The organism is Blastococcus sp. HT6-4 (assembly GCF_039679125.1).
Taxonomy (GTDB): domain Bacteria; phylum Actinomycetota; class Actinomycetes; order Mycobacteriales; family Geodermatophilaceae; genus Blastococcus; species Blastococcus montanus.
On record NZ_CP155551.1, the window covers coordinates 2,666,884 to 2,724,432 of the forward strand.

Here is a 57,549-nt window from a genome sequence, read left to right on the forward strand (position 1 = left end):
GACGACGGACTCCGTGTCGGGGATGCCGAGATCCTTGGCGCGCTTGTCGGCCATGGCCAGCAGCCGGCGGATCCGGCCCGCGACGGCGTCCTTGGTCATCGGCGGGTCGGCGCGCTGGCCGAGCTCCTCCAGCGACGCCTGACCGAACTCCAGCCGCAGCCGACCGGCCACCAGCAGGTGCTCCGGGGCGTCCTCACCGAGGATCTCCAGGGCGCGCTCGACCCGTGCACTGGCCGCGACGGCGGCGCGCGCGGACCGGCGGAGGTTGGCGTCGTCGAAGTTGGCCAGGCGGTTGGCCGTGGCGCGGACCTCGCGCCGCATCCGCCGCTCCTCCCAGGCCAGCACCGCGTCGTGGGCGCCCATCTTCGTGAGCAGCGCGCTGATCGCGTCGCCGTCCCGCACGACCACCCGGTCGGCACCGCGCACCTCGCGGGCCTTGGCGGCGATGCCGAGCCGGCGCGCGGCGCCGACGAGGGCCATGGCGGCCTCCGGCCCCGGGCAGGTCACCTCGAGCGAGGAGGAGCGGCCGGGCTCGGTCAGCGAGCCGTGGGCGAGGAACGCCCCCCGCCAGGCGGCCTCGGCGTCGCTGAGGCTGCCGGAGACGACGGCCGGAGGCAGCCCGCGGACGGGCCGTCCGCGCTGGTCGACCAGGCCGGTCTGCCGCGCGAGGCCCTCGCCGTGCTTGGCGATGCGGACCAGGTAGCGGACGCCACGCCGGATGTTGCCGCCGGCGAGCACGCTGACCCCGCTGGTGTAGCCGTAGACCTCGCTGATGTCGCGGCGCAGCCGCCGGGCGACCGACCCGGTGTCCAGCTCGGCCTCGATGACCACCCGGCCGCCGACGATGTGCAGGCCCCCGGAGAACCGCAGCAGGGCGGTCACCTCGGCCTTGCGCTCGGAGGTCTTCGTGCACTCCACTCGGGAGAGCTCGTCCTTCACCATGGCCGTCATCGCCATGCAGTCCACCCCCACGTCACCCCGGGGTATTCCGCCCCCGCACCTCGGGTCAGCGTCATCTACGCCGTCCCCTTTCCCCCTCGTGCCGGCCGGACGGCCGAACACCCCGGTACCCGATCCGACACCTCTGCTCGCTCATCGCACCCCGACCGCGGCGGCCAGCGCCGCGGACAGGCGCACGGGGTCGTGCCGCGGCGCACCGTCCGGCTCGGCGACCGGGGCGAGCAGGAGCTCGGCACCGCACCCGCGGACCGCGTCCAGAAGACCACGGCGGTCAACCACCGATTCCACCTCCGCGATCACGGCGTGCAACGCCACTCCGCCCAGATGCGCCTGCAGCACGGACACATGCTCCTCCGGGGAGAAACCGTCCGTCTCACCGGGCTGCGGTTCGAGGTTGAGCACCACGACCACGCGCGCCTGTGAATCGGCCAGCGCCGTGCGGAGCTGGGGCACGAGCAGGTGCGGGAGCACGGAGGTGTACCAGGAGCCCGGGCCGAGCGAGACGACGTCGGCGGCCGCGATCGCCTCCAGCACGGCGGGGTGCACGACCGGATCGGCCGGCGACACCCGGATCTCCCGCACCCGGCCCGGGGTCGCGGCGATGGCCACCTGACCGCGGATGGTCCGCACCCGGGCCGGGTCGTCGCGGTCGGTCGTCTCCACCCGGGCGACCAGGTCCAGTGGCTCGTCGGCCATGGGCAGCACCCGCCCGCACGCGCCGACGAGCTCCCCGAGCTCGTCCAGGGCCCGGACGGTGTCGCCGCCGTGCATCTCGGCCAGCCCGGTGAGCAGCAGGTTCCCGACCGGGTGCCCGGCGAGCACGCCGGTGCCCCCGAAGCGGTGCTGGAAGAGGGCGGCGAGGGTGCGGTCGCGGTCACCGTCCCCGGCCAGCGCCGCGAGGGCCATCCGCAGGTCGCCGGGCGGCAGCACCGGCATCTCCCGCCGGATCCGCCCGGAGGAGCCGCCGTCGTCGGCGACCGTCACGACCGCGGTCAGCTGCGGGGTGATGCGGCGCCAGGCCGCCAGGGCCGCGGCGAGCCCGTGCCCACCGCCGAACGCCACCACCCGGGGAGTCCCCCCCGGACCCACCGTTCCGCCCACTACTCGCGGCCCAGGTCGCGGTGCCGGGCGACGGCGGCGACGCCCTCGGCGCTCAGCCGCCGGGCGAACTCCTCGGTGATCGCCACGCTGCGGTGCTTCCCGCCCGTGCAGCCCACCGCCAGGGTCAGGTACCGCTTGCCCTCCCGCCGGTAGCCGGGCACGAGCAGCCGCAGCACCTCGGTGTAGCGGTCCAGGAAGTCGGCGGCGCCCTCCTGCCCGAGCACGTAGTCGCGGACGTCGGCGTCGCGGCCGGTGTGCTCCTGGAGCTCCGGGACCCAGTGCGGGTTGGGCAGGAACCGGGCGTCGACGACGAGGTCGGCGTCGAGCGGGAGCCCGTACTTGAACCCGAAGCTCATCACCGTGGCGGTGAGCGGCGGGGTGCTCCCGCCGCGGGCGAAGGCGTTCTCCAGCGTCGCCCGCAACTGGTGCACGTTCAGGTCGCTGGTGTCCACCCACAGGTCGGCCTCGCCGGCGATCCCGGTGAGCAGCGCCCGCTCGGCGGTGATCCCGTCGATGAGCGTCCCGTTGCCCTGGAGCGGGTGCTCCCGGCGGTTGGATTCGTAGCGGCGCACCAGCACCTCGTCCCGGGCGTGCACGTAGACCACGCGCGGGCGGTGCCCGGCCTCGGAGAGGACCCGGATCGCCTCCTGGAGGTCGCTGGAGAACGCCCGGCTACGCACGTCGACGACCGCGGCGAACCGCCGCAGATCGCCCCGTGCCCCGAGCTGCACCATCGGCAGCAGCAGGGCCGGCGGCAGGTTGTCGACCACGAACCAGCCGAGGTCCTCCATCACCCGTCCGGCGCTGTTCTTGCCCGCCCCGGACAAGCCGGTGACCACCACGACCTCCAGCGGCGGCGTCTCCGTGCTGGCCGGGTCGAGGGCCGGGGGGCGCTCGTTCTGCGGCCCTGCACCGGCCACGTCGGCTTCGGCCGTCACGAGGCCACCCGCCCGGCCTCGGCGGCGTCCCCGGCGCCCGGACGGTTGCTCCCCGGTTGCGCCGGCCCCTGCGGCGCGAGCGCGGACTCCTCCGCCACCGGTGGGCCGGTCGCGGGGCCGGGCACCGGTTCGGCGACCGCCATCTGCACCGCCTCCGCCGTCCGCCGGCCGATGCCGGGCACCGTCATGAGGTCCTCCACCGTCGCTGCGCGCAGCCGCTTGAGCGAGCCGAACTGCTTCATCAGTGCCTTCCGTCGCGCGTCCCCGAGGCCGGGGACGTCGTCCAGCAGGGAGACCAGCATGCCGGTGGACCGCTTCTGCCGGTGGTAGGTGATCGCGAAGCGGTGGGCCTCGTCGCGCACCCGCTGCAGCAGGTACAGCGCCTCCGAGGTGCGCGGCAGGATCACGGGGTCGCTCTCCCCCGGCAGCCACACCTCCTCCATGCGCTTGGCGAGACCGCAGACGGCGACGTCGACCACGCCCAGCTCGTCGAGCGCCCGGGCCGCCGCGGCGACCTGCGGGGCGCCGCCGTCGACGACGAGCAGGTTGGGCGGGTAGGCGAACCGGCGCGGCCGCCCCTCCTCCGCGGCGATGCCCTGCTCGTCCCGGCGGTCGGCCTCGTCCTTGAGGTGCCGGGCGAACCGGCGGCGCACCACCTCCGCCATGGCGGCGGTGTCGTCGGTTCCTTCCGTGACGGAGAACCTGCGGTAGTCGGACTTCTTCGCGAGGCCGTCCTCGAAGACCACCATGGACGCCACCACGTTCGTGCCCTGCACGTGGCTGATGTCCATGCACTCGATCCGCAGCGGCGCGTCGGGGAGCTCCAGCGCCTCCTGCAGCTCCGCGAGCGCCAGCGAGCGCGCGGTGAGGTCGCTGGACCGTTTCACCCGGTGCCGGGCGAACGCCTCCTTCGCGTTGCGCTCCACGGTCTCCATGAGGCTGCGCTTGTCACCGCGCTGCGGCACGCGGAGGGAGACCCGGCCACCCCGCAGCTCCTCCAGCAGCTCGACGTAGACGTCGGCGTCGTCGGGCAGCTCGGGGACCAGCACCTCGCGGGGCACCGCCTCGCCGGCCTCCCCCGTCCCGGTCTGCTCGTCGACGCCGCCGTAGACCTGCAGGAGGAACTGCTCCACCAGCTCCCCGGTGGTGACCTCCTCGACCTTGTCGATGATCCAGCCGCGCTGGCCACGGACCCGCCCGCCGCGGACGTGGAAGACCTGGACGGCGGCCTCCAGGTCGTCCTGCGCGAAGGCGACGACGTCGGCGTCGGTGCCGTCGCCGAGGACCACGGCCTGCTTCTCCATCGCGCGCTTGAGGGCGCCGATGTCGTCGCGCAGCCGGGCGGCCTTCTCGTACTCCATCGCCTCGGCGGCCGCGGCCATCTCCCGCTCGAGCCGCTTGATCATCGAGTCGGTGCGCCCGGCCATGAAGTCGCAGAAGTCGTCGACGATCTCCCGGTGCTCCTCGGCGCTCACCCGGCCGACGCACGGCGCGGCGCACTTGCCGATGTAGCCGAGCAGGCAGGGCCGGCCGATCTGCCCCGCGCGCTTGAAGACGCCGGTGGAGCAGGTCCGGGCCGGGAAGACACGGGTGAGGGTGTCGAGGGTCTCGCGGATCGCCCAGGCGTGGGCGTAGGGGCCGAAGTAGCGGACGCCCTTCTTCTTGGGCCCGCGCATGACCTGCAGCCGCGGGTACTCCTCGTTCAGCGTCACGGCCAGCGACGGGTAGCTCTTGTCGTCGCGGTAGCGGACGTTGAACCGCGGGTCGAACTCCTTGATCCAGTTGTACTCGAGCTGGAGGGCCTCGACCTCGGTGCCGACGACGGTCCACTCGACGCTCGACGCCGTCGTCACCATCTGGCGGGTGCGGGGATGCAGGCCGGCGACGTCGGCGAAGTAGCTGTTCAACCGCTGCCGCAGGCTCTTGGCCTTGCCGACGTAGACGACCCGGCCGTGGGGATCGCGGAACCTGTAGACCCCGGGGCTCTCGGGGATCGAGCCGACCGCCGGGCGGTACGTGGACGGATCGGCCATGCCTCCACACTAGGTCGCGGGACCGACGGTCCGTCAGGTGACGGGACCCGTCCGTCCCACTCGCCCCAGGGGTCGCGCGCGGACGCCGCGGACAGCGCGCACCGCCGATCCCGCGCCCGGCGGTCGCCGGGCGCGGTCGGCCGACGGCGCGGGGCCGGGCCGGACGGTCAGCCCACCGGCCGGGACCGCCGCATGGCGGCCGGCGCGTGGGCGGCGGCCGCGGCGCCGAGACGCTGCGCGAGACGGATGCATCGCGCGGTCAGCACCAGTCCGGACACGAGCGCCACGCCTCCGGACAGCACGACGACGGCGCCGGGCGCCGTGCCGCCCGTGGCCAGGGAGACGGAGGCCGCGAGGACCGCGAGCAGGATCACGGTCGACCGCACGCCGGGGCCGCCACCGGTGTACGGCCCGTCGACCGGGGAGCCGCAGTTGGACAGGTCGGGGTCGCAGTCGGGCGTCAGCGCACTCATCGCTGTCCTCCTCCGAGGGACTCCGCCACGGCGCCCCGGAGGGGCACTGTCGTGACGTCGGTCACACGGACCATACGGGCCGGTCCGGCGGCGGATCAAGTCCTGCGGCATCCCGGGGGACGACACCGGCCCGCGTCGCCGGGAGCGGAGCGCGGGCCGGATGCCCCCAGGGCGGGCGGCGGAGGCTCAGCCGGCCTTCTTGCGGGCCCGCTTCTTCACCGGCCCGGAGGCCGCCGCCGCGGCGATCGCGTCGGCGTCCAGCAGCGGCACGAGGTACCGGCCGGTGTGGCTCTCCGGCACCGAGGCGAGGAACTCCGGCGAGCCCTCCGCCACCAGGGTGCCGCCGCGGAAACCGCCCTCGGGGCCCATGTCGATGAGCCAGTCGGCGCTCTTGATGACGTCCAGGTTGTGCTCGATGACGATGACCGAGTTGCCCTTGTCGACCAGGCCCTGCAGGACCAGCAGCAGCTTCCGGATGTCCTCGAAGTGCAGCCCGGTGGTCGGCTCGTCGAGGACGTAGATGCTGCGGCCGTTGGACCGCTTCTGCAGTTCGCTGGCCAGCTTGACCCGCTGCGCCTCACCGCCGGAGAGAGTGGTGGCCGGCTGCCCCAGCCGCACGTAGCCCAGCCCCACCTCGGTGAGGGTGCGCAGGTAGCGCGCGATCGCCGGGATGGCGGCGAAGAAGTCCGCGGCCTCCTCGATCGGCATGTCGAGGACCTCGGCCACCGTCTTGCCCTTGTAGTGCACCTCGAGGGTCTCCCGGTTGAACCGGGCGCCCTTGCAGACCTCGCAGGGGACGTAGACGTCCGGCAGGAAGTTCATCTCGATCTTCAGCGTGCCGTCGCCCGAGCACGCCTCGCAGCGGCCGCCCTTCACGTTGAAGGAGAACCGCCCCGGCAGGTAGCCGCGGACCTTCGCCTCCGACGTCTGGGCGAAGAGCTTGCGGACGTGGTCCCAGACCCCGGTGTAGGTGGCCGGGTTCGACCGCGGGGTGCGGCCGATCGGTGACTGGTCGACGTGCACGACCTTGTCCAGGTGCTCCAGCCCGGTGATCGTGCGGTGCCGGCCCGGGACCATGCGCGCCCGGTTGAGCTCGTTGGCCAGGACGGTGTAGAGGATGTCGTTGACCAGGCTGGACTTGCCCGACCCGGAGACGCCGGTGACCGCGACGAGGCAGCCGAGCGGGAAGGTGACGTCGACGCCGCGCAGGTTGTTCTCGCGGGCGCCCTTCACCACCAGTTCGCGTCCCGGCTCCGGCACACGCCGCTTCTCCGGGACGGAGATCGCCATCCGGCCCGACAGGTAGGCGCCGGTGATGGACCGCTCACTGGCCAGCAGGTCCTCGACCGTGCCGCTGACCACGACCTCGCCGCCGTGCTCACCGGCACCCGGCCCGATGTCGACGACCCAGTCGGCGGTCTTGATGGTGTCCTCGTCGTGCTCGACGACGATCAGCGTGTTGCCCATGTCGCGCAGCCGCACGAGGGTCTCGATCAGCCGGCTGTTGTCCCGCTGGTGCAGGCCGATGGACGGCTCGTCCAGCACGTACAGGACACCGACCAGCCCCGACCCGATCTGGGTGGCCAGCCGGATCCGCTGCGCCTCGCCGCCGGCGAGGGTGGCCGCCGGCCGGTCCAGCGACAGGTAGTCCAGGCCGACGTCGACCAGGAAGGACAGCCGGGCCTGGATCTCGCGGAGGACGCGGTCGGCGATCGCCTTCTCCCGCTCCCCCAGCTCCAGCGCGCCCAGCCACTGCGCCGCCTCGCCGATCGACAGGTTGGTCACCTCGGCGATCGACCGGTCGCTGAGCTTGACCGCGAGGATCTCCGGCTTCAGCCGGGTGCCGTGGCAGACGGGACAGGGCACGTCGCGCATGTAGCCCTCGTACTTGTCCTTCATGAACTCGCTGTCGGTGTCCTCGTGGCGGCGCTCGAGGAAGGGCAGCACACCCTCGAAGGCGGCGTAGTAGCTGCGCTCGCGGCCGTAGCGGTTCTTGTAGCGGACGTGCACCTGGTCGGGCGAGCCGTGGAGGATCGCCTTCTGCACCTTCGCCGGCAGCCGCTCCCACGGGTCGTCCATCGAGAAGCCGATCTGCTGCGACAGACCGGTGAGCAGCCGGGTGAAGTACTCGTTGCTCATCGAGCTGGCCCAGGGTGCGACGGCGCCCTGGGCGAGGCTCTTGCCCGGGTCGGGCACGACGAGCTCCGGGTCGACCTCCTTGCGGGTGCCGATGCCGGTGCACTCCGGGCAGGCGCCGAAGGGCGAGTTGAACGAGAACGAGCGGGGCTCCAGCGCCTCGAACGACAGCCCGTCGTCGACGCAGGCCAGGTGCTCGGAGAAGGTGCGCTCGCGCTCGGGGTCGTCGTCGGGGAGGTCGACGAAGTCGAGGACCACCAGTCCGCCGGCCAGGCCGAGCGCGGTCTCGATCGAATCGGTGAGCCGGCGCTTGGCGCTCTCCTTGACGGTGAGCCGGTCGACGATCACCTCGATCGTGTGCTTCTCCTGCTTCTTGAGCGTCGGCGGCTCGGTGAGCGGGTGCACGGTGCCGTCGACGCGCACGCGGGAGAAGCCCTGGGTCTGCAGCGAGCTGAACAGGTCGACGTACTCGCCCTTGCGCGCGCGGACGACGGGGGCCAGCACCTGGAACCGGGTGCCCTCCGCCATCGCGAGCACCTGGTCGACGATCTGCTGCGGGGTCTGCCGGGCGATCGGCTTGCCGCAGTTGGGGCAGTGCGGCTGCCCGGCGCGGGCGTACAGCAGCCGCAGGTAGTCGTAGACCTCGGTGATCGTGCCGACGGTCGACCGCGGGTTCCGGTTGGTCGACTTCTGGTCGATCGAGACGGCGGGCGAGAGGCCCTCGATGAAGTCGACGTCGGGCTTGTCCATCTGCCCGAGGAACTGCCGGGCGTAGGCCGACAGCGACTCGACGTACCGGCGCTGCCCCTCGGCGAAGATCGTGTCGAAGGCGAGGCTGGACTTCCCCGAGCCCGACAGCCCCGTGAAGACGATGAGCGCGTCACGGGGGAGGTCGATGTGGACGTCCTTGAGGTTGTGCTCTCGGGCGCCGCGGACGACGAGCCGGTCCATGTGATCCCTGTCGGTCGCTGGGGTTGGGTGTCGCGGTTGGTGCGCTGGCGTGCCGCCGTCGGGCGCCGACCGCGGGCCACCCGGTGCAACGCCGGTGGTCCCCGTGGTCGTCCGCCGGTGGCTGTGAGCTGCGTCCGGCCGTGCGGCGGCCGGACTACGCGGCCGGGGCCGCCGGGGACGTCGGGTCGAACACCGGCGCGTACCGGCGCCACGGCCGCCGGGCCTCCAGCTCGCCGGCGATCCAGAGTAGGCGCGCTTCGGCGCCGGGGGGGCCGACGAACTGGACCGGGACCGGCGGCCCGCCGGGCCGGGTGCCGGCGGGGAGGACGGTGGCGGGGATGCCGGCCAGGTTCCACGCCCCGGTGAACGGCGCCCAGCGGGCGTTGGCGGTGAGGTTGGCCAGGAACGACCGCTCGTGCCAGGGCCGGGCCGGCAGCGGCGGCCCGGTGGTGACCGGGGTGAGCAGCAGGTCGACGTCGTCGAAGAACCGCACCATCCGCTCCCGGAACCGCTCCTGGGTGCGCGGCCGCACGAGCCCGAGGCGCCGCACCAGCCGGCCCATGCGGGCGTGGGTGCGGCTGCGGGGCTGCAGCCGGCTGCGGTCGATGCCCAGGTACGCCGCGTCGTCCTCCGCCCCGGCCATCCAGCGCACGACGGCGCCCGCGGCGGCGCCGGGGGTGATCGGGGGCGTGCGTGGGACGACCGTGTGCCCGGCCGCGCGCAGCTCGGCCACCACCGCGTCGATCGCTGCGCGGATGGGCTCGTCCCCGCCGACGCCGGGGAGCGGTGACCGGGTGCTGACCGCGATGCGCAGCGGGCGGCCCGGATCCGCCGGGGGGCCGGGCTGCTCCCCCGCCAGCACGGCGTGCACGACCGCGAGATCGGCCACCGTGGTGGCGAGCGCCCCGTTCACCGCCATGCCCGACCAGTCGTCGGCCCCGATGCCGCCGGGGACGACCCCGGTGCCGGGCTTGAGCGTGACCAGGCCGCAGGCGGCCGCGGGCAGCCGGAGCGAGCCCATGCCGTCGTTGCCGTGGGCGATCGGGACGGACCCGGAGGCCACCGCGGCCGCGCTGCCGCCGGAGCTGCCGGCCGGCGAGAGAGCGGTGTCCCAGGGATTCCGGGTGACCGTGCCGGGGCCGTCCGTGGCGGCGTAGAGGCACAGCTCGGGCGCCCGGGTGATGCCGACGACGACCGCGCCGGCCTTGCGCAGCCGGGTGACCACGTCGTGGTCCCTGCGCGCGGGGGCGGCGTCCTCGCGCGCCGGCGAGCCGTCGGTGCAGACCTCCCCCGCCACGGCCACGTTGTCCTTGATCGCCACCGGGACGCCGGCCAGCGGCAGGGCGAAGCGGGTGAGGCTGGCGTCGACCGCCGCGGCCTCGGCCAGCGCCGCCTCGCGGCGGACCACCCGGAAGGCGCCGACCCGGGCGTCGACGGCCTCGATGTGGTCGAGGTGCGCGCGGACCACCTCGACCGCCGTCAGCTCCCCGGCCCGCACCCGCGCCGCGATCTCCGTGGCCGGGAGCCCCACGATCCGGGTACCGGGGCCGCCGCCGTTCCCGGCACCGCCCTGAGCCGTGCCGACACCTCCGCTAGCGTCCATGCCAGGACCGTAACGGCGGCCGCCGACACTTTCCGAACGGAGTCCGGATGAGCACCCCGACCTACACCGGCGACGTCCAGGTCGGCGGCCCCGCCGACGTGCGGGAGCTGCCCGGCCTCACCATCAGCAAGGTCGCGGTCAGCGAGATGGCCAACAACGCCTACCTGCTGCGCTGCACGACGACCGGCGAGGCGCTGCTGGTCGACGCGGCCGCGGAGCCCGACGTCCTCCGGGCGCTCATCGGCGACGCCGACCTGCGCACCGTCGTCACCACCCACGGCCACTGGGACCACCACCGCGCGCTGCCCGACGTCGTCCGGGAGACCGGGGCGGCCACCGTGGCCCACCCCGAGGACGCCGCCGCCCTGCCGGTGCCGGTGCAGCGCCCCGTCGAGCACGGGGATCCGGTGACCGTCGGCGACCAGACGCTCGAGGTGGTGCACCTGCGCGGGCACACGCCGGGCAGCATCGCGCTGGTCTGGCGCGGCCCGGCGGACGCCGGGGTGCACGTCTTCACCGGCGACAGCCTCTTCCCCGGCGGCGTGGGCAGGACCTGGTCGGCGGAGGACTTCGCCAGCCTGATCGACGACGTCGAGCAGCGCCTGTTCGGCGCCCTCCCCGACGAGACGTGGGTCTACCCGGGGCACGGCAAGGACACCACCATCGGCGCCGAGCGCCCGCATCTGGCGCAGTGGCGCGCCCGCGGCTGGTGAGCCGCCTCGTCACTCCTCGTCGAAGAGCTCGACCACCTCGTCGGCCGTGCCGGGAAGGTGCAGCGGCAGGACCGAGACCGTCCACTCCGGCCGCCGCTCGTCGACGCCGAGCGCGAGGTCCCAGGCGGCCCGGGGCGTGAGCGGGCCGAAGCACGCGTCCTCGCCGTCCTCCCCCAGGTCCACCTCGACCAGCCACTGGTCCGAGAGGTCGGCGGCGAGCTCGGAGAAGTCGGCAGGGGTGTCCTCGTCGGGCTCGGGGGTGTCCAGCCGGACCGGGTAGATGAGCGCCATCCTCCGCACGCTAGGCCCTGCGGGCCCCGGAGACACCTCGATGCGTCGCGGGAGGACGTCGGCGCGCCGGTGCGTAGGTTCCAGGGCGTGACGACAGCACCCGGGCACGACGGCCGGTCCATGCGGGAGCGGATGCTGGCCGGGGAGCTCTACCTCGCCGACGACCCCGAGCTCGGGGAGCTCAGCTCCCGGGCGCTCGACCTCGTCGCCGCGTACAACGCGACGTCGGTGCGGCAGGCGTCGCTCCGGCGGGACCTGCTGGCCGAGCTGCTCGGATCGGTCGGCGAGGACACCGAGATCCGCCCTCCGCTGCGGGTCGACTACGGCCGGCACCTCAGCATCGGTGCCCGCTGCTTCGCGAACTTCGGCCTGGTCGCCCTCGACGTCGCCCCCATCACCATCGGCGACGACGTGCAGATCGGGCCGAACGTCCAGCTGCTCACGCCCACCCACCCGGTGGCGGCCGAGCCGCGGCGGCAGAAGTGGGAGGCGGCGCGGCCGATCGTCATCGGCGACAACGTGTGGCTGGGCGGCGGCGCCATCGTGCTGGCCGGGGTCACGATCGGCGCGAACACCGTCGTCGGCGCGGGGGCGGTCGTCACCCGCGACCTGCCGGCCGACGTCGTCGCCGTCGGCAACCCGGCGCGCGCCGTCCGCCGCCTGGACGAGCCCCGGTAGCCGGCGAGCCGTCGTCGGCGTCCCCGGGGACGCCGACGACGGCTCGGTGATCAGTCGACGGGACCGGGCCGGCGGTGGCGCGGCCGGGTCGGCCGCGCCACCACCAGCGATCAGTCCTCGATGTCGTGCCCGTGCACGTGGTCGTGCGCGAGGCCGCCGCCGCCGGCGGCCTCCTTGAACGTGCCCTCCTCGCCGGCCGGCGCCGGCAGCCGGAACGCCGGGCCGGGGACCTTCTTGCCCGGCACGCCGTTCACCGGCTCCGTCGAGTAGGCGTACGTGAGCATGGCGAACGCGATGAGATCGCTGTTCACCTCGAGCGCGTCCAGGGCGAGGTTGTCGATCTGGTCGCAGGCCTGGTGGTAGCACGGGTCGAACTGCTCACCCGCGGTGCCGCCCCAGATGGCCACCTGCTCCTCGGTCTTCCGGACCTCCGCGCCGGTGAAGAGACCACCGGAGGGGATGCCGGCGTTGATGAACGCCTGGTAGTCGCTCCGGCCGGAGTACTCGGCATCGTCGTAGGGCACGCCGACCTTGGTGTAGAACGACTCGTAGAGGTCCTCGATCGCGGTGGAGCCCGCGGGGATCGGCACCGGCGCCTCCCAGGTGGACTCGTCCGAGTCGTAGACCATCTGGACGTAGTTCGGCGAGCCCACCATGTCGTAGTTCATGTAGAGCGCGATCCGGTCCACCTCCGCCTGCGACAGGCCCTCGACGTAGTCGGCGGATCCGACCAGGCCCTGCTCCTCGGCCGCCCACCAGGCGAACCGCAGCGTGTTCTCCGGGTTGAGCTTGCGCATGGTCAGCGCCGCCTCCAGGAGCGCCGCGGACCCGGAGCCGTTGTCGTTGATGCCCGGCCCGACCTCGACGCTGTCCAGGTGCGCGCCGGCCATGACGACGTTGTCAGGGTTCCTGCCCGGCAGCTCCGCGATGACGTTGTGGTCCTCGCGGATCTCGGCGGGGATCACCTCGATGAACGCGGTGGCGCCATCGGCGGCGAGCGCCACACCCTGGTCGAAGCTCGCGCCGACCACGGGGATGCCGTGCTGGACCGTGCTGCCGTCCCCGAGGGTCGCCGCGTTGGCGACGATGAGCTCCATCCGGTCGGGGCCGTTGCCCTGGTTGAAGATGACCACCGCCTCGGCGCCGGCGTCCTCGGCGTTGACCACCTTGTTCCCGAAGTTGCAGGCCCCGCGCTGGACGAGCGCGATGTCGGCGGGGCCGCTCAGGTCCAGCCCGGCGAAGTCGGCGGCCTCGCACCCGCTGGTCGAGGTGGCCGGGTCCGTGAGCGCGAGGTCGACGGGGACAACCGCGCCCTCGACCGTGCCGGACCCGCTGCCGGTGAAGACGCCGGTCTCGTACTCGGCCTGGACAGTCCTCAGCTGCCGCAGCACCGCGGGGAAGTTGAACGTGACGTCGACCGGGTCGAGCGTGACCCGGTAGCCGGCGTCCCGGAGCAGGCCCGCGACGTACTCGACGCTGTCGTCGTAGCCGTCCGTGCCCGCCGCCCGGCTGCCCGGGTAGACGGGGTCGTCGCTGTTCTCGGCGATCTTCTGGAAGGCGCGCTGGTGCTCCATGACGCCCTCGAGGGTCACGCACTCCAGCAGCTTGGCGTAGGTGTTGTTGTTCCGGTTCTCGCAGGCGTTCCCTGGCGCGGCGGTGGCCGCGGTGACAGGCAGCGCCAGGGCGACCAGCAGTCCGCTGCTGCCCAGGGCGATGGTTCGAGCCGCCGTCCGTCGTGCGGACGCGGTCCGTGGTTGGCTCACGCTCGGTCCCTTCGATCGGTCACCGGCGGCGGGGACCACCGCCGGGGCGCCGACACCGTTGTCGGCACCGGGACCTTGGCCCCTTCGAGGGGCGGTTGCATAGAGGTGATGTGGCGACACGCACCGACAGGACCGCTGCTCCGGCCGGTGGTCATCGGGGGCCGCGCTCGACGGACAGCGGGCTGACCTGCGCATTCGCGCGTGGCCCAGGTCACGACACGCCGCAGGCTCGGAAAGACTCAGCGTGAGACGAGGTCACCGTCGGTGACCTGCGGGGGCGGCAGCCAGCGCCCCCACCAGCGCAGCAGGTGCTCGAGCCGGGCGAGCCGGTGCCTCGGCCGTCCCGTGCGCGCCAGCTCGTGCCCCTCGCCGGGGAAGAGCAGCAGCTCGGCCGGCACTCCATGCCGCACGAGCTCCACGTACAACCGCTCGCCCTCCCGGGCTGGCACCCGCGCGTCCTCCTCGCCGTGGATGACCAGCGTCGGCGCCGCGCTGCGCCCCGGCCAGGCCGGCGGGCTCTGCGCAGCCGGCCGCTCGGAGGCGGTCCCCGTGCCGTCGTCGGCCACGCACCAACCCGTGCCGGCGGAGTCGATCAGGCCTCCCGGGTCGGTGATCGCCGCGTCCAGAACCGCCGCCGCGAACCGGTCGGTCCGGCCGAGCAGCAGAGCCGCCAGGTATCCCCCGGAGGAGCTGCCCGCGATCCCGATCCGCTCGCCGTCGAGCGCCGGATCCAGCAGCGCGGCGTCGAGGAACGTGAGGACGTCGTCGACGTCGGGGCCGCCGAGCTCCCCGGGGCCGGCCCGGCCGTGGTCGGGCCCGTGGCCGGAGGAGCCCCGGGGATCGCACCGGACCACCGCGTACCCGGCCGAGACGTACACCTGCGTGTCGACCGACAGCGCCCAGCCCGGCTGCCGGACCGGCCCGCCCGGCAGCACGAGCAGGACCGGGTGCGGCCCGGGCCCCGGCGGTGTCGTCACCCAGCCGTGCACCGGTCGGCCGTCAGGCGCGGTCGCCGTCCGCTCCGAGGTGCGGTGCAGCCGCCCGGTCGCGCCGAGCTCCCGGCCGAAGCCGGTGAGCAGCCGCCGCCCGCCGGGTGTCAGGGCCACCAGCTCCCCCGCGGATCGGTCGTGGCCGACGGTAGCGACGACGACGCCGGCGGCCGCGGCGACGCCGCGCACCGTGAAGGGGCCGTCGATCAGCGTCTCGGGCGCCCCGCCCTCCACGGGGACGCGGAGCAGCTCGACCGCCCCCCGTCGTTCGACGCCGGCCAACGCCGCCCCGTCGGCGAGCACGGGCGCGGTGACGGCACCGCCGCGGCGCTCGGCCGGGTCGAGCAGCGGCTGCAGCGCCCCGCCGGCGACGGCCACCCGGCAGGGCACGGCCTGCCACCCGACGACGTCCGGCCCGTCCGGGCCCCGGTCGGGAACGGCGGTGACCACCATCGCCGTGCCGTCGGCGGTGTACGCGGGGAGAGCGCAGTCCGCGCGGGACCCGGTGACCCGGCGCAGCCCCGAGCCGTCGGGCGCGACGGCGTGGACGTCGCGCACCGGATCGCGGTCGGCGCCGTCGTGCCGGGCGGACACGAAGGCCAGCTCGGCACCGTCCGGGCGCCAGGCCACGTCGGCGCAGTCGGCCTCGCCGGTGGTGACCTGCACCGGCGCCGGCGGCGGCACGGTGTCGTCGGCGAAGTCGGCCGGCAGGTCGATGACGAAGACCTGGCTGGGCCGGTCGCGCACGAAGCCGACCCCGTCGAGCCGGTACCTCAGCGTCGTGATCAGCCGCGGCGGCTCGGCGGCCGGGTCCACGCCGGCCACGGTGCCGTAGCGGCCGTGCTCGGGCACCCGCGCGACGTAGGCGAGGCGGCGCGAGTCCGGCGACCACACCGGCGCACCGGCACCCAGGTGGTGGTCGGTCAGCCGCCTGGGCGCCCCGCCCGCGGCGGGCAGCACGTGGATCTGGGCGCGACGGCCCGGCTCCGCCCCGAGGTACGCCAGCCAGCGCCCGTCCGGGGAGAAGACCGGATCGGTGTCGTGCCGGCCGGAGGTCAGGGGCCGGGCCGGTGCGGAGCCGTCGGTGGGCACCGCCCAGAGCTGGCTGCGGTGGTCGTCCGCGTCCGGATCGGGCCAGCCGACGGCGACGACGGCGATCCGCCCGTCGGGCGACAGGGTCGGCGTCCCCGGCGTGCGCAGGAGCGCGAGGTCGGTCGGCCGCATGCCGGCGACGCTAGCCGAGGGCTCGTCCGCCCCCCGCTCCCGTCCGGAGGCGGGCGGCGCCGGCCGGCTCGGCGGCCGGGACGTCGACGGATCGGAGCCGCCCGCGGTGGCGTCACCGCGGGCGGCTCCGGCCCGGACTCAGTCCCTCGAGTGGTCGTCCCGGGACGTCACGGGGGCGTTCCTCGGGTCCGGCGGGCCTTCCCCGCGCCCGGGGTTGTCGATCCCGTCGTGGCTCGCCGGAGCGGCCACGTTGCGCCCGGTCCGGTCGGCGCCCGGATCGCCGGCACCGGTCGGGCTGGTGTAGCCCTGCTCCCGGTCGCGCTTGTTCTTGGCCAGGCTGGCGACGGTGGTGATCAGCAGGGTCACCAGGATGACCGTCAGGGACAGCCAGGTCGGGATCTCCGGGATCACCGTGATGTGCTCACCACCGTTGAGGAACGGCAGCTCGTTGGTGTGCAGCGCGTGGATGAGCAGCTTGATGCCGATGAAGCCGAGGATGACGGCCAGGCCGTAGGCCAGGTAGACCAGCCGGTCCAGCAGGCCGTCGATGAGGAAGAACAGCTGGCGCAGGCCGAGGAGGGCGAAGGCGTTGGCCGTGAAGACGAGGTACGTCTCCTGGGTCAGTCCGAAGATCGCCGGGATGGAGTCGACGGCGAACAGGATGTCGGCGCTGCCGATGGCCACCAGCGCGATCGCCAGCGGGGTGATGTAGCGCTTCCCCTTGATCTTGGTCGTCATGCGGTCGCCGTGGTAGTCGTCCGTCGTCGGCACCGCCTTGCGGGTGAGCCGGAGGAAGAAGTTCTCCTTGAACTCCTCCTCTTCGTTGTGCCCGCCGCTGCGCGCCTGCGCCCAGGCCGTGTAGATCAGGAACCCGCCGAAGATGTAGAAGACCCAGCTGAAGTTCTCGATCGCTGCGGCGCCGATGAAGATGAAGATCGTGCGGAGCACCAGCGCGAAGGCGATGCCGAACAGCAGCACCTTCTGCTGCAGTACCCGAGGCACCGCGAAGCTGGCCATGATCAGGACGAAGACGAACAGGTTGTCGACCGAGAGGCTCTTCTCGGTGATGTAGCCGGCGAAGTACTCCCCGCCGAACGTGCCGCCGTAGAAGAAGAGGATCAGCAGCCCGAAGAGGACGGCGATCCCGACGTAGATGGCCGACCAGGTGGCCGACTCCTTGAGGGTCGGCGCATGCGGGGTGCGCACGTGGCCGTAGAAGTCGAAGACCAGCATGCCGACGATGGCGCCGACCGTGAGAGCCCACACCCAGAAGGGCACGTCCATTGCAGAAGACCTCCGGTATCACTGCCGACGTCCGGCACCGGAGGTCTCTCCCGCCGCCGGCCAGGGCCGGCGACCGGCAGCACCGGAGGCCATGGGACCTCGTGATGACGACGCTGCCGCGGGGGATACTCCCCTCCACCGTGCGACCCCGTCGCCGCGCAGGCGTCACCGGATGCGAGCGCCGGGGTTCTGGCGCACACCGTACCCCGGCGCCGCGGGAACCACCGCCGGAGCGTCCCGTCGCCCCGGCGCGCCGCCCCGGTCGTCCGCTCCGGTCGCACCCGGCCCGGCCCGACCGGCACCTCGCCCGAGCGGGTCACCCCCGGGCGCGTCCGACCGCCACGAGCGGGGCCGGACCGGTCCTCCGTCAGGCGTGCGCGGCGTCGAACTGGCGGAGCTCCTTCTTCAGCTCGTTGAGCTCGTCGCGCAGGCGGGCGGCCACCTCGAACTGCAGTTCGCGGGCGGCGGCGAGCATCTGCTCGTTCATCTGGGTGATGAGGTCGGCCAGCTCGGCCCGGGGCAGGCCCTGCACGTCGATCGCTCCGGCCTTGCCCTTGCCGCCGGCCTTCTTCGACGACAGACCCGGCACCGGCGCCTTGCCCCGCGACTGCTGCCGGCCGGAACCGCCCAGCAGCTCGGTGGCGCCCTCGGAGTCCTCGGCCTCGCGGTAGATGCCGTCGAGGATGTCGACGATCTTCTTGCGCAGCGGCTGCGGGTCGATGCCGCGCTCGGTGTTGTAGGCGATCTGCTTCTCGCGCCGGCGGCTGGTCTCGTCGATCGCCTGCGCCATCGACGGGGTGATCTTGTCGGCGTACATGTGCACCTGGCCGGAGACGTTGCGCGCGGCCCGCCCGATCGTCTGGATCAGCGAGGTGCCCGACCGGAGGAAGCCTTCCTTGTCCGCGTCGAGGATCGCCACCAGCGAGACCTCGGGCAGGTCGAGCCCCTCGCGCAGCAGGTTGATCCCGACCAGCACGTCGTACTCGCCCTGCCGGAGCTCGCGCAGGAGCTCGACCCGGCGGAGGGTGTCGACCTCCGAGTGCAGGTAGCGGACCTTGATGCCCAGCTCGAGCAGGTAGTCGGTGAGGTCCTCGGACATCTTCTTGGTCAGCGTCGTGACCAGGATCCGCTCGTCCTTCTCCGTGCGGACGCGGATCTCGTGGACGAGATCGTCGATCTGGCCCTTGGTCGGCTTGACCACGACCTCCGGGTCGATGAGCCCGGTCGGGCGGATTACCTGCTCGACGACGTCGCCCTGGACCCGGCCCAGCTCGTAGGGGCCCGGGGTGGCCGACAGGTAGACGGTCTGCCCGATCCGGTCGGTGAACTCCTCCCACTTCAGCGGGCGGTTGTCCATCGCCGAGGGCAGCCGGAAACCGTGCTCGACGAGCGTCCGCTTGCGGCTCATGTCCCCCTCGTACATGCCGCCGATCTGCGGGACGGTCACGTGCGACTCGTCGACGACGAGCAGGAAGTCGTCGGGGAAGTAGTCGATGAGGCAGGCACCGGCGCTGCCCGGGGTGCGTCCGTCGATGTGCCGGGAGTAGTTCTCGATGCCCGAGCAGAACCCGACCTGGCGCATCATCTCGATGTCGTAGGTGGTGCGCATGCGCAGCCGCTGCGCCTCCAGGAGCTTGCCCTGCCTGTCCAGCTCGGCCAGCCGCTGCTCGAGCTCCGCCTCGATCGTGGCGATCGCCCGCTCCATGCGGTCGGGACCCGCCACGTAGTGGCTGGCCGGGAAGACGAACAGCTCCTCGACCTCGCGGACCACCTCACCGGTGAGCGGGTGCAGGTAGTACAGCCGCTCGACCTCGTCGCCGAACATCTCGATCCGGACGGCGAGCTCCTCGTAGACCGGGAACACCTCGATGGTGTCGCCCCGGACCCGGAAGGTGCCGCGGGTGAACGACAGGTCGTTGCGGGTGTACTGCTCGGTGACCAGGGTGCGCAGCAGCTCGTCGCGGTCGCGCTCCTCCCCCACCCCGATCTTCAGCGCCCGCTCGACGTACTCCTGCGGCGTGCCCAGGCCGTAGATGCAGGACACGGTGGAGACCACGACGACGTCGCGGCGGGTGAGCAGGCTGTTGGTGGCCGAGTGCCGCAGCCGCTCGACCTCCTCGTTGATCGACGAGTCCTTCTCGATGTAGGTGTCGGTCTGCGGGACGTAGGCCTCGGGCTGGTAGTAGTCGTAGTACGACACGAAGTACTCGACCGCCGCGTCGGGCATCAGCTCGCGGAACTCGTTGGCCAGCTGGGCGGCGAGGGTCTTGTTCGGCGCCATCACCAGCGTCGGGCGCTGCACCTGCTCGATCAGCCAGGCCGTCGTCGCCGACTTGCCGGTACCGGTGGCCCCGAGCAGGACGACGTCCTTCTCACCGGCGTTCACCCGCTCGGCGAGGGCCTTGATCGCCGCCGGCTGGTCGCCCGAGGGCTCGAAGTCGCTGACGACGCGGAAACGCCCCTGGGTGGGCCGGAGATCGGTGGTCGTGCGCACGGCGTCGACGGTACGTCGGCGGTGTGACAGAAGCCGTCGCGAGCGCTCCGGTGCGACCTCTGGTGCCCCCGGGACGGCGGCGGCAGGGCGGGTACTTGTCTCCTCCGCCGGCCACCCCTAGCGTGCCTGGTCGCAGGAGCGGTCACCACCCGGGGCCAGCGCCACCCGGCAGCTCGCCGGGCGAGGTCGGCCCCCGGGGCCTCCCGTTCCCGGTCCCACCTCCGGGCGGGCCTGCGCACGACGCCCCCTGCGGCCCTGCCGCGGGGGGCGTCGTCGCGCCGGGCGTGGTCGTCGCGCCGCGCGGGACCACGGGGACCGCCGGGGCGAGGCGGAGACGTGCGGCACGTCCAGGTGTGGCGGGGCCCCCGGGCGGGCAACGGGTGTCAGACGACCGTCCGGACCCGGTCGCGCCAGCACACGCCCGGGTCACCGCCCTCAGCACCGGGGCGCCCTGCGCAGGAGGAACACCCCACGATGACCCAGGTATGGCCCGGTAGTGCCTACCCTCTCGGCGCCACGTACGACGGCACCGGCACCAACTTCGCGATCTTCAGCGAGGTGGCCGAGAAGGTCGAGCTGTGCCTGTTCGACGAGCAGGGCAACGAGGAGCGCATCCGGCTCCCCGAGATGGACGGCTACGTCTGGCACGCGTTCCTCCCCGGCATCCACCCGGGCCAGAAGTACGGCTTCCGCGTGCACGGCCCCTACGACCCGGCCCAGGGGCTGCGCTGCAACCCCACCAAGCTGCTGCTCGACCCCTACGCGAAGGCGATCGACGGGCAGATCGACTGGGACCCGTCGGTCTTCGGCTACGACTTCGAGACCAAGGAGCGCAACGACGAGGACTCCGCGGCGCACATGCCCAAGTCCGTCGTCGTCAACCCGTTCTTCGACTGGGGCGTGGACCGGCCGCCGAGGACGCCCTACAACAGGACGGTCATCTACGAGGCCCACGTCAAGGGCCTGACGATGACGAACCCGCGCATCCCGGAGAACCTCCGCGGCACCTACGCCGGCGTCGCGCACCCGGCGACGATCGAGCACCTGCACGACCTGGGGATCACCGCCATCGAGTTGCTCCCGGTGCACCAGTTCGTCCAGGACGACACCCTGCAGCAGAAGGGCCTGCGCAACTACTGGGGCTACAACACGATCGGCTTCTTCGCCCCGCACAACGAGTACGCCAGCGACACCACCGCCGGGCAGCACGTCCTGGAGTTCAAGGGCATGGTGCGGGCCCTGCACGAGGCGGGCATCGAGGTCATCCTCGACGTCGTCTACAACCACACCGCCGAGGGCAACCACAACGGCCCGACGCTGTCGTTCCGCGGGATCGACAACCGGACGTACTACAAGCTCGTCGAGGGCGACGAGCGGTACTACATGGACTTCACCGGCACCGGGAACACCCTCAACGTCCGGACGCCACAGTCGCTGCAGCTGATCATGGACTCGCTGCGGTACTGGGTCACCGAGATGCACGTCGACGGCTTCCGGTTCGATCTCGCCTCGTCCCTGGCCCGCGAGCTGCACGCCGTCGACCGGCTGGCGACCTTCTTCGACCTCGTCCACCAGGACCCGGTCGTCAGCCAGGTCAAGCTGATCGCCGAGCCCTGGGACGTCGGCGAAGGCGGCTACCAGGTCGGCAACTTCCCGGCCCTGTGGACCGAGTGGAACGGCAAGTACCGCGACACCGTCCGCGACTTCTGGCGCGGCGAGGGCGGCACGATCGGCGAGTTCGCCGACCGGATCTCCGGGTCCTCCGACCTGTACCAGCACTCGGGCCGGCGGCCGGTGGCCAGCATCAACTTCGTGACCGCCCATGACGGCTTCACCATGCGCGACCTCGTGTCCTACAACGAGAAGCACAACGAGGCCAACGGCGAGGACAACAACGACGGCGAGAGCCACAACCGCAGCTGGAACTGCGGGGTCGAGGGCGAGACCGACGACCCCGACGTGCTGGCCTGCCGGGCCCGCCAGCAGCGCAACTTCATCGCCACCCTGATGCTCAGCCAGGGAGTGCCGATGCTCCTGCACGGCGACGAGCTCGGCCGCAGCCAGAGGGGCAACAACAACGGCTACTGCCAGGACTCCGAACTCACCTGGATCGACTGGGACAACGTCGACGAGGGCCTGCTGGAGTTCACCAGGAAGGTCACCAAGCTCCGCTCCGACCACCCGACGTTCCGCCGTCGCCGGTTCTTCCACGGCCGACCGGTCCGCCGCGGGCTGGGCGACCCGGTGCCCGACATCGCCTGGCTCGCCCCGTCCGGGGAGGAGATGGCCGACGAGGACTGGGACGCCGCCTACGCCAAGTCGCTGGCGGTCTACCTCAACGGCGTCGGGATCCGGGAGACCGACGAGCGCGGCGAGTACGTCTCCGACGACCACTTCTACCTGGCGTTCAACGCCTCGCACGAGCCGATCGAGTTCACGCTGCCCAGCGACGACTACTCGCGGACCTGGACGCCGGTGCTCGACACCGCCGAGATGCACGAGGTGGAGCCGGTCGAGGTGAAGCCCGGCGAGACGGTCACCGTGCAGGGCCGCTCGATCGTCGTCCTGACGGGTCCTGCGCAGTGACCCAGCCCGTCCGGGTGCCCGGTGGTGAACGGCGCCGCGGCACCCCGTCGTCGACCTACCGGCTGCAGGTACACGCCGGCTTCCCGCTCCAGGACGCCGCCGAGGTCGCGGGCTACCTCGCCGACCTCGGGGTCACCCACGCCTACTCCTCGCCGTTGCTGCGCTCGGCGGAGGGCAGCAACCACGGCTACGACACCGTGGACCACGCCCACGTCGACGAGGCGCGCGGCGGGCAGGCCGGCTTCGACCGGTTCGTGGCGGCGCTGCACGAGCACGGCCTCGGTCTGGTGCTCGACCTGGTGCCGAACCACATGGGCGTCGACGACCCGGCCGCCGCCCGCTGGTGGTGGGACGTGCTGCAGCACGGCCGGGACAGCGCGCACGCGGCGGCGTTCGACATCGACTGGGAGTTCGGCGGCGGGAAGGTCCGCATCCCCGTGCTCGGGTCCGCGGACGACGTCGAGAAGCTCGAAGTGGCCGACGGGGAGCTCCGCTACTACGACAACCGGTTCCCCATCGCGCCCGGCACCGGTGAGGGGACGCCGCAGGAGGTGCACGCCCGGCAGCACTACGAGCTGGTCGACTGGCGCCGCGCCGACTCCGACCTCAACTACCGGCGGTTCTTCGCGATCAACACCCTGGCCGGCCTGCGGGTGGAGGACCCCGCAGTCTTCGGCGCGACGCACGAGCTGGTGCTGCGGTTCGTGCGCGACGGCGCCGTCGACGGGCTGCGGATCGACCACCCGGACGGGCTGGCCGACCCGAAGGGCTACCTGGACCGGCTCGCCCAGGCCTCGGACCACCGGTGGACGGTCGTGGAGAAGATCCTCGAGCCCGGTGAGGACCTCCCGGAGAGCTGGGCGACGGCGGGGACGACCGGCTACGACGCCCTCGCCGAGGTCGACGCGGTGCTCGTCGACCCGGCCGGCGAGCCGGCGTTCACCGCGCTGGACACCGAGCTGGCCGGCACGCGGGTCGACTACGAGCAGCTCGTGCACGACTGCAAGCGCGAGGTCACCGACGGGATGCTCGGCTCGGAGGTCGCCCGGCTCGTCCGCGTGATCGGCGAGCTGCCGGGCGTCGGCGTCGCCCAGCAGACCGAAGCGCTGGCCGAGCTGCTGGCCGCCTTCCCCGTCTACCGCAGCTACCTGCCCGACGGCCGCGTGCACCTGGACGCCACCGTCGCCGCCGTCCGTGACCGCCGCCCGGACCTGGTCCCGGCGGTCGACGCGCTGCACCCCGTGCTCTCCGCGTCGGGGTCGGAGGCGGCGACCCGGTTCGAGCAGACCAGTGGCCCGGTCATGGCCAAGGGCGTGGAGGACACCGCCTATTACCGGTATGCCCGGTTCGCGGCGCTCAACGAGGTGGGCGGGGACCCGGCGCACTTCGGCGGCACGGTCGCCGGGTTCCACGAGGCCCAGCGACGCCGGCTGGAGAAGCGGCCGCGGTCGATGACGACGCTGTCCACGCACGACACCAAGCGCAGCGAGGACGTGCGCGCGCGGCTGGCCGTGCTCGCCGAGATCCCCGACGAGTGGGCGCGGCTGGTCCGCGGCTGGATCCTCCGCCACCCGCTGGGCGACCCGTCGCTGGCCCACCTGGTGTGGCAGAACCTGGTGGGTGCGTGGCCGCTCTCCCGGGAGCGGGCGCACGCCTACGCGGAGAAGGCCGCCCGCGAGGCCGGCACCGCCACCACCTGGACCGATCCCGACCAGGAGTTCGAGCAGCGGCTGCACGCGCTGGTCGACGCCGCCTACGACGACCCGGCGACGAACGCGGAGATCGACGCCCTGGTCGTCCGGATCGCCCCGCTGGGGTGGTCGAACTCGCTGAGCCAGAAGCTGCTCCAGCTGACGATGCCCGGCGTCCCCGACGTCTACCAGGGCACCGAGCTGTGGGACTTCTCGCTGGTCGACCCGGACAACCGCCGCCCGGTCGACTACGCGATGCGCCGGAAGCTGCTGGCCGCGCTCGACGCCGGCGAGGTCCCGGCCGTCGACGAGACCGGCGCGGCGAAGCTCCTGGTCACCTCGCGGGTGCTGCGGGCGCGGCGGGACCGTCCCGAGTGGTTCACCGGGTACGAGCCCGTGGCGGTGACCGGATCGGGCGCCGATCACGTGGTGGCCTACGACCGGGGCGGTGTCGTCGTCGTGGCGACCCGCCTGCCCGCCGGCCTCGCCGGCCAGGGCTGGGGCGACACCGCGCTGCAGCTGCCCAACGGCGCCTGGCGCGACCTGTTCACCGGCGAGCGGGCGGTCTCCGACGCCGCCGGCGTCGCCGTGGCCGGCGTGCTCGGCCGCCTGCCGGTGGCCCTGCTCGTCCGCGGCTGACGGCTACCGGCCGACCTCCGCCGCCAGCCGCCGCCGGCGCTCCGGCGGCAGCTGGCGCCGGTCGAGGTCGAGCAGCGCACCCTCGAGCGCCCACAGCAGGTTCCTCGTCGGACGCGCGCCGGCGGCGACGCGCGGCGGTAGGCCTCCGCCGCGCCGAGCGCGTCGAGCTGCGCGCGGGTCTCGATCCCGGCGGCCAGCAGCATCCGCCCGCCGGCCGGCCCCCGGTTCTGCAGGTCGCGCAGCCGATCGGGCACCGGCCTCCTCCCGTCAGAAGCGGATGGCGTCGATGACCTTGGCGCGGACGGCGATGATCGCCGGCAGCAGCCCGGCCAGGGCCCCGACCGCGGTCGCGGCGATCATCCCCTCGACCGCCGCGGCGACCGGGAAGCCCGGGGTGTCGGCCAGCGGGATGCCGTCGTTGAGCAGCCGCTCCAGCGGCAGTGCACGCACCAGCACGATCGCCGCCCCGACGGCGGCCACCCCCGCCAGGGCCGTCGCGCAGACGCTCTCCAGCATGACCGCGGAGAAGATCCGCCCCGAGGTGGCCCCGAAGCTGCGCCGCACCCCGATCTCCCGGATCCGCTGCCGGACCGTGACCAGGCCGATGTTGAGCACTCCCAGCCCGCCCAGGACGAGCACCACGATCCCGGCGCCGCGGATGGCCAGCCGGAGCATCGCGAGCGTCTCCTCCATCCCGGAGGCGTCCTGCCGGTAGGCGTCCACCTGCACACCGTCGAGCGCCAGGCCGAGGTCGTGCGTCACCGTCTCCATGACCTGCTCGGCCTGCTCCGGCGACACCCAGAGCTCGAGGGTGCTCGGCCCGCCGTACATCCCGGCCATCGGGTCCGCCGTGCCCGCGTCGTCCCACGGCGCCCCGGACCGGTCCACCCGGTAGGCGATCAGGTCCGACCCGTAGCCCTCGCGGACGACGCCGACGATGGTGGCCCGCACGGGGGTCGGCCCGCCGAGGACGACGGTCGGCCGCGACGACAGGTCGGGAACGCCGAGCGCCTCCAGGAAGCTCTCGTTCACCACGAGCGCCGGCGAGAGGCTGGTCCGGTCGCCCTCGCGGAACCAGCGTCCCTCGATCGGCTCCCTGCGGTGCAGCTCCCCGTAGGACGGGGAGACCCGCATGGTCTGCACCCGCTGCGTGCCTCCGGGAAGCCGGAACAGGCCCTCCCCGTAGGAGACGGTGGCGGCGGTCGAGATGCCGTAGCGCTCGGTCAGGTCCGTGACCGCGGCGTCCCACCGCCCGGCGTCCGGAGGCATCCCGGTCATCGAGTCGTAGGCGCTCACCGCGACCGTCGCCGGCCGGCCGGATCCGCGTTCCGCGCTCTCCTGCTGCACCTGGGCGACGATCAGGCCGAGGGCGGTGACGGTGGTCATGGCGAAGACGGCGAGGAACACCCCGACCAGGGACAGGACGACCCGGGCCTTGTGCACCCGCACCTCGTCCCACCCCTCCGCGAGGGCCCCCAGGACGCCGGTCACGTGGTGCCCCGGTCCGACGTCGCGGCGCCCAGCGCACCGGCCTCGACCAGCGGGGAGAGCCGGCCGGCGTCCAGCCGGAAGCGGCGGCCGGCGAGGGCGGCGACGGACAGGTCGTGGGTGATGGTCACCAGCGCCGCACCGTTCTCCGCCGCCGCCTCGGCGAGCAGGGCCATCACCTGCGCCCCGGTCTCGACGTCCAGGGCCCCGGTCGGCTCGTCGGCGAGGACGACGCGCGGCGAGCGGACCAGTGCCCGGGCGATCGCCACGCGCTGCTGCTCGCCGCCGGACAGCCGTTCGGGCACCTGGTCGGCGCGCGCACCGAGACCGACCCGGTCGAGCATCTCGCGCGCCGTCCGCCGCCGGTGCAGGTAGTCGCGACCGCGGGCGTAGAGCAACGGCGCCGCCACGTTCTCCGCGGCGGTGCGCCGGGGCAGCAGGTTGAACTGCTGGAAGACGAAACCGAACACCTCGCCGCGCAGCCGCGAGCGTCGCCGGGCGCGGAGCCGGACGGTGGGCTCCCCGTCGAGCAGGTACCGCCCCTCCGTGGGGCTGTCCAGCAGCCCGAGGATGTTGAGCAGGGTGGACTTCCCCGACCCGGACCGCCCCACGATCGAGACGTGCTCGCCGGGTGCGATCTCGAGGTCCACGCCGGTCAGGATCGGCAGGACGCTGCCGTCGGGCAGGTCGACCCGCCGGCTGATCCCGCTGAGCGACAGCAGGCTCATCCGTAGGGCCCGCCCGTCATCTGGTCCTGGACGCTGTCGTCGGGCACCGGCACGAACTGGAGGATCTGCTCGCCCTCGGCCAGGCCCTCGCGGACCTCGATCTGCTCGCCGTCGGTGAGCCCGAGCGCCACGGCCCGCTGCTCCTCCGCGCCGTCCGCGCCGACGACCCAGACGTTGCCCTGCTGCACCGAACCCTGCACGGCGGTCACGGGCACGACGAGGACGTCCTCGGCGGTGCCGGCGGAGACCGCGACGGTGGCCCCCATGCCCGCGAACACCGTGACGTCCGGCGGCACTGCGCAGCGGGCGGTGGTCCCCCCGGTCGAGGGCGGCGCCATCGGATCGCCACCCGCGCCGCCGTCGGGGCTCGGACCGGTCGCCGCGCCCAGCACGAGCCCGGTGCAGGTGAACGGGGCCGGCCCGCCCTGGACGGTCACCTCCGCCGTGGACGGCGGCGCCAGCAGGCGGAACTGCTCGGCCTGGGTGAGCGGTGCGGTGACCGAGAGCGTGCCCGGGGAGATCTGCCCGATCGTGTCGCCGACCGCGACCACCTGGTCGACCAGCACGTCGAGTTCCGCGAGCGTGCCCGCGCTCGGGGCCGGCACCGTCACGGTGCGGACCTTCGGCGGCCGCGGGGTGGACGTGGGGTTGCCCTCGGCGTCGGTTCCGGTGACCGGTGGCTGCTCCTCCTCGAAGCGCACCTCCAGGACGGGCTGTCCGGCCGTCACCGCCGAACCGGTCGCGACGAGGATCCGGCGGACGGTGCCCGCGGCCGTCGCCTTCACCGCGACCGGGGCGTCGGCGACCACGGTCCCGCTCACCGTGACGGTGTTGGCGACGCTCCCCCTCGCCACCGGGATCGGCGGCGAGGCCAGATCCAGCGTGGGCGCGCCCGGCCCCGAGCCGGCCGCGGTGTCCCCGGCGCCGCCCCGGAAGGCGAGCACGACCAGCGCCACGGCGATCACCGCCCAGACGACCAGCCGCAGCGCGGGGAACGCGATGGTGCGAACAGCGCCCACGGGCGACCTCCGGCGGATGGGGTACTCAGTGGTACCGGTGTGGCGGGACGATAGCGCGTGATCGGCCCCCTGCTCGCCGTTCGGTGTGCGGCGCGCGGCGTCCGGGCGGATCCGGGGTGAGAAGGGTTGACCAGCGGTGTCGCGGGCAGAATCCGTCCGCCCCCCGCCGTCCCCCTCATCGGAGGCTCCCGCATGCCCGCTCCCGTCGAGTTCGCCGTCTGGGCGCCCCTGCCCGGACGCGTCCGAGTGCAGGTCGACGGCGCCGTCCACGAGATGCGACGGGACGACGGCGGCTGGTGGCGCGCCGAGATCGAGGCGGGCCCGGACGCCGACTACGGCTTCCTGCTCGGCGACGACGACACACCCCGTCCCGACCCGCGCTCCCGCCGGCAGCCCGAGGGCGTGCACGGCCTCTCCCGCCGGTTCGACCCGGCGGCCCACGAGTGGGGCGACGACGCCTGGACCGGGCGCCCGCTGGCCGGCGGCTCCGTCTACGAGATGCACGTGGGCACCTTCACGCCCGAGGGCACCCTCGACGCGGCGATCGGCCGGCTGGGCCACCTCGTGCGCCTCGGCGTCGACTTCGTCGAACTGCTGCCGGTCAACGCCTTCGACGGAACCCACAACTGGGGCTACGACGGCGTGCTCTGGTACGCCGTGCAGGAGTCCTACGGCGGGCCGGAGGCCTACCAGCGCTTCGTCGACGCCTGCCACCAGCAGGGCCTGGGGGTGATCCAGGACGTCGTCTACAACCACCTCGGCCCGTCGGGCAACTACCTGCCGATGTTCATGCCGATCTTCAGCGAGGGCGGGGCGAACACCTGGGGCGAGTCGGTCAACCTCAGCGGACCGGATTCCGACGAGGTGCGCCGCTACATCATCGACAACGCGCTGATGTGGCTGCGCGACATGCACGTCGACGGCCTGCGGCTCGACGCCGTGCACGCGCTGGTCGACGAGCGGGCCACGCACGTGCTCGAGGAGATGGCCCAGGAGGTCGACCGGCTGTCGGTGGCCGTCCGGCGGCCGCTCACCCTCATCGCCGAGAGCGACCTGAACGACCCCCGGATGGTCACGCCGCGCATCGCCGGCGGCCTCGGGCTGGCCGCCCAGTGGAGCGACGACTTCCACCACGCCCTGCACGCGACGCTCACCGGCGAGGGGCAGGGCTACTACGCCGACTTCGCCGACGCCGGGCCGGCCGGGCTGGCCAAGACGCTCACCGGCGCCTACTTCCACGACGGCGCGTGGTCCAGCTTCCGCCGCCGGCACCACGGCCGGCCGGTCGACACCGCCTACCTGCCCGGCTGGAAGTTCCTGGCCTACCTGCAGGACCACGACCAGATCGGCAACCGCGCGGTCGGCGACCGCATCTCGGCGTCCCTCTCCCCCGGCCTCCTCGCGGTCGGCGCCACGGTCCTGCTGACCAGCCCGTTCACGCCCATGCTCTTCATGGGCGAGGAGTGGGGGGCGAGCACGCCCTGGCAGTTCTTCACCAGCCACACCGACCCAGACATCGGGCGGGCGACGGCCGAAGGGCGCAAGGGGGAGTTCGCCGAGCACGGCTGGGATGCCGACGAGGTGCCCGACCCGCAGGACCCGGAGACCTTCACCCGCTCGAAGCTGGACTGGTCCGAGCTCGCCCGGGAGCCGCACGACCGGTTGCTCGCCGTGCACCGGACGCTGCTGGCCCTCCGCCGGGCCCACCCCGACCTCGCGGACCCGGACCTGGCCGCCGTGGAGGTCGACCTGGACGACGCGGAGCGCTGGCTGGTCGTGCACCGCGGCACCCTGCGCGTGGCGGTGAACCTCGCCGGCGAGCCGCGGGAGATCGACCTGGACCGCCCCGTGGGCGAGATCCTCTTCGCGACGGCCGAACTGCCCGCCGTGGACGGCGCGACCGTGACCCTCCCGCCGGAGAGCGCGACCGTCCTCAGCACCCGCTGACGTGCGGCGACTGCTCCCCGGGCCCGGCGCCGACGACGCCCCGCTCGACGACGACGCCCTGGTCGAGGCCTACCGCTGCCCGTCCGGGCGCTGGCTGCGGATGGACTTCATCGCCTCGCTCGACGGCGCCATCACCGTCGGCGGGGTGAGCGAGGGGCTGGGCTCCCCCGGTGACCGCCGGGTCTTCCGGGTGCTGCGCGCGCTGGCCGACGTCGTCCTCGTCGGGCACGGCACCGCCTCGGCCGAGGGCTACCGGCCCGTGCTGGCGAACTCCGCCGTCGGGCGGCTGCGCACCCGGCTCGGCCGGCCGCCGACCGCACCGGTCGCGGTCGTCTCCCGCCGGGCGTCGCTGGACCCGGCGAGCGGACTGGTCACCGAAGCCGTCTCCCCCACGATCCTGGTCACCTGCGCGGCGGCCGACCCGACCCGCCGCGCGGCGCTGGCCGACGCCGGGGCGACCGTGCTGGTGTGCGGGGACGACGACGTCGACCTCCCGGCCGCGCTCGGCGCGCTCGCCGAGCGCGGGGTGGAGCAGGTGACGTGCGAGGGCGGCCCGCAACTGCTGCGCACCGCCCTGGCCGCCGGCGTCGTCGACGAGCTCGACCTGTCCCTCTCGCCGGCCCTGGTCGGCGGCGAGACCCGGCTGCTCGACCGGGCGCTCCCCGGCCCGGCGCGGCTGACGCTGCGCCAGGTGCTCGAGGAGGACGGCATGCTCTTCACCCGCTACGACGTCGGGCGCCCCGAGCCCCGGCCGTGACGGTGCCCGATCCCGTGTCCGGTCGGCCCGAGACTGCTTGACTGACCGGCATGGACCTCCCCGTGCAGCCGCCGGTGAAGCCGATGCTGGCCAAGGCCGTGACCACGATCCCCACCGGTGACGAGTGGTTCTACGAGCCGAAGTGGGACGGGTTCCGCTGCATCGTCTTCCGGGACGGCGACGAGGTGGAGCTGGGCAGCCGCAACGAGCGGCCGCTCACCCGCTACTTCCCCGACGTGGTCGCCGCGGTGAAGGAACAGCTCCCGGAGCGGTGCGTGGTCGACGGCGAGATCATCGTGCCGCGCGGGGACCGGCTGCACTTCGAGTCGCTCCTGCAGCGCATCCACCCGGCACAGTCGCGGGTCGCGCTGCTGGCCGAGGAGACCCCGGCCTCGTTCGTCGCCTTCGATCTGCTGGCGCTCGGCGACGAGTCGCTGCTCGACCAGCCGTTCGCCCGGCGCCAGGAGCGGCTGCGCACCGTCCTCGCCGGGGCGACGTCACCGGTGCACGTCACCGCGATCAGCCGCGACGCGGACACCGCCCGGCGCTGGTTCGACACCTTCGAGGGCGCGGGCCTCGACGGCGTCGTCGCCAAGAACGGCACGCTGCCGTACGGGCCGGACCAGCGGCTGATGGCCAAGATCAAGCACGTGCGGACGGCGGACTGCGTCGTCGCCGGCTTCCGCTGGCACAAGAGCGGGCCGATCGTCGGCTCGCTGCTGCTCGGGCTGTACGACGACGCCGGCGAGCTCCAGCACATCGGCGTCGCCGCCTCCTTCCCGATGAAGCGCCGCGCCGAGCTGGTCGAGGAGCTGGCGCCGTACCGGGCCGAGGCGCTCGACGGCCATCCGTGGCAGGACTGGGCCAACGCCGAGACCGGCTCCGACGGCGGTCACCGCATGCCCGGGGCGGTCAGCAGGTGGAACGCGAAGAAGGACCTCTCGTGGGTGCCGCTGCGGCCCGAGCTGGTCGTCGAGATCAAGTACGACCAGCTCGAGGGGCGTCGACTTCGTCACACGGGGCACTTCCTGCGCTGGCGCCCCGACCGGGACCCCCGCAGCTGCACGTACGACCAGCTCGACGTGCCCGTTCGCTACGACCTGGCCGAGGTCCTCGACGGCTGATCGCCCGGCTGCGGAGCGGGGTCGCGGGAGCGGGGCCGCCTGCCGCGGTTGCGCGAGGCTCCTACGCTCGGGATCATGCGTCTGCACCGTGGCCTCCCGGCCGCCGCGTCCGGCCTGCTCCTGGCCCTCCCCCTGGCACTGGCCGGGTGCACCACCTCCGGCGACGACGCCGAGGCCCCCGCGGCCGCCAGCGCGACACCGACCGAGGCCGAGGTCGCCGCCGTCGAGTGGACCGACTGCGACGACCAGATCCAGCCGCTGATCGCCGGCCAGCCCGGCAGCGAGCGCCCGCTGAGCTTCGAGTGCGGCCGCACCGAGGTGCCGATCAGCTACGACGATCCCGGGGGCGACACGCTCCCGCTGTTCCTGGTCCGCGCCTCGTCGGGCGCGCAGACCGACCCCATCGGGTCCCTGGTGGTCAACCCCGGCGGGCCGGGCGGTTCCGGGGCGGACGCCGCGATCGGGCTGGCGCTGACCCTGCCCGAGGACGTGCTCGACCGCTTCGCCGTCGTGGGCTTCGACCCCCGTGGCGTGGGGCTGTCCACCCCCGTGGAGTGCATCCCGGCCGAGCTCAAGGACCGGGCGGTCGCCGCCGAGCCGCGGCCGACCACCGACGAGCAGCTCGACGCCGTCTTCGCGATGGCCGACGACGTGGCCGAGGGCTGCGCCGAGGAGTACGGCGACGCACTGGGCACGTTCAACACCGTCGACACCGCGCGCGACATGGAGCAGCTGCGGCAGGCGCTGGGCGAGGAGCGGCTGACCTTCCTCGGCTACTCCTACGGCACCACGCTGGGCTCCACCTACGCCGAGCTCTTCCCCGACCGCGTGCGCGCCATGGTGCTCGATGCCGCCGTCGACCCCGACGCCGACGCGATCGCCGACGCCGAGGCGACCGCGGCCGGGCTCGAGGCCGGGTTCGACGCCTTCGCCGCGAACTGCACGGGCCTGATCGCCGGCTGCCCCCTCGGCGACGACCCCCGTCGCTTCGTCGAGGAGCTGCTCGCCCAGGCCGACGCCACCCCCATCCCGAGCAGCGAGCCCGAGGAGTCCCGCCAGGCGACGCCGGGGATCGTGCTCACCGCGATCCAGGCGGGGCTCTACGACACCGCGTCCTGGCCGCAGCTGGCCCAGGGCCTCGCGGCCGCCCGCGACGGCGACGCCCGGGCGCTGTTCTCGCTGGCCGACCAGTACACCGGCCGGCTCGAGGACGGCACCTACACCAACCTCTTCGACGCCAACCTCGCCATCAACTGCGCCGACACCGAGCAGACCGTGGAGGAGAGCCGGGTGCGCCAGCTCGCGCCCGAGTGGGGCGAGCGCTTCCCGCTGTTCGGCGCCGGGTCCGCCGCCGGGCTGTACACGTGCTCGGTGTGGGAGGCGGAGCGGACGCCGCTCCCCGAGCGCGATGCCGAGGGCAGCGCGCCGATCGTCGTCGTCGGCAACGCCGGTGACCCGGTGACCCCGCTGGCCGGCGCCGTCGACCTCGCCGAGGACCTCGACAGCGGCGTGCTGCTCACCTGGGAGGGCCAGGGGCACACGGCCTACCCGAAGACCGAGTGCGTCACCGCGGCGGTCAACGCCTACCTCATCGATCTGGTGGCGCCGGTGGACGGCCTCACCTGCCCTGCGTGAGACTCGGCGCTCCCGACCACTGAGGGAGTGCCGCTGATGGCCACCAGCAAGGACGCCGTCGTCCTCGACGTCGCCGGGCACGAGGTGCGCGTCTCCAACCCGGAGAAGCCGTACTTCGCGGGCCTGGGCGTGCGGAAGATCGACGTCGTGGAGTACTTCGTCGCCGTCGGCGACGGGATCCTGTTCGCGCTGAAGGACCGGCCGACGACGCTGGAGCGCTGGCCGGGCGGCTACTCCCCCGACGCGAAGATGGCCACGCGGGCAGACACCCACGGCGACGCCTTCTACCAGAAGCGGGTGCCGAAGAACGCCCCGCCGTGGGTGCCGACCGCGCACATCACCTTCCCCAGTGGGCGGACGGCCGACGAGATCGCCCCCGACTCGGTGGCCGTGGTCGCCTGGTGCGCGAACCTCGGGACGCTGACCTTCCACCCGTGGCCGGTGGACAAGACCGACGTCGAGGCGCCGAACCAGATCCGCATCGACCTCGACCCGCAGCCGGGCACCGACTTCGCCGACGCGGTGTGGGTGGCCCCGCACGTGCGGGAGCTGCTGCACGAGTTCGGCATGGAGGGCTGGCCGAAGACCTCCGGCGGGCGCGGCGTGCACATCTACGTGCCCATCCAGCCGCGCTGGACCTTCACCGAGGTCCGGCATGCGGTGATCGCCCTCGGCCGCGAGCTGGAGCGGCGCCTGCCCGACCGCGTGACGATGTCGTGGTGGAAGGAGGAGCGCGGCGAGAAGATCTTCATCGACTACAACCAGATGGCCCGGGACCGCACCATCGCCTCGGCCTACTCCATCCGGCCCAAGCCGCACGCGCCGGTCTCCGCACCCGTCGACTGGGAGGAGCTGCCCGACGTGCATCCCACCGACTTCGACATCCGGACCATGCCCGAGCGCTTCGCGAAGGTGGGCGACCGGCACGCCGGCCTCGCCGACCACGCCTACGGCATCGAACCGCTGCTGGAGCTGGCCGAGCGGCAGGCCGCCGACGACGGTCTGGGTGACCTGCCCTATCCCCCCGACTACCCGAAGATGCCGGGCGAGCCGATGCGCGTGCAGCCCAGCCGCGCCAAGCGGTCTACCAGCGAAAACCAGTGATCGCGCCGTCAGGCCGGGACCCCGGCCTGGCACGGTGGCCCCGGCTACCCGGCGGGCGATCAACGGGGTGGCCGGTGCGCGACGGCTGCCCGCGGCGCACGTGCGGCGTCGGCCATCTCGGCCAGCATCGCCTCGGTCGTCGTCGCGCTGAGAACTGCAGCGGCTGCGGACCGTCAAGCGGAGGGCGACCGGCATCGCGGACGTCTCCTACAGCTAGGAGAGTTCGCGCGAGGCATGGGGTCGCCGGAGTGCTACTCGAGCCACCCGCGGCATCGGATCGACCTGCATCTTCGCCCGGGACTGCCCAAGGTTCGGTTGACTCCTTACCTGTGAGGCCGCGGCCTCTGGAAGCCGAGAACCGCGCGCGCCGTAAGCGCCACGCAGTTCAAGGGCTCAACACAATCCAGGGTGTAGTTGCGGTCTGAAGCCGCCGGTCTCGAGCAGGCTCCTGGCGATGTAGTTGGTGAGGTTGCGGAACCCGAGCGCCGAGCCGCGCAGATGCTCCAGGCGTCCGTTCATCGCTTCTGTCGGGCCGTTGCTCGTGCCGGGGCGGTCGAAGTAGGCCAGGACGTCCTCGGCGCGCTTCTTCAGGGTCCGCCCGAGGGTCGTCAGCTCGGTGAGCGCGGCCGGGACGCCGTGGCTGACGGACTCGATCAGCGTCGTCATGAGCCGCCGGCCCTTCGCGCGGTCGGGTTCGCGGTAGGCGCCGATCATGCGCTGGTAGATGCCCCAGGTCGCCTCGACCTGGACGTGCTCCTCGACGCCGAACAGCGCGGTGAGGCGTTGCTGCTGTCGGTCGGTGAGGAGGTCAGAACCCGTGTGCAGGGTGCGTCGGGCGCGGTAGAGCGGGTCGTCCTTGCGGCCTCGGTGGCCGTGCAGATCCTGCTGGACCCGGCGGCGGCAGCGGTCCAACGCGTCGCCGGCGAGGCGGACGACGTGGAACGGATCCATGACGGCGACGGCGTCGGGGAGCTCTTCGGTGGTGGCGGTCTTGAAGCCGGTGAACCCGTCCATCGCGACCACCTCCAGGCCCTTCCGCCAGGCCTCCGGCCGCTGGGTAAGCCAGGTCTTGAAGGCCTGCTTGGAGCGGCCTTCGACCATGTCCAGCAGGCGGGAGGGCCCGGTCTTGTCGCGGATCGGGGTGAGGTCGATGATGACGGTGACGTACTTGTCGCCGTGGCGGGTGTGGCGCCAGACATGCTCATCAACCCCGATGACCGCTACGCCGTGGAAGCGGTCCGGGTCGCCGATCAAGACGCGCTTACCCTCGGCGAGGACGGCGGTGTTGGCGGTGTTCCACGACACCGCGAGGGCTTCGGCGATCCGAGCCACCGTGAGGTGCTGGACCACTAGCCCTTCCAGGGCCCAGCGCAGCGCGCTTCGGGAGAGCCGCGCCCGGGGTTCTGCGGCGCGGCTGGTGTCTTGACGCCAGACGTGGCCGCAGCCGGTGCACTGGTAGCGGCGGACCGTGACCAGCAGCGTCGTGGGCCGCCAGCCCAGCGGCTCGTGGGCCAGGCGGCGGGTCACGCTGTCACGCGGGGTGCCCTCCCAGCCGCAGCGCCTGCACCACTGGTCGGCCTCCACGACGCGGCAGGCCAGGACCGCGCGGTCGGGCTCGAGGCACTGCCCGAGGGCTTGCAGACCCAGCTTGTCGAGGCGGCAAAACGTGGTCAGGTCGGGGCAGGCAAAGGTAGCGTCAGGCACGTCGAGGTCTTTCTGGATGGGCGGTGTAGGAACTTCCACCCTCGGCAGGCCTCGGCCTTCACCCGGGCACCCACGCGCGGGCCGGTGCCACCATTCAGCTCTGACAAGCCATCGAAGTAGCCTCAATCCCGGGCGGAGGGTGCGAGCAGCTCTCCGGTCCCATCGCCGCAGTAGACGCCCAGCGACCAGGCTGAGCGCATCGCGGCGCCAGCCCCGCTGAGCGGGAAGCGGCGCCAGTGCATGCTGCAAACAGGAGAGTTCATGACGTTGTCCCCGGCCGCCCGGGTCGGCCTGGCCGGAGCGGCGGTGGTCGGGGTCGCCTTCGGTATGGCCCGGTACGCCTACGGGCTGACACTGCCCGACATCCGACAGGACCTGGGACTCTCCGAGCTGGTGCTCGGTCTGGTCGCCAGCGCCACGTTCGCCGGCTACCTAGCGGGCCTGCTGCTTACGGGGCCGCTCGCCACTCGCCGCGGCTCGCGTGCCCCGACGACCGTGGGCGGAGCCTGCGGCGCTCTGGGGGCGGTGATCGTCACGGTCGCGCAGTCTCCCTGGTTGCTCGCCGGCGGTGCCGTCCTGGCCGGCAGTGCGGGCGGCTGGGTCTGGGCGCCCTACTCCGACATCGTGACGCGGACGGTAGCCGAGCGGCAGCAGCCGAGGGCGTTGGCGATCATCACGACCGGCACCAGCGGCGGACTGGTCGCTCTGGGTGCTCTGGCCGGCCTTGCCGCGCTGGGCTCATGGCGCCTGGTCTGGGGCGGCATCGCCCTCGCCGCCGTGGCTGCCGCCGTGGTGAACCTCCGGCTGGTGCCGAGAACCAGGCCAGCCCCACGCCCGGATGGGCGGCGCGGCACCTCCTCACTCGTGAGAGCGCTGCGGGTTCCGGCCGCCTACTCCGTCGTCTACTTCGCGGTCATAGTCATCTACTTCACCTACGCCGCGGACGTCCTCCAGCGGGATGACCTCCCGGCGGCAGCCGTCCCGGCCCTCTACGCGGCCATCGGCCTCACCGGCGTGGTTGCTGTAACGACCGGGGCCATCGCGAAGCGACTTGGCAGCATCAGGGTGGCGGCGCTATGCCTGTTGACGGTGGCTGCGGCGCTGGCACTACTGGGGCTGGCCAGCGACTCCCTGGCCGCGACGGCGGCCTCGGCATGCATCTTCGGCGTGGGGTATATGACCGGGTCGGCGGTGCTCGCGGTCTGGACCGCCGAGCTGGTGCCCGACCGCGCAGGCACGGCGTTCACCGGGTGTCTGGTCGTGGGAGCCGTCACCTCGGTCGCAGCGCCCGCCGTCGCCGGTGCGGTCATCCCTGGCCTGGGGCTAGGGACGCTGCTCGTCCTCACCGCCGCGGTGTCACTGCTCAGCGGGGTGGCACTGATGCTGCACGGGTCCTCGGGAGGGGGACCGTCAGCAACACCGAATCGTGAACCCCAGTGTCCCGCCAGTACTCGTCCCGCACACCCTCCATTGCGATGAGCCAGTTCAAGCAGGAGAACGAGATGCTGCCCGGCGGCCTACTTAGCGCGCGACGTGCTCCCAGAATGATGTACCCGCTGGTCCAAGAGCTCGCCGCCGACAAGATCCCTGTCGTGGTGACCTGCCCGGTGCTCGGCTTCTCCAAGCAGGCCTTGTACACGAGGGAACCTAGCCCGCCGTCTTCACGCGCGGTGCTATGCCGGTGTCGAAGAGAACGCACGGCGTGACGATCCCGAGTCCACCGTCTTGTGAGGGCCTAGATACCTTGAGAGGCACCGGCGCCGAAGTCCTGTTGTTGCTCTGGGGTCAAAAGGATCCAGGTACTTGTGCCAACGGAGGTGAGCTCGCCGTTCGCCGCCTGTATCGCCGACCCCGCATGGCGTTTCCGCCCATCCGCCCTGAGAGTCCACCCCAGGACTGTTAGAGGTTCGCCGGCTCTCGGTCGGCGATGCACGACCGCGGCCATGCGGCCCAGCACGATGGTCCCCAGGTTCGGGTCGACCGACAGCCACGCGAATCCGCTCTGACAGTCGAGGGCTGCCCACAGAATGCGCTCGTCCACGGCTCCACCGTCGTCCACGTGCGAGGACGTCGGGGTCCATGGCCAGGCGACGATGCCGTGTTCGCACGTGGCACCCGGGAAGATGCGCAGTCCGTCACCCGGGGTGCGGTCGGGGCCGCAGGTGTAGCAGGTCGGATAGACGTGACTGCGCCGGTAGGCAGTGATGTCGAATGACTCGGCCGCTACTAGAGCCTCGTCGTAGCTCACGGTCGGTGGGGAACTGAGTTCGCCGTCGAACCGTCGGGCTTGTGCCACCAACCTGTCATCGGCCAGCAGCCGTGTCTCGCCGTGTTCCTGTTCCAGCGTGAGTGGCTGTTGCAGCGGGGGCGGGGCGAAAAGCGTGACCTCGGCGGGTCGCCTGGACCCCTGCGCCGTCACCCCGCAGGCATAACCGCCGTTGGCTGAGCCCGGGGGTCCACAAAAGCGCCGGTCTATCACCACGTGCGTCCGCATCTCAGCTCACCGATCCCAGGAGAAGGGACCGTATCTCGCCTGCGGCTTCCACCTCATGCTCGGCGCTTTTTCCGTTGATGATGAGGTTCACCAGGCGGCAGCCGTATTCGACGAACGGCGTGAGGAAAGTCGCGATCTCCTCCGATCGTCCTGCCGGGCTCCACTTTTCGAATCGCTCGTAGGGCATCCCGTAGAAGGCCTGCATCGCCGAGGCGACGTGGCCCCGCGCCTGGTCCCGCGTGTCTCCAACGCCGCACCAGATGTTCAGCGCGTTGAGGTCCGGAACGCCGCGACCGGCGTTCGACGCGGACTCCGCCATGAGGTCCAGGGACATTCGGTACCGCTCGGCGGAGACCCAGAGGCCCCACCAGCCATCGCCCACCCGCCCTGCGCGGGCGATTGCAGCATCGGAACGGCCGCCGATGACGACAGGGACGGGCTGCACGGGGGTCGGCGTGATCTGAGCCCGCTGCAACCTGAAGTGCTCCCCCTCGAAATCCACCAACCCCCCTGCCAGTAGGGAACGAACGATCTGGATGGCTTCCTCCATCCGTCGTCCCCGAGTCGACGGATCGACCCCGCAGAGCGCGTACTCGTTCCTGTCCTCGCCACCAACCCCGACGCCGAACACGAACCGCCCCGGTGCGAGCACCGCGATGTCGGCGAGCTGACGCGCCACCGGGACCGGATGCCGTAGCGGCAGCAGGTAGATACCAGTGTTGGTGGAGAGCCTGTCGGAGGCGGCGAGGATCCCAGCAGCTCCCAGAAGCCCATCGAAACCTGCGCCGGTGTGGAAGCTGACGTGGTCACCAACGGCGACGTGATCGAGACCAGCCTCCTCGGCGAGCCCCAGCACGCGCTTGCGCTGCAAGCTGTCCAGTCTCGGGAGCCGAGGAAGTAGGCAACCCACGGACAAGTCCACCCTCGCAGTATTCATTCACCCATCCAGATCTGCACCTAGTGAAATAACCGCGCCCGGTTCAGTTGCAGGACGATCAGGAGGAGCGCACACCGTGGTCGGTACCCCTCAGGCGCGCATGGAGTGGCAGGAGCTCGCCGAGGTGCTGGCCGTCTCCCGCCCGGTGCCGCGAGAGCGGCGCTCCAGACGCCTGGTGGCCAGCCGGTGGCGGGGTGCCCGACCCGCTCGCCGTCCGCTGCTGCTGCTGCTGCTGCTGCTGCGAAGGCTGCCCCGCGAAGCTCGAGTGTCTCGACTACGCCCTCGCCGCGAACGAGGATGGTGGACTGTGGGGTGGGCTCACTCGAGCGGAGCGGGCCGAGGTGTGCCGGCAACGGGGGCTGGCGCCGCCCTCACCGCCGGAGCTGCCCCGGCACGGTGAGAACAGCACCTACGCGGCCGGCTGCGACTGTGGGCCGTGCACTCAGGCCCATGTGCGTTACGTCGCCGACTGGCGGACCCGGCGGAAGTACGCCGAGACCACCCGGTCAGCCTGACAACGCGCTGAGCCCCGCCGACTACGGATCGGCGGGGCTCAGTGCTGTCGTCCGGATCAGCGCGCGAGGTCGAGCAGCGCCCGCTCCTCTTCCGACAGTCGGCGGAGCCGGGCGCGCAGCATCGGCACGTCAACGCGCAGCGTGGCGGCGGCCTCATGGAGACCCGTGCTGCGCTGGGCCGCCGCAAGCAGGTCGTCGAACGGGATGAGGAGCCACGAGGCCCAGCCCGCAGCGGCTCCGTCCCCGCGGTCCTGGTCGAAGGGGCCGAGCTCGAGCACCCCCAGTTCGTAGGCCAGCGTCGGGCGGCGCTCTGCAGTGGTGAGCCGGCTGTCGACCAGTTGCACTGTCTCGATCACTCGCACGTCGGGATACCACTCGACCCGGTGCGCCCAGGGGTCCCAGGTGATCATCCCGCACCCCCCGATCCGGTCGCAGCACTCGAGGATGGCCGTGGCGAGCTTGCGGGCGGTGTCCGGGTCGAGCTTCGTGTCGAGAACGAAAACGCGCTCTGGCCCTCGACGAGGAGCACTCCGCCCTCCCCGACGGCGAAGGCGTCCTCGCGGAAGAGTTGACCCTTCACGGGCACCAACTCGCCGTCGGGCGGCTCGATGACCTAGGCCACGGTCGGCATGGTCCAGGTGTATTCGATGGAGTCCGGACCCACGGCAACGGTCTCGGCCCGGGCCGGGCGGCGGCTGATGTAATTCGACTGCTGGGTGGTGTTCATGGCGGCGGTACTCCTCCTGTCGGGTGCCGCTGGTGTAGCGGCGGGGTGCGACAAGCCCTCGCCGACCGACAGAACTCGCCCGATAACCCACCGACGGACGCTCCCCCGCTACCTGCGGATACACCACTTCGCACAGCGCTTACCGGGCTTGCTCCGCGAAGATGCCGGGCGAGCGCGATGCGCGCGCAGCCCAGCCGCGCCAAGCGGTCTACCCGCGGAAACGAGTGATCGCGCCGTCGGCCGGGACCCCGGCCTGGCACGGTGGGTCCGGCTACCCGGCCTGCGTCGGAGCCCGGCAGACGGTCAGCTGCCCGGACCGTGTCCGCCGGCGCCCCGCCGCGCGCGTGCGGCGTCGGCCAGCTCGGCCAGCATCGCCTCGGTCGTGTCGAGGTCGACGCAGGCGTCGGTGACGCTCAACCCGTACCGCAGCCCGCCGGGATTTCGCTGGTCCAGGTCCTGCCGCCCGGCGACGAGGTTGCTCTCCAGCATCACGCCGCGGATGGCCGCCTCCCCCGCCGCGATCTGACCGGCCAGGTCGTGCACCACGTCGATCTGGCGCAGGTGGTTCTTCTGGCTGTTGCCGTGGGAGGCGTCGACCACGAGCACCGCCGGCAGACCGCGCTTCCGCAGCCTCGCCGTGGTGTCCGCGACGTGCGCCGCGGAGTAGTTCGGGCCGTCCTTGTCCCCGCGGAGGATGACGTGGCCGGTCTCGTTGCCGGTGGTCGAGAGCTGCGCCGTCATCCCGTGCCGGTCGACGCCGAGGAACTCGTGCGCGGCCCGTGCGGCGATGACCGCCTGGATCGCGGCGTCGATGCTGCCCTCCGGTGAGTTCTTGAAGCCGACGACGGCGGAGAACCCCGAGACGCGCTCCCGGGCGGTCTGGTCGGTGACGTTGCGCGCGCCGACACCGTTGTAGGTGACCAGCCCGTCGACGTACTGCGGCGTGAGGGCGTTCAGCGGTTCGGCGGCCACCGGCACCCCGAGGGCGGTGATGCGGCTCATCAGCATCCGCGTCGCGACCAGGCCGACGCTGATCCGGTTGGAGCCGTCGAGGTAGGGGTCGTAGGCAAACCCCTTCCAGTCCACCTCGGTCCGGGGTTTCTCCGTGTAGGTGCGCATGACGATCTCGAGGTCGGCCGCGTGCCGCTCGCGCATGCGACGGAGGAACTCGGCGTACTCGAGCGTGGCGGCCGGGTCGTGGATCGAGCAGGGGCCGGCGATGACGGCCAGCCGGCCGTCGGCGCCGGTGACGATGTCGGTCATCGCCCGCCGGCCCGCCCGCGTCGTGGCGGCGGAGGCGGCCGAGATCGGCAGGACGGTGGCGACCGCCTCGGGGGTGACGACGACGTCGAGCCCGGCGATCCGCGTGTTCACCAGCCCGGACAGGTCGACCGGGTCGGCATCCCGGAGGCCGAGCTGCCGCCGGACCTCGGGGAGCAATTCCGCCTGCACCGCGTCCATCTGCGCGTTCACGCGGCGCTGCACGTCCAGCAGGCGATCGGCGATCCGCTCCGCCGAGGCCAGCACCTGGTCGGTGGGGAGGGTCTCCTGCTGCGTCATGCTCCGCGCTCCTTCCGGGGCCCGGTCGAGCCCCGCACCACTCCAGCACATCCCGCTCCCGGCGGACCGGCGACGCGCCTTTCTTGACCCGTTCAAGAAAGCACGCCAGGATGTCCCCGTGACCGACCCCGCGGCTCTCGAACGCGACCTGCGCGCCGCGGGCCTCCGCGTCACCCGCCCGCGCCTGGCGGTGCTGGACGCCGTGCACGCGCACCCGCACCTCGACACCGAGGCGCTCATCGGCGTCACGCGCACGCGCCTGGGCGCCGTCTCGCACCAGGCGGTCTACGACGTGCTGCGGGTGCTCACCGACAGCGGCCTCGTCCGGCGCATCCAGCCGCAGGGGTCGGTCGCCCGCTACGAGGCCCGCGTGGGCGACAACCACCACCACCTGGTCTGCCGGGACTGCGGCGCCATCGTCGACGTCGACTGCGCCGTCGGCGCCGCCCCGTGCCTCACCCCCTCCGACGACGTCGGCTACACCGTCGACGAGGCCGAGGTCGTCTTCTGGGGCCGCTGCCCCAGCTGCGCGGCTGCCTGACCCACCGGCCGTTCCCCTCTCCCCGCCCGACGCCCAGGAAGGTCCACCGTGACCAACGAGCACGACAAGATCCACACCGCGAGCACCACCGAGAGCGAGAACCCGGCGATCCCCTCGCCGACGCAGGTCACCAACCGGCGGCCGCGCACCAACCGCGACTGGTGGCCGAACCAGATCGACCTCGGGGTGCTGAACAAGCCGTCCAAGGACTCCGACCCGCTCGGCGCGGACTTCGACTACAAGGCCGCGTTCGCCACGCTCGACGTCGAGGAGCTCAAGCGCGACATCGTCCAGGTGATGCGCACCTCGCAGGACTGGTGGCCGGCCGACTGGGGGCACTACGGCCCGCTGTTCATCCGCATGTCGTGGCACGCGGCCGGCACCTACCGCATGGCCGACGGCCGCGGCGGCGGTGGCCAGGGCGGGCAGCGCTTCGCCCCGCTCAACAGCTGGCCGGACAACGCCAACCTCGACAAGGCGCGGCGCCTGCTGCTGCCGGTCAAGCAGAAGTACGGCCGCAAGGTCTCCTGGGCCGACCTGCTCGTGCTCGCCGGCAACGTCGCGCACGACGACATGGGCCTCCAGACCTTCGGCTTCGCCTTCGGCCGCGAGGACACCTGGCAGCCCGAGGAGATCTTCTGGGGCCCGGAGGACACCTGGCTCGGCGACGAGCGCTACAGCGGCGACACCCCCCTCGACCTCGAGGACGGCCCCCTCGCCAACGTGACCATGGGGCTGATCTACGTCAACCCCGAGGGCCCGCAGGGCAAGCCGGACCCGCTCGCGTCCGCGCACGACATCCGCGTCACCTTCAGCCGCATGGGGATGACCGACGAGGAGACCGTCGCCCTCATCGCCGGCGGCCACACGTTCGGCAAGACGCACGGCGCCGGCAACCCCGAGCTCGTCGGCCCGGAGCCGGAGGGCTGCCCGGTGCACGGCAACGGCCTCGGGTGGATCAGCCAGCACGGCACCGGCAAGGGCGCCGACACCATCACCAGCGGTCTCGAGGGCGCCTGGACCCCCACGCCCACCACGTGGGACAACACCTACTTCGAGATGCTGTTCAGCTACGAGTGGGAGCTCACCGAGAGCCCGGCCGGCGCCAAGCAGTGGAAGCCGAAGAACCCCGAGGCGCAGGAGCTCGTCCCCGACGCGCACATCGAGGGCAAGAAGAACGCGCCGATGATGGCCACGACCGACCTCGCGCTCATGGCCGACCCCGGGTTCCGCGAGATCTCGGAGCGCTTCTACAACGACCCCGAGTACTTCGCCGACCAGTACGCCCGCGCCTGGTTCAAGCTGCTGCACCGTGACATGGGTCCGAAGGCCCGCTACCTCGGTCCGGACGTGCCGAGCGAGGACCTGATCTGGCAGGACCCGATCCCGGCCGTCGACCACGAGCTCGTGGGCGAGGTCGACGTCGCCGACCTGAAGCAGCGCCTGCTCTCCTCCGGCCTGACCGTCTCGCAGCTGGTGCACACGGCCTGGTCCGCCGCCGCGTCGTACCGCGGCACCGACAAGCGTGGTGGCGCCAACGGCGGCCGCCTGCGGCTCGAGCCCCAGATCGGCTGGGCGGTCAACGAGGGCGTCCGCGACGTGCTGCCGGTGCTCGAGCGGGTGAAGGGTGAGTTCGAGTCGCAGGCCGGCAAGCAGGTCTCGCTCGCCGACCTCATCGTCCTCGGCGGCACCGCCGCGGTGGAGAAGGCCGCTGCCGACGCCGGCGTCCAGGTGACGGTGCCCTTCTCCCCGGGCCGCGCCGACGCCTCGCAGGAGCAGACCGACGTCGACGGGTTCCGCTGGCTCGAGCCCCGGGCGGACGGCTTCCGCAACTGGATCCAGCCGGGCAGCAAGCTCGCCCCCGAGACGCTGCTGGTCGACCGCGCCTACATGCTCGAGCTCACGCCGAAGGAGATGACGGTGCTGCTCGGCGGGCTGCGGGTGCTCGGCGCGAACACCGGCGGGGTGAAGCACGGCGTGTTCACCGACCGGCCGGGCGTGCTGTCGCAGGACTTCTTCCGCAACCTGCTCGACCTCGGCATCTCGTGGCGCACGTCGGCCGAGACGGAGGACGTGTACGAGGGCCTGGACGCCGAGGGCACCGTCGTGCGGACGGCCACCGCGGCCGACCTCGTGTTCAACTCGAACGCGATCCTGCGCGGCATCGTCGAGGTCTACTCGGCCGACGACGCCCAGGAGCAGTTCGTGCGGGACTTCGCCGCCGCCTGGGTCAAGGTCATGGAGCTCGACCGCTACGACCTGCGGTAACCGACCCCTGGCCGACGCCCCGGTCCGCCTCGTGCGGGCCGGGGCGTCCGCGCGTCCGGGTCCTGGCGGGTCAGCCCTTGACCACGTCGTAGCGGACGCAGACGAACTCGCCGTTGACCGCCCACTCCGTGCGGACCAGCTCCAGCCGGCGGGGCAGCAGCGGCGCCCCGGACCCGATCGTGCACGGCGCGATGGAGACGACGATCTCGTCGAGCAGGCCCGCGTCCGCGAACTGGCCCGCGAGGTCGCCGCCGCCGACGACCCAGACGTCGCGGTCGCCGGCCGCGGCGACCATCTCCCCGTGCACCTCCGCGGCCCCCGCCGACGTGAAGCGGATGTCCGCACCCGGGTAGCCGCCCAGGTCGCGGTGGGTGAACACCCAGGTGGGCGCGCGGTAGGACCAGTCGGCGCCGCCGTGCTGCTGGACCCACGTGTAGGTGTTCGCGCCCATCGCCAGCGCACCGATCCGCTTCTCGAAGTCCTGGTAGCCGAACGGCCCCTCGTGGTCGGCCTGGCGGGTGAGCAGCCAGTCCAGGGAGTGCTCCTCCGTGGCGATGAAGCCGTCGAGGGTGGTGGCGGTGTAGTAGACGGTGCGGGTCATCGGTCCTCCTCCGGGTGTGCACGGCGGCAGGCGGCCGCGGCCGCCGAGGCCTCAGCGCGGTGAGCGCGTCAGCCAGTCGATCGGGTCGCCGGTGTCCACGGACAGCCCGGCGTCGCGGAGCAGGTGTCGCACCAGCAGGCGCCGGTGCGCCGAGAACGTGAGGACGTGCGCGACGACGCTGCCGATCACGAACGTCTCCGGGGGCTCGCAGAGCGCGTCGACCAACCGGTCGCCCCAGGCGCCGCGCCGGGCGATGTCGCGGACGGCGACCAGCCACCGCGGCGCCACCGCGTCGTGCCGCGCCAGCAACGACACCGGGTCGTCGGCGCCTCGCGCCGGGTGCGCACCGCCCTCGACCGAGGCCAGCCACACCTCCTTGCTCCACACCAGCCGGTCGAGCAGCGCGGCCACCGACTCCTCGGCGCCGTCCCACGGCAGCACCGACCACCCGGGCAGCCGGGCCCGGTGGTACTCCGCGCCGGGCAGCGCCTTCGCCGTCTCGATCAGCGCCCGGGTGTCCTCGACGTCGTGGTGCACCATCAGCGCGGTGACCTCGTCGGGCGTGCCGCGGCCGGCCTCCTCCGCCACCCACAGCGACACCGGCGGGTGGAAGTGGATGCCGTTGGGCGCGGGCAGCCAGTGCTCGTCGCGGGTGCGCGGGCGGGCGTCCACCTCGGCGCCGCCCGCGGTGTCGCCGTCCACCGCCCCGGGGGACCGGCCGTAGGCACGGGCGAACGCGCGGGCGAAGCCCTCGACCGACTCGTAGCCGGCGGCGAAGGCCGTGTCAGTGACGCTCGCACCCGCGCGCAGCTGCCAGGCCGCGCGCTCCAGCAGCACCCGGCGACGGAGCGCGACGGGCGACTCGCCGGCGCCGCGGGTGATCTGGCGGCTGAAGTACCACGGGGAGGCGTAGGCGTCCCCGGCCATGTCGCTGAGCGTCCGGTTGTCCTCGTCGAGGACGGCGTCGAGCAGCTCGCGCAGGCGGTCCCGCCCGGGGGTGTCGTCGGCCATGGCAGCAGTCTGGCGAGCGACGGCGGCGTCGCGCCCGACCGTTCTTGCCCTGTTCGAGCCGGACGGCGTCAGGAACGAGATCGGCACGGGCCATCCGCCCCGGCGCGACGGCGGGCCGCGCGCCCGGCGGCGACGCCGAGGGGCGGTCCCGGGTCAGCAGGTCAGCCGGTGCGCGTCGGGGCCGAGCGCGTGCGCCGCCAGCGCGGCCGGCGTCCCCAGCTCGCGCGCCAGCTCGGCCGCCGCTCCCGCGACGCGCAGCGCGGCCGCGGACTCGGCCAGCCGGTCGGCCAGGATCAGGTCGAGGTCGGCGTCGTGCAGGTCCTCGATGTCGCGCAGCAGGACGGCGGGCCCGGTGGCGGGAACGCGGGCGGAACGGGTCGTGGCGGCGGTGGCCTGCATGGCGGTCCTCCTGGATCGGTGGTGCGCCGGTTCCGTCCGGCTGGTCTCCACCCTCCGGCGGCTCCCGCACGGCGCCGCCGAGGAATCCGCAGGAAATGCGCAAGACCGGACGCCGCGCGACCCCGCCGGGCCCTCACTCCCCCGGACGGTCGCACCGGCCCCCTCGGACGGGTGAGGGTCACCCGCCGCGCGCCGGCCGGTCCTCCAGCTGCGGGCAACGGTGGTCGATGCAGCTCTCGACAGCGACGGAGGAGTTCGGGTGAGGGTCTGGTTGCTGGTGTACGGCGTGCTCTACGTCGTCATCGAGATGACCGGCCACGCCCTGGCGACGGTGGGCTGGCCGCACATCACCGCCCTCGATGTGGCGACGGCGGTCACCGACGCCTTCCTCACCGTCGCCGTGGCCATGGCCGCGCTCCTCGCCGCCCAACTCGGTGCGCGGCGCTGGGGCCCGCTGCTGGCGACCCGGGGCCGATCGGGTGAACCGGTCGAACTGCTTCCCGACCGGCCGATCGGCGTGCGGTCGTGGCGGCCGGCGCCCCTGGCCCTTCCCGGTTCCTCGGCACCGACCGGAGGCCCCGGCACCGACACCGACACCGGCACCGGCACCTACGGAAGCGGGGCCTACGGGACGAGCACCCCCACGGTGGGGACCTACTCCGTGGGTGCGCGCCTCGGCCGCGGTGATCGGCGCGGGCGGCGACTGGCGCCGGCGTTCCCGGAGGAGTCCGGCCACCTGCTCTGAACTCGGTCCGACGGCCCGCGGATCGTGTCGCGTGGGGTCGGCACCCACCGGATGGGCGACGGCCGGGACGGGTCGACGGAGCGGCATCGCGTCACCCCGATCGACGGCCGGCCCGATGACGCCGGCCTCGGCAGGAGGGCCGCCGGCCGCTGCCAGGCAGCGGTGCAGCCGCATGAGAGCCGGGGGCCGTCGGCACCTGGCTCGGTGACGAGCGGTGCAGCGGCGGCGCCCCGCTCCACCTCACGGCGGGCCCGCGGGGCCGGACCGATGGCGCGGGCGGTCAGACCCCGGCGCGGTAGTGGTCGGCGATCTGCCCGGCCGTCAGCTCGCGCGTGTAGACGGACGCGTGGGCCAGGTATCCCCGCCAGTGCCCGCCGTAGGTGTTGTCCGGCCAGGCGTCGGAGATGTCGTCGTACCCCAGGCGCCAGTAACCGGTGTAGTTGCGCGGCGTGGTCATGGTGGCGTCGCCGGCCACGCGTGCACCGTCGACGTAGAGGTACGAGCCGGCGGCGGAGACGGTGACCGTCGCGAGGTGCCAGCGGTTGTCGTTGTAGGGCAACGGCGTCCGGATCGTCCGCGGCGTCGTCCCGGGCCGGAGGCCGAAGTACAGATTGCCCGAGTAGCTCATGTAGAGCAGCCGGTCGTGGTAGATGGAGTCACCGACGGGGTCCCGCGCAAGGTCCATCAGGACCCCGCCGTATCCGGTCGACGTCCGGAACCAGATGCTCAGCGTGAAGACCGTCGGGTTGGCGATGGCGTCCGTCGTGTAGACGTACCCGTAGGTGCCGTCCAGGTAGACGGCCCGGCCGCCGTCGCGGGGGCACGGGCCGCCGGCGCGGCCGAGGTAGGTGCCGGCGGCGGTGTACGTGGCGTTCTGCGGCGTTCCGGCCGTGTCGTAGGCGGTGGAGCCGCTGGTCTCCTGCAGCCCGTAGTAGCGCTGGGCGACCGACGTACCGGTGATCCCCCCGGCTCCGACGTCGCGGGCCGCGTTCGCACAGGTGTAGTAGGTGCCCGAGCCCCAGGCGTCGCCGGCGTTGCTCGTGGTGCTGGCCAGGGCCGCGCCCGCACCGGTCAGATCGAGCACGGTCAGCACGGTCAGCACGGTCAGGGCGCCGGCGCCGAGGCCGAGCAGCCGGAGCCGCCACCGTGCGCGGCGCACGTGATCGCGCTGCGGCGGGGACGCCGGCGCGGCCGGCAACCGGAACCACGTGGCGGCCGGCAGGAGCCCCGCGACGGCAGCCCCGGCGGCCAGCACCGGCGCCCACCGCCCCTCCTGCGCCCACACCACCACGGCGCCGGCCCAGGGCACCCGGAGGGAGGCGATCCCGTGCACCCGCGCGGCTTCGACCGGGGATGTGTCGGGCTCGGCGTTGGCGTCCCCCTTGAGCCAGAGCCGCCCCGCGTCGTCCACGTCGTGCAGCCGGTGCAGCAGGAGCTGGCCCTGGCGTTCGGGGTGGTCGACGAGCAGCACCCGGCCCGGGACGAGCTCGGCCACCGCGCCGGGGCGCACGACGACGACGTCGCCGGTGTGCAACCGGGGCTCCATGGAACCCGACAGCACCACCGTCGACTCCCAGCCCAGGGCGGCCGGCGCGACCGACCACAGCAACAGCCCGGTCACCAGGGCCAGCAACGCCCGCGCGACCGCCGCGACGACGAGCGCGGCCCAGCTCCCGCGCAGCCCCCCGGACGCACGTCCGGCCCGGTGCGCCCCCCGGCGCCGCGGGCTCGGATCGGTGGTCACGGGTCTCCTGCTCGGGGCGGTCGGTCGGGAGGGCGGGTGTCAGGAGCTCTGGGCCTCCCAGGTGAAGGTGATCGATGCGGTGCCACCCTGGGTGCTCTGCGGAGCAGCGGAGTCGAACGTCCACGCGAACCGGTACGTCCGCGAGGCGGCGCTCGCGCCGGTCGGGGCCCAGGTGCCGTAACCGGCCGCGTGCGTGGTGGCGGTGAAGCCCGCCAGGGTCCCCGTGTAGATACCGGCACCGCTGAAGTCCGAGCAGTCGGTCGCCGTTCCCGCGCCCTCGCTGACGGTCAGCTGGAGATACGACGACAGACCGTTCGTGGTGGTCAGGCCGGTGCCGTACAGCTTCACCGTGGACGGCACCGTGCCCTCGGACGTGACCACGATGCAGCGGTTGCCCGTCGAACCGGGCATCAGCCGGTCCGCGCTGAACATCGCGACGCCGGAGTCGTTGTCCGTCAGCCGCACGCTGCCGGCGGTCCAGTTGTTGACGCCGTTGCTCGTCGTGGACGAGAACGCCGAGTAGGACGTCTGCCACACGAGCAGGACCGCGACGGCGAGGCCGACGAACGGTGCCGCGACGAAGCCGAACTTGGCCGCGCGGGCGCCGGGGCGCCCCGTGGTGCGGATCATGGAGGTCTCCTGGGATCGGGATCTACGCCCTCGGTCGCCGTACGGCCACGTCGGACCTCCCAGGTATCGGCCGGAGTATCGCGCACTACAGAGTTGCGACCACGACTCACCCTCGAGGGTGAGTCGAGAGCCGGCCGCGCGCTCCGCGCACGTCCGCCCGGCTCGGAGCACCGACGCGGTCGGCGCCTCCGGACCCCTGTCGGGCCGCCGGGGACGACGGGTCTCGCCGTCGTTCCCGGAGGAACCCGGGCACCTGCTGCGACCCTCGGGGCGGGCACCAGCAGCCCCCGCGGAGAGTCGCAGGTCACAGTTGTGCCGCGTCGGTGTTCCCTTCTGGCGATCTTTGGCTAGGGTTGGGCCTGTCGGGAAGGCCCTGCGCATTGGCAGGACCCCGATGCACCACCTCAGCTAGGAGCGAGCAATGCCCGAAGGAACTGTCAAGTGGTTCAACGCGGAGAAGGGGTTCGGCTTTGCCACCCCCGACGGCGGCGGACCGGACGTCTTCGTCCACTACTCGGCCATCCAGTCCAGCGGGTACCGCTCGCTCGATGAAGGCCAGCGGATCGCGTTCGACATCGAGCAGGGCCAGAAGGGCCCGCAGGCCGCGAACGTCACCCCGCTCTGATCTCCTGATCAGGCTCTGATCTCCTGATCAGCACAGCGCCCCCGCCCGGTTCTCCGGGCGGGGGCGCTGTCGTTCCGGGGCTGGGTCGCTAGCGCGCCCGCGGCACGTAGCCGCCGATCAGCGACGACATCAGCAGTGCCCCGTCGTGCTCGCCCACCGCCGCCGCCGCCTCGGCGAGGGCCCGCCAGCGCTGCCGCTCGACATCGGTGGGCGCCCGCTCCGCGCGGACGGCCAGCTGCTCGAGCAGCCGTTCCCACTCCCCCTGCGGGGTCGGCCAGAGCCCGGCCAGCCGACGGGCCTCCGCCGAGATGGCGGTGATCCGGACGATGTCCCCCGCGTGGTTGGTGAGCGGCTCGATGTAGCCGGCCGACGCCAGGGCCTTGGCCGCGGCGATCACCTCCGCCTTCGGCAGCCCGCTCCCGGGGACGACCGACCCGAGCAGGTAGGGCGCGCCACCGTGCTTCGGCTCGTCGACCAGCCGGGCGATGGCCCGCAGCACCGGGAGGTCACGGGTGAACCAGACGTCGGGGAGCAGGTCGCCGGGCGCGGTGGGATCGGGGGAGGTCACGCCTCCAGTCTCCCCGCGCCCGCCACCCGCCCGCGCAGGCGGCCCGCCCCGGCGGCACGGAGCCCGGGGGGAATGGCGGCTCCGGCGGCTTCGTTCGTCCAGACATGACGACCTCCCCCGAGAAGCCCCAGGTCAGCAAGACCGACGAGGAGTGGCGGGCGCAGCTGTCCCCGGAGGAGTACGCGGTGCTCCGGCAGGCCGGGACCGAGCGTCCCTGGACCGGCGAGTACGTCGACACCAAGACCGTCGGCGTCTACGAGTGCCGGGCCTGCGGGGCGGAGCTGTTCCGCTCGGAGACCAAGTTCGACAGCCACTGCGGCTGGCCGTCCTTCTACGAGGCCTCGGCCGAGGACAACGTGCTCCTCCGCGAGGACCGCAGCTTCGGGATGGTCCGCACCGAGGTGCTGTGCGGCACCTGCCACAGCCACCTGGGCCACCTCTTCGACGACGCCCCGCAGACGCCCACCGGCGACCGCTACTGCATCAACAGCGTCAGCATCCGGCTGCAGCCCGCCACGACATCGTGATCCTCCGGATCACACCGCGTCCACGAGCCGTTCCCCGGTTCCGCTGAACGCGTCCGCGTCCCGCGTCGGGAGCCTTCCGGGTCCCGCGACGCGGGACGCAGTGCTGTCCGGCGTCGTCACGCCAGGTCGGCGACCAGCTCCGCGACCGGCTTGCGGACGCCGCTGTAGAACGGCACCTCCTCGCGCACGTGCCGGCGGGCGCGGCTGGCCCGCAGATCGCGCATCAGGTCGACGATCCGGTGCATCTCGTCGGCCTCGAAGGCGAGCATCCACTCGTAGTCACCGAGCGCGAACGCGGCCACCGTGTTGGCCCGCACGTCGGGGTACGGCCGGGCCTGCATGCCGTGCTCCTTGAGCATGTCCCGGCGCTCCGCGTCGGGCAGCAGGTACCACTCGTAGGAGCGCACGAACGGGTAGACGCAGATGAACCGCCGCGGCTCCTCGTCGGCGAGGAACGCCGGGATGTGGCTGCGGTTGAACTCCGCCGGCCGGTGCAGCGCCATCTGCGACCAGACGGGCTCGAGGCGCCGGCCCAGCGCGGTGCGGCGCAGCCGGGTGTAGGCCTCCTGCAGCGCCTCCACCGACGCGGCGTGCCACCACACCATGAGGTCGGCGTCGGCCCGGAAACCGGCGACGTCGTAGGTGCCGCGGACGACGACGTCCTTGCCGGCCAGCTCCTCGATCAGCGCGGCGACCTCGTCGGCGGCCGCGGTCCGCTGGTCGTCGCCGAAGGGGTGCGCCAGCCTGAACACCGACCACATCGTGTAGCGGATGCTGGCGTTCAGCTCGTTCGCCCGCTTGCCGATGCTGCGTTCATCCACCTGCTGCTCGCTCATGCCCACATCTTCCTCCGCGGCGTGGGCGGCACCGGGGCCGGGCGGGTCAGGTGCCCGGGATCACGGTCAGGTGCCGACGACTGCGCCCGGGCAGGCAGGCGACCGCGGCCAGCGCCAGCGCGACGCCGTCCTCCACCAGCGCCGCCCCGAGGTCGGGCATCCGCCCGGCCGCCCACCGCCGCCAGCCCAGCCCCCCGTAGGAGCCGGCCAGCGCGCCGACGACCCCGGCCACCACGGGCAGCGCCCCGTTCGAGCGCTCCCGCGCGGCCAGCCGCCCACCGCCCTCGGCCGCGGCGAGCAACCGTGGCACCAGGACGGCGCCCTCCGTCCGCGGCGAGGTGCCCGGCTGCTTGTCGGCGACCAGTTCCGCCACGACGCCCGCGCCGCTGAAGACCTGCCGCTTCCTGGTCACGCCGCCCGGCGCACCCGCTCTCGTGGAGGCGGTGAGGATCGGGCCCGCGAAACCCAGGGAGCTCCGGCTGCCGGTGGCCAGCCCCAGCACCGCCGACCGGAGCACCAGATCGGCGCGCGCAGGGCCCACCGCACGCTCGCGCGGGACGGGCGCCGCCTCCAGCACGGTCTGCACCGCCGCGCCGTAGGCCAGGTGCGGCACGGCGTCGGCCAGCAGGTCGCCGGCCGACCACGTGCGCGGGTCCGTGACCCCCAGCGCCGCCGCGGCGCCGTCGGTGACGGCGGTCGCCGCCGCCCCCGCCAGCACCGCGCCCACCGGCGCCGGGAACCGCACGCCCAGCGACCGGACGACACTGGCCAGGACGCCGACGCCCAGGCCGTTGGCCGTCCCGGCGAGCGCACCCAGCGCTGTCCGCCGGTGCGCACGGACGGCGCCGCGGCCGGGGACATCCCGCCCCACCCGGGCGGCGACGGCGTCGACCACCCGCTCCGGCACCGTGCTCGCCGGACGTCCGCGGAGGGCCATGTCGAGGTAGCTGACGGCGTTGAGGGCGACGGTGCCGGCCGCACCAGCAGCCAGCCCGCGCGTGAATGACCCGGTCATCCTCCGACCCTGCGCACCCTGCGACCGATCGGCAACCGGAGGAACCTCAGCCGAGGGCGTCGACCGCCCGGTACGCGTCCCGGATGCAGGCCGGCACACCCGGACCCTCGAACGCGGCGCCGGCGATCTCCAGCCCCGGGATGCCGGCGACCGCCGACCGGATCGCCCGCACCCGCGCCGGGTGCCCGACCTGGTACTGCGGGAGCCCGCCACCCCAGCGGACCACGCGGGTCTGCAGCGGCTCCGGGTGCGCGAGCCCCAGCAGCTCCGCGACGTCGGCCACGACCGCGGCGGCCAGCTCGTCGTCCGGGCGCTGCAGCTGCGACTCGTCCCGGAACCGGCCCACCGAGGACCGGACCCGCAGCACGCCGCCCGCGCCCAGGTGCGACCACTTGGCCGACGAGACCGTCACGCCCTTGACCAGCCGGCCGGTCACCGGCGGCACCAGCAGGCCGGAGCCCGCCGCGACGTCCTGGGCCGGGAACGCCATGGCGACCACGGCCATCGACGCGTACGGGATCCCCTGCAGCGGCTCCACCGCGGCCGGTGCGACGCCGCCCAGCAGCCGGGCGGCCTTCGTGGCCGGCGTCGCCACGAGGACCGCGTCGGCGGTCAGCACCTCCGGCGCCGCCACGGGCCCCACGGAGACCTCGAAGCCCGACGCCGTCCGGCGTAGCCCGTGCGCGGGGCTGCGCAGCCGGACGTCCGCCCGCGCCGCCTCGGCGAGCGCCACCGGCAGCGCCCCGATCCCGCGGTCGACGGTGACGAAGACCGGGCCGTCGACGTCCCCGCGGCTGCGCGCACCGGCGTCCCGGGCGGCGGCCGCCGCCTCGAGCACCGAGCGCGCGCCGGGCAGGTGGGCGGCGAGCGCGGGCATGGTGGCGGCCAGCGAGAGCTCGTCGGCCCGGCCGGCGTAGACACCGCCCAGCAGCGGCTCGACCAGGCGGTCGACGACCTCGTCGCCGAGCCGCTCGCGCAGGAGCGCCCCGACCGCGACGTCGTCCCCGGACAGCGACAGCGGCGGCAGGTCCGCCTCGGCACGCACCCGCTCCACCCCGGCAGGGGTCAGCACGCCCGCGAGGCCGTCGGCCGAGGTCGGCACGCCCAGCACCGTGCCGGCCGGCAGCGGGAAGCGGCCGTCGGGCAGGACCACCGACGCCTGCGTGGTGGCCGGGGCGACCAGGCGGTCCCCCCAGCCGAGGGCCTCCACGAGGGCGACCGCCTCCGGCACCCGGGCGAGCATCGCCTCGGCTCCGGTGTCGTACCAGGCACCGGCCAGGTCGATCCGGTCGAGCTTCCCGCCGAGGCGGTCCCCGGCCTCCAGCACGACGATCTCGTCGTCGGGGTGCCGACGGCGCCACTCGAACGCGGCGGCCAGGCCGGTGATCCCGGCCCCGACGACGACCAGCCGGCGCGGCGACGTCATGCGCCCGGGGTGGTGGGGTGGGACGGAGCGACGGTCGTGGTGGGGTGGGACGGAGCGACGGTCAGCTCGTGCACCAGCTCGGCCACGCGGGTGAGCACGTCCGGGTCGGTGTCGGGCAGCACGCCGTGGCCGAGGTTGAAGATGTGCCCGCGCGCGGCCTGCCCCTGCTCGACCACCCGGCGCACCTCGCGCTCGACGGTGGCGCGGTCGGCCAGCAGCACCGCGGGGTCGAGGTTGCCCTGCAGCGACCGTCCCGGCCCCACCCGGCGGGCCGCCTCGTCCAGCGGCACCCGCCAGTCGACCCCCACGACGTCGGCGCCGGCGTCACCGATCAGCGGCAGCAGCTCCCCGGTGCCGACGCCGAAGTGGATGCGCGGGACGTCGCGCTCCGCCAGCCCGTCGAACACCGCCCGCGAGTGCGGCAGCACCCGCTCGGCGTAGTCGGCGGCCGACAGCACGCCGGCCCAGGAGTCGAACAACTGCACCGCAGAGGCCCCGGCATCCACCTGCGCCCGCAGGAACGTCGCCGCCGACAGCGACAGCCGCTGCAGCAGCCGCGACCACGCCTCCGGCTCGGCGTACATGAACGCCTTGGTGCGGGCGTGCTCCTTGGAGGGACCGCCCTCGATCAGATAGGTGGCCAGGGTGAAGGGCGCACCGGCGAAGCCGATGAGCGGGGTGGCGCCGAGCTCGGCCACCAGCGACCGGACCGCGGTCTCCAGGAACGCCAGCTGACCGGGCTCGAGGTCGGGCAGCGCGTCGACGTCGGTGACCGTGCGCACCGGGTTCGCGACGACCGGGCCGACCCCTGGCTTGATCTCGATGTCCACCCCGGCGACCACCAGCGGGAGCACGATGTCGGAGAAGAGGATCGCCGCGTCCACCCCGTGCCGGCGGACCGGCTGCAGGGTGATCTCGGTGACCAGGTCGGGGTCCTGGCAGGCCTGGAGCATCGCCGTCCCGGCGCGCAGGGCGCGGTACTCCGGCAGCGAGCGGCCGGCCTGGCGCATGAACCAGACCGGGGTGCGGCTCACCGGGAGGCCACGTGCGGCGCGGACGAGGTCGGAATCGGCCGGGGACGCCGACACGGGAGCGGGACTCACGACCGCCGATCCTCCCAGATGCGCAGGCCACGCCTACCCGCCGCGTCCGTGCGCGTGCGGCGCGTCGGCCACCGAGTCCTGATTACCGGCCTACTCTCGCGAACGTGGAGCCGCGCAACCTGGCCGAGGCCGGGGACCAGAGCCGGGACGACGCCGTCCCCGCCGAGTTCCGCGCCGCCCTCGAGTCGCTGGCCTCCGTCTCCGCCCGGCCCGAGATCGAATTGCGGCGCATCCCCGCCCCGCAGCGCCTCGCTCCCTTCGCCCACGCGATCGGTGCCCGGGTGCCTGATCCGGAGGGCGACGACGAGGACGACCTCGAGATCGCCAGCGCCCGGTTCATCGTGCTCTTCGACCCGCAGGGGCACGAGGCCTGGCACGGCACCATGCGCTGCGTCGGCTACCTCTCCGCGGAGACCGACGAGGAGCTGGTCGACGACGCCATGTTCTCCGAGGTGGCGTGGAGCTGGCTCACCGATGCGCTGGCCGAGTCAGGCGCCGCCCACCACACCGTCGGTGGGACGGTCACCCGCACCGCCTCGACCCGGTTCGGGGAGCTCGCCGGCCCCGAGCACTCGGTCGACGTCGAGATGCGCGCCTCGTGGACGGCCGACGGCACCGACCTGGACCGGCACCTGCTGGCGTGGCTGGAGGTCCTCGGGAACGCGGCCGGCCTGCCGCCGCCCGGAGTGCGGTTGCTGGGTCCCTCCGACCGGGTCGGCACCGAGACTCTCTAACATCGACCCGGCACAGCGGGCCCGGAGCCCGTTGAGCCGGTGCTCCGCTCCCTGGAGCCCGCGCCCGGCCGCGGGCGACCCCGGCCGGGCGCCGGTGGACCGACGGACGAGGACCGGCGAGAAGGTGGACGGCAACTGAGCAGCGAGCCCACTCCCCAGCCGACGGAGACGCCGGCGGAGGAGACGACCCCCGCCACCCCGCTCCTCGCCCCCCGCGACGGTCTGACCCCGGTCATCGAGACCTCCACCCAGCTCGTCGAGTACGCCGAGGCGCTGCGCGCGGGCACCGGCCCGGTCGCCGTCGACGCCGAGCGCGCCTCCGGCTACCGCTACGGGCAGCGGGCCTACCTGGTGCAGCTGCGTCGCGACGGTGCGGGCACCGGCCTGGTCGACCCGGTGCCACTGCCGGACCTCTCGGTCCTCCAGGCGGCCATCGCCGACGCCGAGTGGGTGCTGCACGCGGCGAACCAGGACCTGCCCTGCCTGGCCG

Annotated in this window: 49 protein-coding genes and 2 pseudogenes (2 of these 51 cut by a window edge); 19 read left to right on the forward strand and 32 right to left on the reverse strand. The window is 73.3% G+C overall.

Going from position 1 to position 57,549, the window contains the following annotated elements:
- From whiA to ABDB74_RS12810, 7 genes are all read right to left on the reverse strand, one after another.
- Positions 1–957: the 5' portion of a DNA-binding protein WhiA gene (gene whiA, locus ABDB74_RS12780; protein WP_346618972.1), read on the reverse strand. Its footprint begins 24 nt before the window's first position; the window shows 957 of its 981 coding nt (coding positions 1–957); it begins with the start codon at positions 955–957; the stop codon falls past the left edge of the window.
- Between the two features lie 135 nt (positions 958–1,092).
- Entirely contained in the window at positions 1,093–2,025 is a 933-nt protein-coding gene (gene yvcK, locus ABDB74_RS12785) for a uridine diphosphate-N-acetylglucosamine-binding protein YvcK (RefSeq protein ID WP_346618973.1), read from the reverse strand.
- A 35-nt stretch (positions 2,026–2,060) separates the two neighbouring features.
- Positions 2,061–2,999 (reverse strand): RNase adapter RapZ, encoded by a 939-nt coding sequence (gene rapZ / locus ABDB74_RS12790; RefSeq protein WP_346618974.1) that lies wholly within the window; start codon positions 2,997–2,999, stop codon positions 2,061–2,063.
- The gene (uvrC, locus tag ABDB74_RS12795) at positions 2,996–5,032 is read right to left on the reverse strand and encodes an excinuclease ABC subunit UvrC (RefSeq protein ID WP_346618975.1); all 2,037 of its coding nucleotides are present in this window, start codon (positions 5,030–5,032) and stop codon (positions 2,996–2,998) included. Before uvrC ends, rapZ begins: the two co-directional genes overlap by 4 nt.
- 167 nt (positions 5,033–5,199) lie before the next feature.
- Entirely contained in the window at positions 5,200–5,505 is a 306-nt protein-coding gene (locus tag ABDB74_RS12800; protein ID WP_346618976.1) for a hypothetical protein, read from the reverse strand.
- Positions 5,506–5,691: 186 nt separating this feature from the next.
- On the reverse strand, positions 5,692–8,592 hold the full coding sequence (gene uvrA, locus ABDB74_RS12805) for an excinuclease ABC subunit UvrA (protein WP_346618978.1): 2,901 nt from the start codon (positions 8,590–8,592) through the stop codon (positions 5,692–5,694).
- A 154-nt stretch (positions 8,593–8,746) separates the two neighbouring features.
- Positions 8,747–10,195: an amidase gene (locus ABDB74_RS12810; protein ID WP_346618979.1), complete on the reverse strand. Its 1,449-nt coding sequence runs from the start codon at positions 10,193–10,195 to the stop codon at positions 8,747–8,749.
- 47 nt (positions 10,196–10,242) lie between these two features.
- Here ABDB74_RS12810 and ABDB74_RS12815 point away from each other — a divergent pair, with 47 nt between their 5' ends.
- Positions 10,243–10,908, forward strand: coding sequence for an MBL fold metallo-hydrolase (locus ABDB74_RS12815; protein WP_346618981.1), 666 nt, complete (start codon positions 10,243–10,245; stop codon positions 10,906–10,908).
- A gap of 9 nt (positions 10,909–10,917) precedes the next feature.
- Here the strand turns inward: ABDB74_RS12815 and ABDB74_RS12820 are convergent, their stop codons facing one another.
- A complete protein-coding gene (locus ABDB74_RS12820; protein ID WP_346618983.1) occupies positions 10,918–11,199 on the reverse strand; it encodes a hypothetical protein in 282 nt (93 codons plus the stop codon).
- Positions 11,200–11,286: 87 nt separating this feature from the next.
- Between ABDB74_RS12820 and ABDB74_RS12825 the strand changes: the two genes are divergently transcribed.
- A complete protein-coding gene (locus ABDB74_RS12825) occupies positions 11,287–11,877 on the forward strand; it encodes a sugar O-acetyltransferase (RefSeq protein ID WP_346618984.1) in 591 nt (196 codons plus the stop codon).
- 110 nt (positions 11,878–11,987) lie between these two features.
- On the opposite strand, the gene ABDB74_RS12830 is transcribed toward ABDB74_RS12825, so the two are convergent.
- The 4 genes from ABDB74_RS12830 to uvrB all read right to left on the reverse strand — a co-directional run bounded on the left by ABDB74_RS12830 (position 11,988) and on the right by uvrB (position 19,631).
- Entirely contained in the window at positions 11,988–13,640 is a 1,653-nt protein-coding gene (locus ABDB74_RS12830; RefSeq protein ID WP_346618986.1) for a M20/M25/M40 family metallo-hydrolase, read from the reverse strand.
- Between the two features lie 239 nt (positions 13,641–13,879).
- The gene (locus ABDB74_RS12835; protein WP_346618988.1) at positions 13,880–15,853 is read right to left on the reverse strand and encodes a prolyl oligopeptidase family serine peptidase; all 1,974 of its coding nucleotides are present in this window, start codon (positions 15,851–15,853) and stop codon (positions 13,880–13,882) included.
- Positions 15,854–15,991: 138 nt separating this feature from the next.
- Positions 15,992–17,137 (reverse strand): TerC family protein, encoded by a 1,146-nt coding sequence (locus ABDB74_RS12840; RefSeq protein ID WP_346618989.1) that lies wholly within the window; start codon positions 17,135–17,137, stop codon positions 15,992–15,994.
- A gap of 367 nt (positions 17,138–17,504) precedes the next feature.
- Positions 17,505–19,631, reverse strand: a complete 2,127-nt coding sequence (gene uvrB / locus ABDB74_RS12845; RefSeq protein ID WP_346618991.1) for an excinuclease ABC subunit UvrB — start codon at positions 19,629–19,631, stop codon at positions 17,505–17,507.
- A 474-nt stretch (positions 19,632–20,105) separates the two neighbouring features.
- Here uvrB and glgX point away from each other — a divergent pair, with 474 nt between their 5' ends.
- Both glgX and treY read left to right on the forward strand, forming a co-directional pair.
- Positions 20,106–22,217: a glycogen debranching protein GlgX gene (glgX, locus tag ABDB74_RS12850; protein WP_346618993.1), complete on the forward strand. Its 2,112-nt coding sequence runs from the start codon at positions 20,106–20,108 to the stop codon at positions 22,215–22,217.
- Positions 22,214–24,547 (forward strand): malto-oligosyltrehalose synthase, encoded by a 2,334-nt coding sequence (gene treY, locus ABDB74_RS12855; protein WP_346618994.1) that lies wholly within the window; start codon positions 22,214–22,216, stop codon positions 24,545–24,547. The genes glgX and treY overlap by 4 nt, the downstream gene beginning before the upstream one ends.
- A 3-nt stretch (positions 24,548–24,550) precedes the next feature.
- Here the strand turns inward: treY and ABDB74_RS20705 are convergent.
- From ABDB74_RS20705 to ABDB74_RS12870, 5 genes and pseudogenes are all read right to left on the reverse strand, one after another.
- Positions 24,551–24,655 (reverse strand): annotated as a pseudogene (locus ABDB74_RS20705) (TfoX/Sxy family DNA transformation protein); the annotation flags it as partial.
- 35 nt (positions 24,656–24,690) lie between these two features.
- A pseudogene (locus ABDB74_RS20710) lies at positions 24,691–24,801 on the reverse strand (TfoX/Sxy family DNA transformation protein); the annotation flags it as partial.
- A 13-nt stretch (positions 24,802–24,814) separates the two neighbouring features.
- Positions 24,815–26,038, reverse strand: coding sequence for an ABC transporter permease (locus tag ABDB74_RS12860; RefSeq protein WP_346618995.1), 1,224 nt, complete (start codon positions 26,036–26,038; stop codon positions 24,815–24,817).
- A complete protein-coding gene (locus tag ABDB74_RS12865) occupies positions 26,035–26,763 on the reverse strand; it encodes an ABC transporter ATP-binding protein (RefSeq protein WP_346618997.1) in 729 nt (242 codons plus the stop codon). Before ABDB74_RS12865 ends, ABDB74_RS12860 begins: the two co-directional genes overlap by 4 nt.
- Positions 26,760–27,782, reverse strand: a complete 1,023-nt coding sequence (locus ABDB74_RS12870; RefSeq protein ID WP_346618999.1) for an HlyD family efflux transporter periplasmic adaptor subunit — start codon at positions 27,780–27,782, stop codon at positions 26,760–26,762. The genes ABDB74_RS12865 and ABDB74_RS12870 overlap by 4 nt, the downstream gene beginning before the upstream one ends.
- 192 nt (positions 27,783–27,974) lie before the next feature.
- Here ABDB74_RS12870 and treZ point away from each other — a divergent pair, with 192 nt between their 5' ends.
- The 5 genes from treZ to ABDB74_RS12895 all read left to right on the forward strand — a co-directional run bounded on the left by treZ (position 27,975) and on the right by ABDB74_RS12895 (position 34,349).
- Entirely contained in the window at positions 27,975–29,729 is a 1,755-nt protein-coding gene (gene treZ / locus ABDB74_RS12875) for a malto-oligosyltrehalose trehalohydrolase (RefSeq protein ID WP_346619001.1), read from the forward strand.
- Between the two features lies 1 nt (position 29,730).
- Positions 29,731–30,486 carry a dihydrofolate reductase family protein gene (locus ABDB74_RS12880; RefSeq protein ID WP_346619002.1) on the forward strand — a complete coding sequence of 252 codons (756 nt, stop codon included), beginning with the start codon at positions 29,731–29,733 and terminating at the stop codon, positions 30,484–30,486.
- A 50-nt stretch (positions 30,487–30,536) separates the two neighbouring features.
- Positions 30,537–31,610 carry an ATP-dependent DNA ligase gene (locus tag ABDB74_RS12885; protein ID WP_346619004.1) on the forward strand — a complete coding sequence of 358 codons (1,074 nt, stop codon included), beginning with the start codon at positions 30,537–30,539 and terminating at the stop codon, positions 31,608–31,610.
- 75 nt (positions 31,611–31,685) lie between these two features.
- The gene (locus tag ABDB74_RS12890; protein WP_346619005.1) at positions 31,686–33,245 is read left to right on the forward strand and encodes an alpha/beta hydrolase; all 1,560 of its coding nucleotides are present in this window, start codon (positions 31,686–31,688) and stop codon (positions 33,243–33,245) included.
- A gap of 36 nt (positions 33,246–33,281) precedes the next feature.
- A complete protein-coding gene (locus ABDB74_RS12895) occupies positions 33,282–34,349 on the forward strand; it encodes a DNA polymerase domain-containing protein (protein ID WP_346619006.1) in 1,068 nt (355 codons plus the stop codon).
- A gap of 393 nt (positions 34,350–34,742) precedes the next feature.
- Here ABDB74_RS12895 and ABDB74_RS12900 read toward each other — a convergent pair whose 3' ends face one another.
- Complete coding sequence (locus ABDB74_RS12900; RefSeq protein ID WP_346619007.1) at positions 34,743–36,053, reverse strand: ISL3 family transposase; 1,311 nt, start codon at positions 36,051–36,053, stop codon at positions 34,743–34,745.
- Positions 36,054–36,314: 261 nt separating this feature from the next.
- On the opposite strand from ABDB74_RS12900, the gene ABDB74_RS12905 reads away from it, so the two are divergent.
- Positions 36,315–37,532 carry an MFS transporter gene (locus tag ABDB74_RS12905; RefSeq protein ID WP_346619008.1) on the forward strand — a complete coding sequence of 406 codons (1,218 nt, stop codon included), beginning with the start codon at positions 36,315–36,317 and terminating at the stop codon, positions 37,530–37,532.
- Positions 37,529–37,759 (forward strand): hypothetical protein, encoded by a 231-nt coding sequence (locus ABDB74_RS20715; protein ID WP_407062121.1) that lies wholly within the window; start codon positions 37,529–37,531, stop codon positions 37,757–37,759. The genes ABDB74_RS12905 and ABDB74_RS20715 overlap by 4 nt, the downstream gene beginning before the upstream one ends.
- A gap of 29 nt (positions 37,760–37,788) precedes the next feature.
- On the opposite strand, the gene ABDB74_RS12915 is transcribed toward ABDB74_RS20715, so the two are convergent.
- The gene (locus ABDB74_RS12915) at positions 37,789–38,472 is read right to left on the reverse strand and encodes a hypothetical protein (protein WP_346619009.1); all 684 of its coding nucleotides are present in this window, start codon (positions 38,470–38,472) and stop codon (positions 37,789–37,791) included.
- A gap of 76 nt (positions 38,473–38,548) precedes the next feature.
- Entirely contained in the window at positions 38,549–39,418 is an 870-nt protein-coding gene (locus ABDB74_RS12920; protein ID WP_346619010.1) for an LLM class flavin-dependent oxidoreductase, read from the reverse strand.
- 113 nt (positions 39,419–39,531) lie between these two features.
- On the opposite strand from ABDB74_RS12920, the gene ABDB74_RS20720 reads away from it, so the two are divergent.
- Positions 39,532–39,999, forward strand: a complete 468-nt coding sequence (locus ABDB74_RS20720; protein WP_407062122.1) for a WhiB family transcriptional regulator — start codon at positions 39,532–39,534, stop codon at positions 39,997–39,999.
- Positions 40,000–40,055: 56 nt separating this feature from the next.
- Here the strand turns inward: ABDB74_RS20720 and ABDB74_RS12925 are convergent, their stop codons facing one another.
- Together ABDB74_RS12925 and ABDB74_RS12930 are read right to left on the reverse strand one after the other, a co-directional pair.
- Positions 40,056–40,409, reverse strand: coding sequence for an ImmA/IrrE family metallo-endopeptidase (locus ABDB74_RS12925; RefSeq protein ID WP_346619011.1), 354 nt, complete (start codon positions 40,407–40,409; stop codon positions 40,056–40,058).
- A 620-nt stretch (positions 40,410–41,029) separates the two neighbouring features.
- Positions 41,030–42,286: a 3-deoxy-7-phosphoheptulonate synthase gene (locus ABDB74_RS12930; protein ID WP_346619012.1), complete on the reverse strand. Its 1,257-nt coding sequence runs from the start codon at positions 42,284–42,286 to the stop codon at positions 41,030–41,032.
- Positions 42,287–42,404: 118 nt separating this feature from the next.
- On the opposite strand from ABDB74_RS12930, the gene ABDB74_RS12935 reads away from it, so the two are divergent.
- Both ABDB74_RS12935 and katG read left to right on the forward strand, forming a co-directional pair.
- On the forward strand, positions 42,405–42,827 hold the full coding sequence (locus ABDB74_RS12935) for a Fur family transcriptional regulator (RefSeq protein ID WP_346619013.1): 423 nt from the start codon (positions 42,405–42,407) through the stop codon (positions 42,825–42,827).
- A 48-nt stretch (positions 42,828–42,875) separates the two neighbouring features.
- Positions 42,876–45,095, forward strand: coding sequence for a catalase/peroxidase HPI (gene katG / locus ABDB74_RS12940; RefSeq protein ID WP_346619014.1), 2,220 nt, complete (start codon positions 42,876–42,878; stop codon positions 45,093–45,095).
- Positions 45,096–45,165: 70 nt separating this feature from the next.
- Here katG and ABDB74_RS12945 read toward each other — a convergent pair whose 3' ends face one another.
- From ABDB74_RS12945 to ABDB74_RS12955, 3 genes are all read right to left on the reverse strand, one after another.
- Positions 45,166–45,696 (reverse strand): dihydrofolate reductase family protein, encoded by a 531-nt coding sequence (locus ABDB74_RS12945; RefSeq protein WP_346619015.1) that lies wholly within the window; start codon positions 45,694–45,696, stop codon positions 45,166–45,168.
- A gap of 51 nt (positions 45,697–45,747) precedes the next feature.
- On the reverse strand, positions 45,748–46,707 hold the full coding sequence (locus ABDB74_RS12950) for a helix-turn-helix domain-containing protein (protein WP_346619016.1): 960 nt from the start codon (positions 46,705–46,707) through the stop codon (positions 45,748–45,750).
- A 153-nt stretch (positions 46,708–46,860) separates the two neighbouring features.
- On the reverse strand, positions 46,861–47,106 hold the full coding sequence (locus ABDB74_RS12955; RefSeq protein ID WP_346619017.1) for a hypothetical protein: 246 nt from the start codon (positions 47,104–47,106) through the stop codon (positions 46,861–46,863).
- Between the two features lie 259 nt (positions 47,107–47,365).
- Here ABDB74_RS12955 and ABDB74_RS12960 point away from each other — a divergent pair, with 259 nt between their 5' ends.
- Positions 47,366–47,851, forward strand: a complete 486-nt coding sequence (locus ABDB74_RS12960) for a hypothetical protein (protein WP_346619018.1) — start codon at positions 47,366–47,368, stop codon at positions 47,849–47,851.
- Between the two features lie 280 nt (positions 47,852–48,131).
- On the opposite strand, the gene ABDB74_RS12965 is transcribed toward ABDB74_RS12960, so the two are convergent.
- Together ABDB74_RS12965 and ABDB74_RS12970 are read right to left on the reverse strand one after the other, a co-directional pair.
- Positions 48,132–49,595, reverse strand: a complete 1,464-nt coding sequence (locus ABDB74_RS12965; RefSeq protein WP_346619019.1) for a signal peptidase I — start codon at positions 49,593–49,595, stop codon at positions 48,132–48,134.
- 39 nt (positions 49,596–49,634) lie between these two features.
- Complete coding sequence (locus tag ABDB74_RS12970) at positions 49,635–50,225, reverse strand: hypothetical protein (protein WP_346619020.1); 591 nt, start codon at positions 50,223–50,225, stop codon at positions 49,635–49,637.
- 421 nt (positions 50,226–50,646) lie between these two features.
- On the opposite strand from ABDB74_RS12970, the gene ABDB74_RS12975 reads away from it, so the two are divergent.
- Positions 50,647–50,850, forward strand: a complete 204-nt coding sequence (locus ABDB74_RS12975) for a cold-shock protein (RefSeq protein WP_014377016.1) — start codon at positions 50,647–50,649, stop codon at positions 50,848–50,850.
- Between the two features lie 88 nt (positions 50,851–50,938).
- On the opposite strand, the gene ABDB74_RS12980 is transcribed toward ABDB74_RS12975, so the two are convergent.
- The gene (locus tag ABDB74_RS12980) at positions 50,939–51,418 is read right to left on the reverse strand and encodes a hypothetical protein (protein WP_346619023.1); all 480 of its coding nucleotides are present in this window, start codon (positions 51,416–51,418) and stop codon (positions 50,939–50,941) included.
- Between the two features lie 104 nt (positions 51,419–51,522).
- On the opposite strand from ABDB74_RS12980, the gene msrB reads away from it, so the two are divergent.
- Complete coding sequence (gene msrB, locus ABDB74_RS12985) at positions 51,523–51,945, forward strand: peptide-methionine (R)-S-oxide reductase MsrB (protein WP_346619024.1); 423 nt, start codon at positions 51,523–51,525, stop codon at positions 51,943–51,945.
- Positions 51,946–52,061: 116 nt separating this feature from the next.
- Here the strand turns inward: msrB and hemQ are convergent, their stop codons facing one another.
- Genes hemQ through hemE form a run of 4 tightly spaced genes read right to left on the reverse strand, consistent with a single transcriptional unit; the run spans position 52,062 to position 56,325 of the window.
- Complete coding sequence (gene hemQ, locus ABDB74_RS12990; protein ID WP_346619026.1) at positions 52,062–52,781, reverse strand: hydrogen peroxide-dependent heme synthase; 720 nt, start codon at positions 52,779–52,781, stop codon at positions 52,062–52,064.
- 46 nt (positions 52,782–52,827) lie between these two features.
- Complete coding sequence (locus ABDB74_RS12995) at positions 52,828–53,796, reverse strand: hypothetical protein (protein ID WP_346619027.1); 969 nt, start codon at positions 53,794–53,796, stop codon at positions 52,828–52,830.
- Positions 53,797–53,842: 46 nt separating this feature from the next.
- The gene (hemG, locus tag ABDB74_RS13000) at positions 53,843–55,222 is read right to left on the reverse strand and encodes a protoporphyrinogen oxidase (protein ID WP_346619028.1); all 1,380 of its coding nucleotides are present in this window, start codon (positions 55,220–55,222) and stop codon (positions 53,843–53,845) included.
- A complete protein-coding gene (gene hemE, locus ABDB74_RS13005) occupies positions 55,219–56,325 on the reverse strand; it encodes a uroporphyrinogen decarboxylase (protein WP_346619029.1) in 1,107 nt (368 codons plus the stop codon). Before hemE ends, hemG begins: the two co-directional genes overlap by 4 nt.
- 104 nt (positions 56,326–56,429) lie before the next feature.
- Between hemE and ABDB74_RS13010 the strand changes: the two genes are divergently transcribed.
- On the forward strand, positions 56,430–57,059 hold the full coding sequence (locus ABDB74_RS13010; RefSeq protein ID WP_346619031.1) for a DUF3000 domain-containing protein: 630 nt from the start codon (positions 56,430–56,432) through the stop codon (positions 57,057–57,059).
- 39 nt (positions 57,060–57,098) lie between these two features.
- Positions 57,099–57,549, forward strand: partial view of a ribonuclease D gene (locus ABDB74_RS13015; RefSeq protein WP_346619032.1) — the start only. Its footprint extends 893 nt past the window's final position; 451 of the gene's 1,344 nt are visible here — the first part of the coding sequence; the start codon lies at positions 57,099–57,101; its stop codon lies beyond the right edge, outside the window.

Excerpts from the sequence above, each read along its gene's own strand:
- uvrC (WP_346618975.1), bottom strand. The coding sequence starts at position 5,032 with ATGGCCGATCCGTCCACGTACCGCCCGGCGGTCGGCTCGATCCCCGAG.
- ABDB74_RS12800 (WP_346618976.1), bottom strand. The coding sequence starts at position 5,505 with ATGAGTGCGCTGACGCCCGACTGCGACCCCGACCTGTCCAACTGCGGC.
- uvrA (WP_346618978.1), bottom strand. The coding sequence starts at position 8,592 with ATGGACCGGCTCGTCGTCCGCGGCGCCCGAGAGCACAACCTCAAGGAC.
- ABDB74_RS12810 (WP_346618979.1), bottom strand. The coding sequence starts at position 10,195 with ATGGACGCTAGCGGAGGTGTCGGCACGGCTCAGGGCGGTGCCGGGAAC.
- ABDB74_RS12815 (WP_346618981.1), top strand. The coding sequence starts at position 10,243 with ATGAGCACCCCGACCTACACCGGCGACGTCCAGGTCGGCGGCCCCGCC.
- ABDB74_RS12820 (WP_346618983.1), bottom strand. The coding sequence starts at position 11,199 with ATGGCGCTCATCTACCCGGTCCGGCTGGACACCCCCGAGCCCGACGAG.
- ABDB74_RS12835 (WP_346618988.1), bottom strand. The coding sequence starts at position 15,853 with ATGCGGCCGACCGACCTCGCGCTCCTGCGCACGCCGGGGACGCCGACC.
- ABDB74_RS12840 (WP_346618989.1), bottom strand. The coding sequence starts at position 17,137 with ATGGACGTGCCCTTCTGGGTGTGGGCTCTCACGGTCGGCGCCATCGTC.
- glgX (WP_346618993.1), top strand. The coding sequence starts at position 20,106 with ATGACCCAGGTATGGCCCGGTAGTGCCTACCCTCTCGGCGCCACGTAC.
- ABDB74_RS12865 (WP_346618997.1), bottom strand. The coding sequence starts at position 26,763 with ATGAGCCTGCTGTCGCTCAGCGGGATCAGCCGGCGGGTCGACCTGCCC.
- treZ (WP_346619001.1), top strand. The coding sequence starts at position 27,975 with ATGCCCGCTCCCGTCGAGTTCGCCGTCTGGGCGCCCCTGCCCGGACGC.
- ABDB74_RS12885 (WP_346619004.1), top strand. The coding sequence starts at position 30,537 with ATGGACCTCCCCGTGCAGCCGCCGGTGAAGCCGATGCTGGCCAAGGCC.
- ABDB74_RS12890 (WP_346619005.1), top strand. The coding sequence starts at position 31,686 with ATGCGTCTGCACCGTGGCCTCCCGGCCGCCGCGTCCGGCCTGCTCCTG.
- ABDB74_RS12895 (WP_346619006.1), top strand. The coding sequence starts at position 33,282 with ATGGCCACCAGCAAGGACGCCGTCGTCCTCGACGTCGCCGGGCACGAG.
- ABDB74_RS12905 (WP_346619008.1), top strand. The coding sequence starts at position 36,315 with ATGACGTTGTCCCCGGCCGCCCGGGTCGGCCTGGCCGGAGCGGCGGTG.
- ABDB74_RS20715 (WP_407062121.1), top strand. The coding sequence starts at position 37,529 with ATGAGCCAGTTCAAGCAGGAGAACGAGATGCTGCCCGGCGGCCTACTT.
- ABDB74_RS12925 (WP_346619011.1), bottom strand. The coding sequence starts at position 40,409 with ATGATCACCTGGGACCCCTGGGCGCACCGGGTCGAGTGGTATCCCGAC.
- ABDB74_RS12930 (WP_346619012.1), bottom strand. The coding sequence starts at position 42,286 with ATGACGCAGCAGGAGACCCTCCCCACCGACCAGGTGCTGGCCTCGGCG.
- ABDB74_RS12945 (WP_346619015.1), bottom strand. The coding sequence starts at position 45,696 with ATGACCCGCACCGTCTACTACACCGCCACCACCCTCGACGGCTTCATC.
- ABDB74_RS12950 (WP_346619016.1), bottom strand. The coding sequence starts at position 46,707 with ATGGCCGACGACACCCCCGGGCGGGACCGCCTGCGCGAGCTGCTCGAC.
- ABDB74_RS12955 (WP_346619017.1), bottom strand. The coding sequence starts at position 47,106 with ATGCAGGCCACCGCCGCCACGACCCGTTCCGCCCGCGTTCCCGCCACC.
- ABDB74_RS12970 (WP_346619020.1), bottom strand. The coding sequence starts at position 50,225 with ATGATCCGCACCACGGGGCGCCCCGGCGCCCGCGCGGCCAAGTTCGGC.
- ABDB74_RS12975 (WP_014377016.1), top strand. The coding sequence starts at position 50,647 with ATGCCCGAAGGAACTGTCAAGTGGTTCAACGCGGAGAAGGGGTTCGGC.
- msrB (WP_346619024.1), top strand. The coding sequence starts at position 51,523 with ATGACGACCTCCCCCGAGAAGCCCCAGGTCAGCAAGACCGACGAGGAG.
- hemQ (WP_346619026.1), bottom strand. The coding sequence starts at position 52,781 with ATGAGCGAGCAGCAGGTGGATGAACGCAGCATCGGCAAGCGGGCGAAC.
- ABDB74_RS12995 (WP_346619027.1), bottom strand. The coding sequence starts at position 53,796 with ATGACCGGGTCATTCACGCGCGGGCTGGCTGCTGGTGCGGCCGGCACC.
- hemG (WP_346619028.1), bottom strand. The coding sequence starts at position 55,222 with ATGACGTCGCCGCGCCGGCTGGTCGTCGTCGGGGCCGGGATCACCGGC.